Source organism: uncultured Gemella sp. (assembly GCF_963525165.1).
In the GTDB taxonomy this organism is placed as follows: Bacteria; Bacillota; Bacilli; order Staphylococcales; family Gemellaceae; genus Gemella.
Genome location: NZ_CAURJN010000007.1, coordinates 1 through 57,671, shown reverse-complemented (window position 1 = coordinate 57,671; position 57,671 = coordinate 1). Strand labels below are relative to the sequence as shown.

Here is a 57,671-nt window from a genome sequence, read left to right as displayed (position 1 = left end):
AACTCTAGAAAATGACTTTATGACACTTGAAGGTGTTGTATCTCGTAAAAAACAAGTAGTTCCTCAAATTACTGAAGAGTTTTCAAAATAATTATTAAAAAATAAGCTTTTAAAAGGAGACTAATCTTAAAATTCTCAATTTAAAAAGTTTATATGAGAACGCATAGTCGTAGTGGTTTATTATTATCTAAATTCTTATTATAAAAGCTTTTAGAGATATAATAAACTTTGCGGGGGTGACTCGACAAAATCGATTTCTCCGAAATCACGATTTTTGAGTCACTCCCTTTCTACATTATATAAAATAGCAATGGAAAGGAAATATATGGATACATTTAAAGCAATATATTTGCCCTTTTTGAAGAAAATTATTGTAAACACATTAGTTGTAATAGCATTTGCAGGTTTAACACAAGGGAAACTAAAAATTGATCATCCAATATATGGTTTCCTTGGAGCCTTGCTGATTACAATATTATTCACATTAGTTAGACCATTATTGCTAGTTACTGTAATAATAACAATATTTAGTTTAGGATTATTTTCATTATTAGTAAGGACTATATTAGTTTATTCAGTTTCTTATATATTGGCACCACATTTTGAGATAGTATCGTTTTGGACAGCAATAGGTTTAGTTATAGCGATTAAAATTTTCAATTTTATATTTAAAACTGAACCAAGAACGATAATAATAAAAACATTTAAAAAGAAATAAAAAAGGAAAAAAATTATGCCAAAAATTACAACGAGAGAGCTTGCTGAAAAATTGAATTTAGAAGTAATAAGTGGTGAAAAAGGATTAGATAGAGAAATTACAACAGACGAGTTATCTCGTCCAGCATTGCAACTTGCAGGGTATTTTTCTCACTATTCACCAAAAAGAATTCAAATTCTTGGGACAAGCGAATTATCATTCTTTAAATTAATTCCGGATGTTGAGAAAAAATCAAGAATGCGTATGTTATGTACGCGAGTAACTCCATGTATTATCATATCTAGAGAATTAGAAGTTCCAGAGGAACTAATAGAAGCTGCAAATAAGTACGATACACCAGTATTAAGATGTAGACAAGATACTACGAAATTGATGGGGAATATTTCCAATCACCTTCGAAGAGTATTTGCACCTACAACATCAGTTCATGGAGTATTTGTTGAGGTTTATGGTATTGGAGTTTTATTAACAGGAGAGAGTGGAATTGGTAAGAGTGAAATAGCGTTAGAATTAATCAAACGTGGTCACCGTCTAGTAGCTGATGATAGGGTTGATATAAGAGAGATAGAAAAAGGATTCTTAATCGGAAGTTGCGAATCTACTTTAATTAAGCATTTATTAGAAATTCGTGGACTAGGTATTATCAATGTAATGACTTTATTTGGTACTGGGGCAGTACGTAGTGATAAAAGATTACAGCTTAACATTCATCTGGAAACATGGAATGAACAAAAACTATACGATCGAATCGGTTTAGGAGACGAAAGCAGAGAAATTTTAAATTCAAAAATTGAGAAGAAAACAATACCTGTCCGACCAGGACGAAATGTAGCAATCATTATAGAATCTGCGGCTATGAATTACAGATTAAATCAAATGGGAATCAACACAGCTAAAGATTTTACATCACGATTAGCAGAAGAAATAAAAAGAAAAAATATGAATAATGGGGTGGAATAATATGACATTAGGTTACTTAGATCCGATAGCTTTTCACTTATTTACAAAACCAGTTTATTGGTATGGAATTATTATTGCAACGACAGTATTTTTTGCATATTACCTTGCGGATATGGAAGCTACAAAACGTGGTTTAAAAAAAGATACTATGCTTGATTTATTACTAATAGCTTTACCTATAGCATTTATATTTGCGCGTGCATATTACGTAATATTTAGATGGGAATTTTACAAAGGCGACTTTGCTAGTATGATAGCCATTTGGGATGGTGGAATAGCGATATACGGTGGTTTAATTGGTGGATTTGTAGTGTTATACTTCTTTGCAAGAACAAGAGGGATAAAAATTATTAAACTTTTAGATATAATAGCACCAAGTTTATTAGTAGGACAGATGTTAGGACGTTGGGGGAACTTTTTCAACCATGAGGCTTACGGTGAAGCAGTCAGTCAACAATATCTGCAAGATAGATTTATTCCAAACTTTATTATAGAAAATATGTATATTGACGGCGCTTATCGTCAACCAACATTCCTATATGAAAGTTTATGGTGTTTCATCGCACTTGTGATACTTCTATTAATTAGAAATAAACTAGCACAAAGTGAGGTTTTCGCTGCATACTTAATCTTGTATGGAGTAGAGAGATTTATCGTTGAAGGAATGAGAACAGATTCTCTTTATTTAGGAAGTCTTAGAGTTTCTCAAGTCCTTTCACTAGTATTTGTTATAGGAAGTTTGATATACTTAGTAGTGCTTAATACAAAATATAAAGATAAAAAGATTTTGTATAGAGAATCATAAAAAAGAAGGTGGAAAATATGTCAGAAAAAATTTATGACTTAATTATCGTTGGAGCGGGTCCAGCAGGTATGACAGCTTCAATCTATGCATCACGTGCAAATATGTCAGTATTGATGCTAGAAAGAAAATATCCAGGGGGTCAAATGTTATCAACTGAAGAAATTGAAAACTATACTGGATATGAAATGATTACAGGACCTGAACTATCAGAAAAAATGTTCGAACACTCTAAAAAATTCGGTACAGAATTTGGTTTTGGAAACATAACAGAAGTTGGAGTTAGAGACGGACTTAAATATGTAGTTGCTGGTGAAAAAGAATACGTAGCGAAATCAATCATAATTGCAACAGGATCAGAACACAAAAATCTTGATGTTCCTGGCGAAGAACAGTTTTCAGGAAAAGGTGTAAGTTACTGTGCAGTTTGTGATGGTGCATTCTTTAGAAATAAAGAAGTAGTAGTTATTGGTGGAGGAGATTCAGCTGTAGAAGAAGCTTTATACTTATCTAACTTAGCTGCTAAAGTAACTATCGTTCACAGGCGTGATGAACTACGTGCCCAAAAAATTCTACAAGACAGAGCGTTCGCTAAAGAAAATATCGAATTCGTTTGGGATAGTGTTGCTTACGAAATTAAAGGTGAAAGAAAAGTTTCTTCAATCGAAATCAGAAATGTTAAAACTGGCGAAGAAAGTTCAATTAAAGCTGATGGAGTATTCATCTATGTTGGTATGTTACCACAAACTCAAGATTTCAGAGATTTAGGAATTACTAATGAAGCTGGATATATCCCAACTAATGAAAAATTAGAAACTTCAGTATCAGGTATTTTTGCAGCTGGAGATGTACGTGAAAAAGAAATCCGTCAAGTAATCACAGCAGCATCTGATGGAGCTATAGCTGCACAAAGTGCTTATAGCTTTGTAGAAGGTTTAGAATAATAAACACTAAAAAAGAATGATAGATTTAATAAAAAAAGAAAAACCACTGAGTAGAGAAAACTCAGTGGTTTTTGTCTATACTAATAAATTTAATTATTTGTTATATTTTTTAGCTAAGTAAGGCATGATTACTCCTAATGAAAGAAGGATTATAGGTGTTACTATGTTCATAACTGTTTGGAAAGTACTTTCTGGAGTGTACATACCAGAAATACAAGCAAACGCTGTCAAGAAGAAACACCAAGCTCCAAGTCCCATACCTACATATTTGTTTTTAACAAATTTGTATTCAGATTGGAATTTTTCAGCTGATTTTTTCAAGAAGATATATGCTGCGAATACCCATAGATAACGTAATGGCATTGTAACAGCGTTAAGTTTAACTAACCATCTGAATAAATCATTAACTTCTTTAATTCCAAACATTGGGATAATTAGTAAGATAGAAACGATAACTCCAACAAGTTTTAAGCCGTTAACGTATACATCGTTTTCGTTCTTAACTAATAATTTCTTAGGAATGTATCTTTCATCAGCACTACTTAATAACATACGAAGTGGTGCGTCGATAGAAATAATAACAACAGAAACTTGTCCGATTAAATCAACGATTGCATAGATAACTAAGAATAAGTTACCAACACCGTAGTAGTTACCTAAAGTTTGGAAAGCATAGTAAGTTCCGTTTGTAAGTAAGTCTTTAGGAATATTATTTGTATCGAACATTAATGCTAGAGCAAAAGTCCCAAGAATCGCAGTTGTACAAACCATAACTACTAGAGCAATCATTCCACGAGGAAAGTCTTTAGAAGGATTTTTCATCTTATTAACATAAGGCGAAATCTTCTCACAACCTCCAACCGCAAATACTAAAATTGCGATTGATGTAATATACTTAACATCAAATGTCGGCATGAAAGTATCTAATGACCAATCGATGTCGAAAGTTTTAGCACCAGTAATAGATGGTGCAGTAATAGCCATAACTACAAATAATAATGACATAATAAACATTGAAGATCCGGCTAACATCGCCATTTTCTTAATTAAGTTTACTCCACGAGTTGCTAAGAACAAAGCAACTAAGAAGATAATTAAAGAAGCGATTTGTAAGTATGTGATATCCATTTTACTAATACGGTTATCACGAAATACAGTCCAACTAAATGCAGCGATAATACGTGATGGTTTTTGAGAAATATAAGGCATGTGAACTACCCACATTGTCCATCCAGTATAATAAGCAAGTAGTTTTCCGTGTGTAGAACTTATCCAAGAACTAACACCACCACCGGCATCTTTAAAAGTAGATCCTAGCTCACCAACGATTAATGAATACGGAATAAAGTAAATTACGAAAATCAAAATCCAAGAAACTATAGATTTTAATCCACCGAACTCAGAGTATCCATTAACAACATTTCCAAACGCCCAAACCGTAGAAAATGCCATGAAGGCTAGAGTGTACCAAAATATTTTTTTTGCATCCCTCTCCATTGAGAACCTCCTAAATTATAAAATATACTAATAACTGCATAATTGCATTACTAAAATACTAGCATAGTCTAAGTAAATATTCAAGTAAAAATAAAATAAATTAAATTAAAATTTTTTTATTTGATAAAATAATACCTTATTTTTATAAAAATTATAAATTTAACACAGTGCCAATCAAAAAGACTTAGATTTTAAAAAGTTTATACGATAACTTCTAGTTGTAGTAGTTTATAGATATCTAGATTTATTATATAAAAACTTTCAGACAACGTATAAACTATATGATGGAGATTAGAGAAGATCGATTTGTACGAAATTATAATTTTTCGATTGTTGCATAGAAACTTAAATTGCAAATATCACATGTAAATTTACATTATAAAAATATATTTGTATAATACTGATATTTTAAAGTAAATTATTAGTTTACAAAAGTGGACATTACTTGAAATACAAATAGTTTTGCTTTATAATAACAATGTTAAGAGAAAGTTTTTTATTGAGGAGTGATAAAAGATTGAGAAAAAAACAACGAACATTAACTAGGTTGATGTTAATAATGACAAGTCTAGTTGTTATTTCTTTATTAGTTACTTCCTTTTTTGTAAGAGAATATATAAAAAAACGTGAAGACGAAATTATTCGTCAAAAAATATATTCAACTGCTAAGCTTATAGCCAATGACACAAGTGTTAAAGATGATATAAAGAATCATAGGAGAACAAAAGGAATACAAGAATTTGCTAATAGAGTAATGGAAGAATCTGGTACGGACTTTGTTGTTATAGTCGATGATACCTTTACTAGATATACTCATCCAAAAGATGAGTTTATTGGCGAAAAGTTTTCTAATATTGAAGATGTAAGTTCAACATTCACAATTGGAGATCATTATAGTAAGCAAAGTGGTCAATTAGGAGAAGGACTAAGATTTTTTACAGCGATTAAAGATGAAGATGGAGAAAATATAGGAGTCGTATGTGTAGGATATACTAAAGAAACTGTAAAAAAACAATTAGAACATTCGCAAGAAAAAATATTGTTTGCATTATTGATAGCAATGACATTTGCTATCACAATAGCGGTAATGTATAATCGTCGATTAAAGCGTATTTTATTAAACTATGAACCAGAAGAGATTGCATACAATTATATTGAAAAAAACTTAATCTCAGACCATGTCTCTGAGGGTATTGTAGGAATAAATGTAGATAAAAAAATTATTGTAAAAAACAATAGTGCAAATCAAATTTTAGATAAAGCAGGGTACACTAAGATTAAAAAAGGTGAACAAATTTCTGATGAAATGTATGAAATTTTCTTTAAGCGAGTATTAGAAGATAATAAGACGAGTAGAGATGAATCAATTGTATTAAACCATATTGAAGTATTAATCAATAGGAATGCGATATATCAAGATGGTAAATTATATGGAGCTGTAGTCACACTACGTGACCAAAGTGAAATGAAAAAATTAATTACAGAATTAAGTGGTACCGAGAAGTATAATGATAGTCTACGTGAACAAAGTCATCATTTCATGAATAAACTTCATGTTCTACATGGGTTAATAGAAATGAAGTCGTATGATGAAGTTGAGAAATTTATCACATACTTGAAAGATGATTATCATGAAAAAATAGGATATATTTCTGAGAATATTAAGGTGCCGGCAATAGCGGGATTCTTACTTGCTAAAGTCAGAGAAGCTAAACAAAAAAATATATCGTTATTAATCGATCCAGACTCGAAGATTCTGAATAAGGAAGGTTTAGATGAAATCTTCAATGAACTTTTAATTATCCTAGGTGTTCTTATAGATAATTCGATGGAATCTATAGGAAACAAAGAGGATGGAAAAATTGTTGTTTATTTATATCTAAATATAGAAGAAAATATATTACTATGTAAAGTATATGACAATGGATGTGGAATTAATAAGGAAATATTAGAGAGTATATTTGAAAGAGGATATTCAACAAAAGGAGAAAATAGAGGTTATGGACTAAATGCCGTTGATACAATAGTGAAAAAATACAACGGTTTAATAGATGTGGAAAGTGAAGTTGGCAAAACCCAATTTACAATAGAGATACCAATCGAGGAGGAACAATAATTGAGAGTATTAATAATAGAAGACGATCCAATGGTAGCGATGATACATAAAGAATATTTTAAAAGAAAAGAATTAACTGATGACCTTAACCATGTTACATCATTAGAGGCTGCAAAAGATTATCTAAAAAAAAATAAAGTTGATTTAATAGTTTTAGATAATTATCTAACTGACGGTCAAGGTGTTGAATTCTTACCAGAATTAAAGGGGTATCCAATCATTATGATAACAGCAGCAAATGATGTACAAACAGTAGAAGCTGCATTATCTAACGGAGTGGTGGATTATTTAGTAAAACCTTTTACCTATGAAAGATTTTCACAAGCCATTGATAAAGTTCAAGATTATGTTAACCTACTATCAAAAGAAAAAATTAATCAAGATTTAATCGATGATTACTTAAACTCTGGTAGAGTAGACGAAGAGGAAGATAGTTTACCTAAAGGTCTATCAAGAATAACATTGAAAAAGGTTATAGAGGCTATTCAACAACAAAATACAGGATTCACAACACAACAAATAGCTGATATATTAGATATTTCTAGAATTACAATTAGAAAATACTTAAATCACTTAGTCAATATAAATGTCCTAAGTGAAGATGCAGAATACTATACTTCAGGAAGACCTGTATCAGTATTTACAGTTGAATCAGAAAGTAAATTAGAAAAATTATTATAAAAATTTTTATCGTATCATCACTAACATAATACAAAAATTCAAATTCGGGGCATGGAAATAATCCATACCCCGAATTTAGTATATTATATATAGATAAAGTTCTTGATTCTTTATAAAATATTATAGGTAATCAAGAACTTTAAATGTATTATTTAGTTACTACGAATGAATACCATCCGTTATCAGAAGTTTCTTCAACAAGTTTGAAACCACGTTCTAACATTTTTTCAAGAAGCTCGTCTTTCTTCTCTTCGATAATACCAGAAGTAATGTAGTAACCACCATCTTCTAATAAGTTATACGCATCATCAATCATAAGCTCGATGATATGAGCAAGAATGTTCGCTACGATAATGTTGTATTTTTTAGTTTCTTTTGTAAGAAGACTAGCTTGATCAACTTCGATTCTTTTCTCAAGATTATTTAATGCGAAGTTCTCAAAAGAAACATCAACAGCAAGCTTATCTAAGTCAACAGCTTTAATATTACCATCAGTTAAATAACTAGCCGCTATACTTAAAATACCACTACCACAACCAACATCGATAACATTATCAGTTCTTTGAACATATTTCTCAAGGTTTTTAATACATAGAGAAGTAGTCTCGTGACCTCCAGTACCAAAAGCCATACCAGGATCAATGTTTATAATATATTTATCTTCAGTATTTTCATATTCACGCCATGTAGGTACAATAACGAATTTTTCACCGATATTAAGAATATCGAAATAATCTTTCCAAGAATTTTCCCAATCGCTATCTTGAATAATAGTAGTTTCAATCTTGAAGAAATCTCCAATGTTGATATTTTCACCTAAAGCAAGAAGCTCAGCTTCAAAACGCTTGAAAGTTTCTTCATCAAAATTTAGCTCATTAATGTATCCTTTAACGATAACTCCGACTTCAGGATAATCAGCAGGACTAAGCTCAACGATAGTACCGAAATCATCATGTAAGTTCTCCTCAAGAGTAGTAGGATCTTCGATAGCAACCCCAGTTGAACCATAATCAAGAAGAATAGACTCAATTATTTCACTAGCTTCATTAGTAGTATGAATTGTAATTTCAACCCAATTTTCCATTTTATACCTCACAAATATTTTATTTTTACATATTAACTAGAGTATTCTAGTAATCTACATACCTACACATATTATACTATTTTCAATATTTAAGCAACTAAAAAGGTGAGGTAGTCCTTAATATTTCGAGTGTAGAATACACGGGGAAATATTAGCACAGTAAAATTATTCTAAAAATTGTAGAGAAATATAAAATTAGAAAATATGTATGGTAAGGACGTAGTGGCTTATCTCTATGGCTGAGGCTTAAAGTCATTTTTATAAATATTTTTTAAAAAAGAAGTTGACATATTTAAAATTCGATGTTAAACTTATACTTGTATCAGATACGAGAACAAGTTAAAAAGTTGAATAAAGACAGTTAAAGGAGAAAAATATGGATACAAAATTTTCAGTAGCATTACACATACTAATATATATTTCAGAAACAGATAAAGTAGTTTCTTCGGAGCTACTAGCTAAAAGTGTTAACACAAATAGTAGTCACATAAGAAAAATTTTGGCAGTGTTAAAAAAAGGTGGACTAATAGAAAGTCAACAAGGAAAAACTGGAATAACATTGGCAAAAGAGCCTAAAGACATTACATTATCAGAAATTTATCAAATCATTTATCCTGATAAATACTTAGTAAATATCCATGAAGGTGCTAATAAAGAATGCCCAGTTGGTTTAAATATCGAAAACTTATTACAGCCAGTATTTAATGAAGCACAAGAAGCTTTTTATAAAAAACTTGAAAGTAAAACATTAGAAAAATTAATTAAAGAATTATACATAATAGGAGAAAAATAAACAATGAAAGCAGCTGTACACACAAAATATAATAAAAATAATATAGAACTTGAAATTAGAGAAGTAGCAGTACCTACAATAAATGAAAATGAAGTGTTGGTAAAAGTTACAGCAGCTGGAGTAAACCCACTAGATAACATGATTTCACGCGGAGAAGTAAAGATTATCGTACCTTATACACTTCCGCAAGTAGCAGGTAATGAGGTAGTGGGGATTATTGAACAAAAAGGAAGTAATGTAGCTAATTTTGAAATTGGTGATAGAGTATTTTCTAGATTACCATTAGATAAAATTGGAGCTTTTGCTGAATATGTAGCTATTAACCAAGATGCAATCGCTAAAGTACCAGATTATTTAACTGATGAAGAAGCAGCAGCTGTTCCATTAACAGCATTAACAATTATGCAAGCTTTAGAACTTATGGGGGCAGAATCAGAAAAAACAATCTTCATCTCAGGTGGAACAGGTGGAGTAGGAGGCATGGCTATTCCTATCGCTAAAGCAAAAGGTCTGACAGTAATCACTAATGGTAGTGTAGAAAACAAAGAACGTGTTGAAAAATTAGGTGTTGATCAATTCATCGACTATAAAACAACAGATTACACTAAAGTATTAAAAGATGTTGATTATGTGCTAGATACTTTAGGAGGAGCAGAAACAGAAAAACAAATGACTATTATGAAGTCAGGTGGTAAATTAGTGTCGCTAAGAGCTATGCCAAATGGAAGTTTCGCTAAACGTATGAACCTAGCTTGGTGGAAACAATTCATCTTAGGCTTAGCTGGAAGAAAATTCGATAAAATGGCAAATAAATATGGAGTATCATATGACTTCATTTTCGTAGAATCAAATGTCAAACAATTACAAGAAGTAGCTGACATTTTCACAAAATTAGAAATTAAACCATCTGTAGATACTGTATTTGACTTTAAAGATGTAAATAAAGCATTAGATAAAGTAGCAAATGGACGTTCAAGAGGGAAAACAGTTTTAAGTTTTAAATAATATAAAAATATAGAAATAACAAGAGAAGGGAGCGACTAGAAAATTATGGTTTCTTAGTAATCAATTTTTCAAGTCGCTCTTATTATCTCAAAATATCAACAAACACAATAAAGTTAGGAGACAATCATGTCATATATAAATAAAAGAAATGAATACATTAATGTTAATGGATTAAAAATAGCATATAGAGAAATTAATAAAGGTAAATCAGAAAAACCATTAGTGATGTTAGTACACTTAGCGGCAACAATGGATAATTGGGATCCAAGATTTATCGACCTAGTAGCAGAAAAACATCATATTATTTTATTAGACCTACCAGGTGTTGGAGGAAGTGAAGGAAAAGTAGCTACAACAATTCCAGAGATGGCACAACAAACAATAGATATTATTAAGGAATTAGGTTATAACAAAATAAACCTACTTGGATTGTCAATGGGTGGAATGATAGCCCAAGAAGTAACAAGATTAAATAATGACTTAGTAGAAAAATTAATATTAGTAGGAACAGGACCAAGAGATGGCGAAGGAATCGAAACTGTAACTAGTACTACTTTTAAATTCATGCTAAAAGCAGGATTAAATAGGGTAGATCCTAAGAGATTTATCTTCTATAATCACGATGAAAAAGGAAAAATTGAAGCGAATAAAGTACTAGATAGATTAGCTAGTCGTAGTAAAGATAATGCAGATGTTGAAATGAAAGTACCAGGCTTTTTAAGACAATTAAAAGCGATCAAACGTTGGAGTATTGTAGGATATGATGATTTAAAATTTATTACGCAACCTACACTAATCGTAAATGGTGATAAAGACTTAATGGTTCCTACAGTTAACTCATATAATATGCATCAAAAAAATAGAAAATAGCAAATTAATAATTTATCCAAACGCAGCACACGGATCATTATTCCAATACGCAGATGAATTTTCAAAAGAGTTAATAGAATTTTTAGGAGAATAAGAAACCAAACTAATTAAAGTAGCTTGTTAGAAAGTAATTATACTTAAGACACACAGTTTATCAGCCGTAAAACCTAGAAGAACAAAGTAGCATTTTAAAGAAGGGGTGGTTCGAAAGTCGATTTTGTCGAGTTGCTCTAACTAATAAAAATAACAAACACATATTCAGCATAGGTCGATTAGAAAATTCAATTATAAAAATTAATGATTTTTCACTCGTTCTAACATTTTTTACAAAATCCTTGACAATAACGGTCGTTTAGTATAATATAGACTAAGTAAACCGTAATATAAAATATTAGTAGAGAGACTTTTATTTCATGTTTTTTTAGAAGAGAGTTTAATCCAGAGGCTGAAAGATTAAATAATAATGATTGAAATAAGCAACACTCTTTATAAAACCGAATATAAATTGAAAGGTATCAGGAAACTGATATGAATTCGGGTGGCACCACGAAACTAGTAATCGTCCCATGTAGTTAAATGACTATATGGGGCGTTTTTTTATTTCAAATTATAAGAGGTTATAACTAATATTAGTAGTTAAAATAGACAAAAATATGGAGGAACTTATGACAACAATTACAAAAGAACAAGTAGCTCACATCGCTCATCTTTCTAGATTAGAAATCCAAGAAAGTGAAGTAGATGGGTACATCGAAAAATTAGAAAAAGTTGTAGATTTATTCAACACAATCAACAGCGCACCAACAGAAAATGTAAAACCAACTTATCACGTTCTAGACTTAGTTAATGTATTTAGAGAAGACGTAGCTCATGAAGGAATGGATAGAGAAGAAGTTCTTAAAAACTCTAAAGAAACTGAAGCAGGACAATTCAAAGTACCTACTATTATTGAATAAAATAAGGAGATAATTTAATGAGTTTATTACATGAATCAATTGAAAGTTTAGAACTTAAACTTAAAAATAAAGAAATTAAACCAAGTGATTTAGTAAAAGAATCACTAGACAGAATTAAAGCTACTGATGAAAAAGTAGGTTCATTCATTACAGTAACTGAAGAAGTAGCATTAAAACAAGCTGAAGCTTTAGACCGTGCTCAAGAAGAAGGACGTGCTGAAGGTAAATTATTCGGTATTCCAATGGGAATCAAAGATAACATTGTTACAAAAGATATTCAAACAACTTGTGCATCAAAAATCTTAGAAGGATTTAATCCAATTTATGATGCAACAGTAATGAACAAACTTAACAAAGAAAATCCAATCCTTTTAGGAAAATTAAACATGGACGAGTTCGCAATGGGTGGTTCTACAGAAACATCTTACTACAAACTTACTCGTAACCCTCATGATTTAGATGCAGTAGCAGGAGGATCAAGTGGTGGTTCAGCTACAGCAGTAGCAGCAGGACAAGTTAGCTTTACTCTAGGAAGTGACACAGGTGGTTCTGTACGTCAACCAGCTTCTTACTGTGGTGTAGTTGGATTAAAACCAACATACGGTCGTGTATCTCGTTTTGGATTAGTAGCGTTCGCTTCATCATTAGACCAAATCGGACCAATGACTCGTACAGTAAAAGATAACGCTCGTGTATTAGAAATCATCTCAGGATTAGATGCTAACGATATGACTAGTGCACCTGTAGAAGTACCAGAATTCAGCAAAATCATCACTGGAGACATCAAAGGTAAGAAAATCGCTCTTCCTAAAGAATACTTCGGTGCTGGAATTGACGAAGAAGTTAAACAAGCAGTACTCGAAGGTGTTAAATACTTAGAAAGCCAAGGAGCTATTGTAGAAGAAGTAAGTCTTCCAAACACAGACTACGCTATTTCAACTTACTACATCATCGCTTCTGCTGAAGCAAGTTCAAACCTTTCTCGTTTCGATGGTATTCGTTACGGATACAGAAGTCCAAACGCAACAAACCTTGAAGAAATCTACAAAAAAACACGTGGAGAAGGATTTGGAGCTGAGGTTAAACGCCGTATCATGTTAGGAACATACGTACTATCTTCAGGATACTACGATGCATACTACAAAAAAGCACAACAAGTTCGTACATTAATTAAACAAGACTTTGATAGAGTATTCGAAGAATACGATGTAATCATCGGACCAACTGCTCCAACAGTAGCATTCAACATTGGAGAAGAAGTAGGAGATCCAATTAAAATCTACGCTAACGATATCTTAACAATCCCAGTAAATATGGCTGGATTACCAGGTATCAGTATTCCATGTGGATTCAAAGGTAACCGTCCAATCGGTATGCAAATTATTGCAAAACCATTCGCAGAATCTACACTATACGATGTAGCGTACAACTTCGAACAACACTACAACTTACACGATAAAAAAATAGAATTATAATAGGAGAAAAAAGATGCATTTTGAAACAGTAATTGGACTAGAAGTCCATGTAGAATTAAAAACAGATTCAAAAATATTCTCACCATCTCCAGCTCACTTTGGTGCAGAACCAAACACTAACACAAACGTTATCGACTTAGGATACCCAGGGGTACTTCCAGTAGTAAACAAAAGAGCGGTAGAATGGGGAATGAAAGCAGCAATGGCGCTTAACATGACAGTAGCTCGCGAGTCAAAATTCGATAGAAAAAACTACTTCTATCCAGATAACCCGAAAGCATACCAAATCTCACAATTTGACCAACCAATCGGGGAAAACGGATGGATCGATATCGAAGTTAACGGAGAAACTAAACGTATCGGTATTACACGTGCTCACCTTGAAGAAGATGCAGGTAAATTAACTCACAAAAATGGTTATTCACTAGTTGACCTTAACCGTCAAGGTACACCACTTATCGAGATCGTATCTGAGCCAGATATCAGAACTCCAGAAGAAGCATATGCTTACTTAGAAAAATTACGTTCAATCATTCAATACATTGAAGTATCTGACGTTAAGATGGAAGAAGGATCAATGCGTTGTGACGCGAATATCTCTATCCGTCCTTACGGTCAAGATGAATTCGGTACAAAAACAGAGCTTAAAAACTTAAACTCATTCACTTTCGTTAAAAAAGGTTTAGAGTACGAAGAAAAACGTCAAGAACAAGTTATCCTTTCAGGTGGAGTAATCAACCAAGAAACTCGTCGTTTCGATGAAACAACAGGAACAACTAAACTTATGCGTGTTAAAGAAGGTTCAGACGATTACCGTTACTTCCCAGAGCCAGATATCGTACCTATGATTATTTCTGATGAATGGATGGAAGAAGTAAGAAAAACTATTCCAGAACTTCCAGATGCTCGTCAAAGAAGATACCAAGAAGAACTTGGATTACCAGCATACGATGCACACGTACTTACATTAACTAAAGAAATGTCAGACATGTTCGAACAAACTGTAGCTTTAGGAGCAGATCCAAAATTAGCTTCTAACTACTTAATGGTAGATGTGAATGCATACTTAAACAAAGTTCAACAAGAGCTTAAAGACACAGCATTAACTGCAGAAGGTTTAGCAGGAATGATTAAATTAATCACTGATGGAACAATCTCAAGTAAAATCGCTAAAAAAGTATTCGCAGAACTTATCGAACACGGTGGAGATGCTGCACAAATCGTTAAAGAAAAAGGTCTTGTACAAGTATCAGATAGTGGACAATTATTAGCTTGGGTTAACGAAGCATTAGATAACAATCCAAAATCTATCGAAGACTACAAAAACGGTCGTGACCGTGCGATTGGTTTCCTAGTAGGTCAAATCATGAAAGCCTCAAAAGGACAAGCCAACCCACAAATGATCAATAAAATGTTATTAGAAGAAATCGCAAAACGATAATAACGAAAATAAAAAACGAACTCGAAACAAGGAGTAATCTTTGTTTCGAGTTTTTTAGTGTTTAAAACGTAGAAAAGTTTCTTATGTATTGCAAAGAACATAATTGTTATATATAATAAATATTACGGAAATAAAACAAGAAATAAAATTTATTGAGTTAAACAATATACATTTACTATATAATGTTAAAATTAAATCTGTTAACGTGTAATTATTGAAAAATAACTTATGGGAGGAAAATGAAATGACTGAAGATCCGTTTAAAGAATATTTAATACAATCAGAACCTTCTAAAAGAGAAAAAGGTTATGCATGGCAGACAGCAATAGGTTTGCAGGAAGTTGATGGTTTAACTCCATCTCAATATTTAATTAATACAGCAATGCGAAACATAGAAGGTGAAATAACACTAGAAGAAGCCGATATACTGCTTCATTCATATTATGAAGAAAATCCAGAATTAAATAAAGAAAGTCGTGTAGAAGAAGCTGATAAAGTGTCTGTTCGAATAGCTAGAATCTTATCAGAAGAAGCTTTTACCTTTTCCCCAACGGAATATTTAGCTATTCATAGGAAGTTATTTGAAGGAATATATAAACATGCAGGGATAATCAGAACTTATAATATTACAAAAAAAGAATGGGTCTTAGACGGAGAAACAGTAATATACGGAAGTGCAAGTGAATTAGTTAGAACCCTAGAGTATGACCTTGAGCGAGAGAAAAAATTCCAGTATAATGGTTTATCAACGAATGAAATAATAAAACACTTATCAGAATTTATCTCAAGACTATGGCAGATCCATGTTTTTGAAGAAGGGAATACAAGAACAACAGCTGTATTTTTTATCAAATATCTAAGAACATTAGGTTTTGATGTAACAAATGATATATTCGCTGATAACTCTTGGTATTTTAGAAATGCATTAGTTAGAGCGAACTACAGAAATTTAAAGAAAGAAATCTATTCAACATTTGAATTTGTAGAGTTATTTTTAAGAAATTTACTACTAGATGAAAGTACACCATTAAAAAATAGAGAATTACATATCAATTGGATAAAAGAAGATAGAGAGATTTCAACATATAATTATAATGATAAACTAGAAAACTTCTCTGATAAAAATAAGGAATATATTAAGAACCTTTATGATAAATTCAATTTTGATTCTGTATTTGGAAGAAAAGAAGTGATGGAAGTTACAAAACTAAAAACATCAAGAGCATCAGAAATAATAAAAGAGACGCTAGTACACGAACTTATTGAAAAAGTAGAGGGTTATGGAAAAGGAAAATATAAATTTAGAATAGAGCCAAATTTATAGAACTCACAAAATGATAAAAATATACGAACTCGAAATAAGGGGAAATCTTTGTTTTGAGTTTTTATATTAATTTATGAAACTGGACATTCGTAAATAAAAAAGTGGACATTGGGGAATAAAACTGGACATTCGTAGATGAAAAAAAGTGGACATTGGTGAGTAAGACTGGACATTCACAGATGAAAATAGCGGACAATGGAGAGTATAACTGGATTTTCATGGTTAAATGAGGAATAAAAGTGGACTTTGATACGTGCGTAGTAAATTATAATACTAAATAAAGATGTACCCAAAAATAGATTATTTAATCAAATTTTGAGTACATCTTTTTTATATTTAATTTTAATTATTTACTCTTCACAAACTCAACAATTTTAGAAATAGCCTTTGTTGCTTCTGGTATTGGGAAGGCAGGGTATACGTGGTTTAAGTTTTCCCCGACAACAAAAGTGGTTTCTACACTTGCTTCTTTTAGTTTGTTTGCTAGAAGTCCTGCGTCAGGATATAAAAGTTCGCGTGTACCAGAGAATAGAAGTACCTGAGGTAAACCTCTCATATCACCATATAATGGAGAAACTTTCCAATCTGATAAGTCTGCATCACCAGCCCAAGCTTTAGCATCAGCTAGTAAAGTGTCGACATGTAGTAAAGGATCTTTTTTGATATATTTTTGAATATCAGGATTCGACATAGTTAAATCAACCCACGGACTTAGTAGGATAAGACCTTTAGGTAGTTTAATACTATTTCGAATAAAGTCTTGAACTAATCCTAGAGCTAAGCCACCACCAGCACTATCTCCCATAATATAGATATCTTTATCTGGATTTTCAGCAATGTAGTATGTATATAATTTTGTTAGTAGTTCATAGCTATCTTTATAAGTATAGAATGGAGCTAGTCCGTAATCAGGAATAATAACTTCAGCATCAGTTTCTTGAGCAATTTTATCAGCCATCTCCCATTGAATATCTACGAATTCATGAACATAAGAACCACCATGAATATAGAAAATAGTAGAGTTAGAACCATTTACACTATTTAAATGCCAAACCTGTCTATCAGAAACAATCCTAGTATAGAATTTTGACTTAGTATCAAAATCATACACATTTACAGTTTCTTCATTCTTATCTTCTTTTTGTTTTTCTAGTCTTTTAGTTTCATCTATATCTCTTAGTTTCTTATATTTATTACCAAGGTATAACTCGATTAAACCAGCTTTAGCACTACGTTTATAACGTAATTTCTGATACCCTGCATAGCTACCTACTAATGCAGGTAATGTTGCGGCAATTGAAGCTACTGAAACAACTTTTTTATTAAATTTTCCCATTTTAATCTCCTCTTATTTACATAAATGTAAGTGTTTTATTTATTTACAATTATAGTTTATCAGAAAATAAAGTGATTGTAAAAATAAAAATCTGAAGAAAAGAAATAAGGAAAAAAGGAAAGTTGGAAGTGAACTTCCAATTATAGGTGAAAAAGAAAAAAAGTTGGAAGTGAACTTCCAATTAAGGGTAAAAATGGCAAAAGTTGGAAGTGAACTTCCAATTAAGGGTAAAAATGGCAAAAGTTGGAAGTCCACTTCCAATTAATGAAGAAATATGGTATGATAATGGTAATATGATAATCAAGTTAATGAAAGGAGAAAAAAATGTATATAAGAGATAATTATTTAAGTGAATTAATTTCGTTCAAAGATACAGATTTTATAAAAGTTATCACTGGAGTTAGGCGTTCAGGGAAATCGGTCTTATTAAAACAATATAGTAATTATTTATATGAACAAGGAATAAATAAAGAAAATGTAATTTATATAAATCTAGAAGCATTTGAGTATCAACATATAAAAAGTACTGAAGAATTCTCAGAGCTTCTAAAAGAGTTATTACCAAATAATGGAAAAAAAGTATATTTATTAATAGATGAAGTTCAATTTGTTGATGGTTGGCAAAAAGTAATTAATGGTTTAAGAGTTAGTTTTGATATAGATATAGTAATAACTGGATCAAATGCAAAACTGTTATCGGGTGAATTAGCTACCTTACTTAGTGGAAGATATGTAGAAATAGAAATATATCCATTTTCATTTAGAGAGTATTTAGAAATAAATAACATTGACATTAATTCTAGAATTGTAGATTCTGCGTATAAAGATTATGAAAAATATGGAGGATTCCCAGGAGTTGTATTGTCACCTGAAGCCATAAAGACAACTATTTTATCAGGAATTTATGATTCGATATTATTAAACGATATAGCAATAAGAGGATCTGTGAAAGATACGTTAGTTTTAAAGAGAGTGGTTGCATTTTTAGCTGATAATGTAGGTCAATTAATAAATCCTACAAAAATATCAAATATGCTAAAACAAGAAAAATTATCAATATCTAATCATACAGTAAATAGATATCTAGAATTATTACAAGATGCCTATCTATTTTATGAAGCTAAGCAGTATGATATTAGAGGTAAAGGGTATTTAAAACAAAACTCTAAATATTTCATAGCTGATAATGGACTTAGAAACTATGCTGTTAGTCATAAAGATGGTAATTTAGGAAATCGATTAGAAAATATCGTATATTTAGAACTTCTGAGACGAGGATATAAAGTTGATATAGTTAGATTAGATGATAAAGAAATAGACTTTATCGCTAAAAGAGATGGGGTAATTGAATACTATCAAGTAGCATATCAAATTCCAAATAATTCACATGAAACTGATAATCTATTAATGATAAAAGATAATTATAAAAAAATAGTAATTACAGGTCGATATAAAGGAACAGACCATATTGATGGTATAGCAATTAAATATATTGTCGATTGGTTAATTGAGGAAGAATAATATCTAAAATTTTTGAATTAAAGTGTAAATAAAAAATAAAACTCAAAATTCAGTTGTGGAATTTTGAGTTTTATTTTGGATATCCTTTTTAAAAATTTACTAGTCACTTATTACTATCTAATTAAATAGTAATTATTGATAAAAGCATTAACTATGTCACGAAGTTGATCTGATGATAGTCTTTTTATAGATGGAACAGCAGTAATAGCTAATTCAACTAAACTATCGATATGATTTGTTGTAAAATCTTCTTGATTAATATTTTCTGTATTTTTCGAGAATAAAATAAACAGTTTACCAATATCCTCATGTTCTACACCTTTTGTATCACATGCTAAATGAAATGAAGGTTCTTCATTAAATCTATCTTTTAAATATTCATTCACTTCATATAAAGCTGATTTAATAGTGAAGTGACTAGAGATAAAATTGGGACTTTCAACATATTTTGCTTGTTTCACTTCAAAAGGTATTCCACCTTCATTAACAGCTTTTGTAAGGAACATGCTAATGGCAGTTTCTAGATTCAATCCAAGACTAAAGAATAAATCTTCAGAATCATTTTTTAATTTATCATTAATGGTTAAAACAATTTTCGATTCACTCATTTTTTAAACTCTCCTTAGTTAATACATTAATTTTATCGTAGAATAGTTAATTTTTTAAGAGAACTTTATACGAAAAAGTTAATTTCAAGAATATATCTATGAATAAAGAAAAGTTGTAAAGAAATATAAGAATTACTAGTAAATATGTTATAATAGAATGTGAGAAAATTAGGATTGAGAGGATCTTTATGAAATTAGAATTATTACAAAAAGCGATAGAAGAAAACTACACCGCATTATCGGAAGTTAATAACGCAGCATATAGTTTAGAGCCAGTATCAGAAGAAAGATTGGTAGAAATCGCAAAAGATGTAAATGAACAGTTAGGATATGAACTGTATGATAAACTAGATAAAGAAAGTTTAGTAGCAGACTTCTCAACTACATCAAGAGAAATGTTTAAATATACTCTAGATAAATCAAAATTCTTAAATGATAGACTAGAAAAAGCGTTAGTCGAACATTGTGACGATATATTAGTAGATGTAGTAAAAGCACACGAGAACTTCGATTCAATGGAAACATATGAATTATACACACTAGCATTCGAAGTAAATGAAAAACTAGGATATAGATTATTCAGAGATATCTATTCATACAGCTTAAAACGTGACTTCGAGAGAGTAGCAAAAGCAGTAGAAACATATAAAAAAGAAGGAAAAATCACGAAGTTTATTAAGTAGGAAGTTTGATAGGGGTACTAAGTTAATCTTTAAAGTATAAGTCAGTAACTTAATCATTGAATAATAAAGTATAAAATATTAAATATTATTATTTAAAAGAGGATTCCGATTTTATAATGGTAACTCGAAAATATTGATTACAAAAAACATCTTTCTCAGTCAAAGCAAAGATGGTTATTTTTTGTTTTATTAGTATATAAAATTGTACTAGTTAAATTGTAATATTATAATAAATTAATTTAAATATAATAATTATTGATTTGGAGCAATTAATAGTAATATATAAAGAGGAATAAAATGATTTTAAAATTATTATTTTTACACAAAAATAAAAATATAGATATTGAAGAATTAAAGAATGATTTTAGTAGTGTATTTAAAATCAAGAATAATGAATTTTTTTATAGGGATATAAATTATAAGTTCGATATAGTAAAAGCTCAAGAAAGTAATAATATTGTTTTTAGTATATCTACTACTAAAAGTGGAAATAATCTAGAAAATGCAATACTAATTGAAGATATTAAAAATGCTGTAAAAAAAGGAGAACATAGGAAAAATTATCGAATTATAACAATATATGATGATTCATCAAGATATTTTTGTGATAAAGCAACTGTAATTATTTCTAAGTTTGAAAGGGTTCTTCGTCAGTTTATATATTTGACAGTTATTCAAGCGTATGAAGGAAAGTGGGTTGAGAAAACCATAAGTAAAGAAATTGAAAAATCACATAAAGAGAAAGGTATTAATCAAAAACATTATATAGAGAATGCATTAGAAGAATTCTCATTCTTTGATTATATTAATTATTTATTTAATGAAAGTGAAGAATGGAGTAATGAAGAAGTAATAGAAACATGTAAAGTTGAAATAAAAAAACAAAATCCAAATATTAATCGTATAAAAGAAATCTTAGAAAAATCTGTTAAAAGATCTTTGTGGGATAGGCTATTTTATAATTATAATATTAAACTTGAGAAAGAGGATTTAGAAATAATTCGATTAAGTAGAAACAAAGTAATGCATAATAAAGATTTTTCGAGTAGTGAGTTTAACTCAATCAAAATACTATTAAAAAAACTGACTAAGGCATTAGAGAAAGAAATTATAAATATAAACGAAGAGAAATATAAAGAAAATACAAATGTAACAGCTGTTTATACTTCATTCAGAGATGCACTATTAAATGCCATAGAAACAAGTGATATATTTAATAGATTATCTGAGAACATAAATAATATTAATTTAGGATTAAGAGAAGTAGTATTATCAGAGAATCAAAAAGAATTAATAAGTCTTCGTAAATATCAAGAAGAAATAATTAAACAACACAATCAAATTATAAAAAATATAATAAATAATTATACAAGTAATTATAATTTTAGTAGTAATATTAGCAAAATTATTGCCAACTTAGGAGATATATCTGAGATTTTGAAAAATGCCAAACCTAAATTAAATATTCCAACTAATCATATTAATGAATTAATTAAAAATTTAGGAAATAGTTCAGAAATATATAGTAAAGAAATTTTAAAAAATAAAGGAAATAATGAATAAGTATTTTATTTATATTAAGTAAATTATTAGTTATATCCTATTAAAAAGTTATTTTGTAAGTATCAGTTCAACTTTTATATAATGGTTAATAAAAATTAAATTGTACCTCATTTGTATTGCTAATAGAGATACATAAGTGTATAATAAAAAGAGACGCACGGAGGTGTTGATTATGACGAGTATAAAGACAGCAACTGTAAATGTAAGGATACAAGAAAATGTTAAAGTAGAAGCGGAAGCAATACTAAAAAAAATTAGGTTTAACGAGGGCAACAGCGATAGATTTATTTTATAGACAAATTATAATGCATAATGGCATTCCATTCCCACTTGAAATAAAAAAAGACGCTCCTATAGATAAAAAAATGATATCTAAGAAATAAAGAAAAATTATATGGAAAAAAATTTATTGATATTATTGGGAATGAGTAGTGTAATTATTAAATATAATAATAAAATCTATAATTACTGTAAATGAACATAGAGATATATTGTTTGTATGAGTTTAGAGAAACTATAGCAATAAAAACTAAAATTTTTAGATGAATCTATTTTAAATTGATTTGTTTTCTAGTTATAAAGTAAAGGGGTGAAGAGATGTTAGGATTACCAAAAAGTACTGAGTTTAATAGGTTTATACCTAAACAGAAGTTTTATAAAGATCTTTATACACATACATCTATTCCGAGTAAAACTAAAAATTATTTTGTAAAGTAAATAAAGTCAATAACATGGGAAAATAAAATAGATCATACGACTATGAATATAGCAAAAGGTAGTTTAGTAGAGGAAATAGAAGTATTTAGAGTAGAACTTCATGATTATGAAATTGATGATTCGGTTTTATATATTATTGATGAAAATATACTATATCATATTTTATTTGTATTTGAATATAATAACAAGAAAAAATATTCAATAAGTTATAAAGAAATTAATAGAGAAGCTAGAACGATTAATATACACAAAATATTTCATTCAGATTGGGTAAGTGAAGATGAAGATTTGTTAAATTTATCTGGTATTAACTTAGACAATATGTATGAAAATCTGTTAAATAGTATTTCTAATAATGAATTAGATAAATTCTTAGGTGATACATTAAAAGAGAAAGTATTAAGTAGTATAGAATATGAAAAAATACAAAAACAAGTTAATAATCTATCTAAAAAAGTAAAAAATGAAAAACAATTTAATAGACAAGTCGAATTAAATGCTGAACTAAAAAAATTAAAGAATAAAGTAAGTAAAATATTAAAATAAAAATTTTTAAGAGGTAAAATGATGGAAAAAATGAGAATGGAGTCGTTAAATTTAACTTCTCAAAATATAGAAAAAATAGAAGCTTTATTTCCTAACTGTATAACGGAATCAAGAGATGAGAATGGACAATTAAAAAAATCAGTAAATTTTAAAATGTTAAAACAAATGCTATCAGAAGATATAGTCGACGGTGAAGAAGCGTATGAATTCACATGGGTAGGGAAAAAAGAGTCGATAGTTGAAGCTAACAAACCTATAAGAAAAACTCTTCGTCCAGCCCCAGAAGAAAGTGTAGATTGGGATAATACGGAGAATTTATATATTGAGGGAGATAATCTTGAAGTATTAAAACTTCTTCAAGAAAGTTACTTGGGAAAAGTAAAAATGATATACATAGATCCGCCTTACAATACTGGTAACGATTTCATATACAACGATGATTTCAAAGTAAGTAATGAAGAATATGCTGAAGAGAGTGGAGAATATGACGAAGAAGGAAATCGTATGTTTAAAAATACAGATTCAAATGGTCGTTTTCACTCAGATTGGTGTTCGATGATGTATTCGCGACTTTTAGTAGCAAAAAATCTACTAAAAGAAGATGGTGTTATATTTATTAGTATAGATGATAATGAAGTGGAAAATCTAAAAAGAATCTGTGATGAAATCTTTGGTAATGGTAATTTTATTGGAAATATTATACCTATAATGAATCCTAGAGGCTCACAGTCTAGTGCTAATATAGCCGTTAATCATGAATATATTTTGGTATTATCAAAAAATATAAAGAATGTGAAACTAAAAGGTTTAGAACTAACAGAAAGTCAAAAGAAAGAATATAATAAAAGTGATGAATTTGGAGTATATAGAGAATTAGGATTGAGAAAAAGAGGTGCTGATTCAAGAAGAGAAGACTCACCAACTATGTTTTATTCGATTTATTTTGATGAAGAAACAGGTAATATATCAACAAAAAATAAATATGATATAGAAATAATACCTCGACTTAGTGATGGTAGTGAGGGAAGGTGGAGATGGAGTTCAAAAACTGTTGAAAATGAAAAAAATAAATTAGTTGTTAGAAAAGTGAATAGAAAAAGTGGATTAGAATATGATGTATTTACTAAAGATTACTTAAATCCTGATACTACACGTAAGGTTACAAGTATATGGGATGAAAAAGAGATAAATAATGAATTTGGTACTGAATTATTAAAAGAATTGTTTGGAAATGTAAAAATATTTAATTATTCTAAACCGCTAGCTTTATTGAAAAAAATAATCTCAATATCTAGTACTAAAGATGATTTAATTCTAGATTTCTTCTCGGGTTCAGCCTCCACAGCTCATGCAGTGATGGACTTAAATTTTGAAGATAAATTGCAGAGAAAATTTATTATGGTACAACTACCGGAGGATTTAGAAAAAGCACAAAAAAATATGGATAAAAGCTCAAGAAAAATACATCAAGATGCTATAGAATTTCTAAAGAAAATCAATAAGCCATACTATCTTTCTGAAATAGGAAAAGAAAGAATTCGTCGTGCAGGGAATAAAATTAAAAGTGAAAATCCATTATTAACTTCAGATTTAGATACAGGATTTAGAGTATTGAAAGTTGACAGTTCGAATATGAAAGATGTATATTACTCTCCTAATGAAATAAGTCAAGATTTCCTTAGTTCTCTAGAGTCAAATATTAAAGAAGATAGAACAGATTTAGATTTATTATTTGGATGTTTATTAGAATGGGGATTACCTTTATCTTTACCATATAATGCTATTGAGATAGATGGTTGTATGGTACATAATTATAATGATGGTGATCTAATCGCGTGTTTTGAAGAGAATATCTCAGAGAATGTAATGAAAGAGATTGCTAAATTAACTCCACTTCGTGCGGTATTTAGAGATAGTAGTTTTGAAAATAGTGCAGAGAAAATAAATACTAGAGAAATATTTAAACTGTTGTCACCTAATACAAAAATAAAAGTTATTTAGGAAGGAGAAAAAATGAAATTACAATTTAAACATCAGAAATTTCAAAAAGATGCTGCGCGTGCAGTTGTAGATGTTTTTAGTGATCAACCTCTTTTAACTTCTACCTATATGATTGATAGTGGAGATGGTAGAGAAACTTTATTAGATGATTTTACTGGTTGGAGAAATGAACCGATAATTCCAGGGTTAACTGATTCTAAAATTCTAGAGAATATTAATACGATACAGAAGGAAAATAATATAAAAGTATCTGAAAAGTTAGAGGGACGTTATAACCTAACTATTGAAATGGAAACAGGTGTAGGTAAGACATATACTTATATAAAAACTATGTATGAATTAAATAAAAAATATGGTTGGAGTAAGTTTATTGTTGTAGTACCATCAGTTGCTATTCGTGAAGGGGTTCATAAGAGTTTTGAAATAACACAAGATCATTTTGCAGAAGAATATGGTAAGAAAATAAGATATTTTGTATATAATTCTAGTAGGTTAAATCAAATAGAACAGTTTGCCTCAGATAATTCAATCAATGTTATGATTATTAATTCTCAAGCCTTTAATGCTACTGGTAAAAATGCAAGACGTATTTATATGAAATTGGATGAATTTCGTTCGAGAAGACCTATTGATGTCATAGCTAAAACTAATCCAATAGTAATAATAGATGAACCTCAATCAGTTGAAGGTAAGAAGACAAAGGAAAATTTAGAGCAGTTTAATGCTTTAATGACTTTACGATATTCTGCAACACATAAAAAAGATAGTATTTATAATATGGTATATAGGTTAGATGCACTAGAAGCATATAACAAAAAACTTGTTAAAAGAATATCAGTTAAAGGGATAACTGAAACTGGTAGTAGTTCAACAGAGGGATATGTATATTTAGAAGGAATTAACCTTTCAAAAGCTGCACCTACAGCGACTATTCAATTTGATTATAAAACATCAAAAGGGATTAAAAAAATCACAAGAATAGTAAATGAAGGATTTAATTTATATGATAATTCAGGTGAATTAGAAGAATACAAAAATGGATTTACTATTACTAAAATAGATGGAAGAGACAATTCAATTGAATTTATAAATGGTAAAAAAATCTATGCTGGTGATGTTATAGGTAATGTAAATGAAGATGTTCTTCGTAGAATTCAAATAAGAGAAACTATTCTATCACATATTGAAAGAGAAAGAGAGTTATTCAATAAGGGTATAAAAGTACTATCATTGTTCTTTATTGATGAAGTTGCAAAATATAAATGTTATGATGAAGCTGGAAGTGAATATAATGGTATCTATGCACAAATGTTTGAAGAAGAGTATAACGATATAGTGTCAAACTTGAAAATAAAATTTGGTGAAACAGAGTATCAAAACTATCTAAATGAGATTGATAAAAGTTTAACGCACGCTGGTTATTTCTCAATAGACAAAAAAGGTAAGTTAGTAGATTCTGAGTTGAAAAGAAATGAGATGAGTGCAAGTGGTGAAAATGATATAGATACATATGATTTAATAATGAAAAATAAAGAATTATTATTAAATCGCGACCCTAAAAAATCACCAGTTCGGTTTATATTCTCGCACTCCGCACTTAGAGAAGGATGGGATAATCCTAACGTGTTCCAAATTTGTACATTAAAACAAAGTACGAGTGATGTAAGAAAACGACAAGAAGTTGGACGTGGTTTAAGATTATGTGTAAATGATCGTGGTGACAGAATGGATGCTAATGCGTTAGGGAACGAAGTACATAATGTTAATGTGCTAACTATAATTGCTAGTGAAAGTTATGATAGTTTTGCTAAAGGATTGCAAAGTGAATTTGCAGAAGCAGTATCAGATCGTCCTGTTAAAATCACAGAGGATTTATTTATTGGACGTGTGTTAAAAGGTATTAATGGAGAAGAGATTCAAATAGATAGTGAATTAGCTTATGCTATTCAGTTTGAATTAATTTCTAATAAATATATTGATAAGAAACATACATTAACGGACAAATACTACGAAGATAAGAAAAATGGTACAATTGAATTTGATGATGAGTTAATGCCGTATGTGAATGAAATTGTTTCTATTCTAGATTCAGTTTATGATAACAAATTATATACAATTGAAGATGCTAGACAAAATAATGTTGAACTTAAATTGGATGAGAATAAGTTAGCTATGAAAGAATTTAAAGAATTGTGGAAGAAAATTAATTCTAAATCTATTTATGTAGTTGACTTCGATACAGAAGAACTTATAGAAAAAGCTATTAATGCTTTAGACCAAAATTTAGCAGTTACTAAACTACAATTTAAAGTTGAAAGTGGAGTGATGAATAAAATTAAATCTAAAGAAGAATTATTAGCTGGAAAATCATTTGTTAAAGAAGAAGCAAATAATTACACAGATCGTTCAATCGTAGGCTCTAATGTAAAATATGATTTAATAGGAAAAATTGTAGAGGGTACGGATTTAACTAGGAAAGCAGTTGTTCGTATACTACAAGGTATAAAACCGTATGTATTTGAACAATTCAAGTTTAATCCAGAAGAATTCATACTTAAAACTATTTCGATTATTAACTCAGAGAAGGCAACTGCTGTTATTGAGCATATTACATACAATGTTATGGAAGAAAAATATGATGTGAATATTTTTACAGATGCTACAATCAAAGGTAAACTAGATGTGAATGCAATGAAGGCAAAAAAACATTTATATGACCATATTGTTTATGATTCAACAAATGAAAAAAGGTTTGCTAGTGATTTAGATATAAATAATAGTGTTGCTGTTTATGTTAAGTTACCAAATAGCTTTTATATTTCAACACCAGTTGGGAAATATAATCCAGACTGGGCTATAGCTTTCCATGAAGGTTCTGTTAAACATGTTTACTTTATAGCTGAAACAAAAGGAAGCATGGATTCACTAGAATTACGTACTATTGAACAATCAAAAATACATTGTGCAAAAAAACACTTTAAAGCAATAAGTAATAATGAAGTAGTATATGATGTAGTAGATAACTACGAATCACTACTTAATTTGATAACAAGGTAGATTTTAGGATTAAAAGGTTAATGTTGAGTTGTACGATGTAGAATATAAAAAGTTAAAAGCCAGAATTATTAAAAAAAAGGAGTATAAATGACCCAAAGAATAATTAATAAAATTATATATTTTGATAAAGAAACTATACAGAATATACTTCAACAAGAAAATAGTGGAAGTAAGACTTATATAACAGATAAGAAAACTTCATTAAATAAAGAGGGGGAACTTGAACTAGGTACTAAAGTCGATTTAAGTGTCCCATTCTTCGATAGAATTCGTTTCCTTTTTAGCGGGAAGTTGAAAGCTAGTTATATTGCTAAACTGGATAAAAAGATTACTATAACATCAACAGAAATTTCTGAATTTGAAAATCTGAAATCAAGATTAAAAAAATATGATAAGAAAATATTAGCTGATATTGAAAATTCTTCAACATTTTTTAGAGTTGCAGGTGGATATCTTAGAATGTTTAAAGGTGAAATAGATGGAGTTGATATTAAAGAATTTAAATCCGTAATGGATGAATATGAGGGGTATGATACATATAAAATTTCAGAAACAGAGTATGTAAGGTTTAATAATACAGCTTTTGTGAGTAATTATAAAAGATATGATATTTTGAGGTCTGAGATGACAATGTATTGTATTTTTGTAGGTGAATTTTCTAAAGAACATTTTAATTTCTTTGGAGAAATTAATAAAATGGAAACACTCATATCAACTACTTCACAACCTAAAAAACTAGGAGAAGTATATCCTTCAACTTATGATAAAAGAAAAGATAATAATAATAATTTTAAAAATGAAAAAGATTATCCGGAAGATATGATAAAATTATATGATGTAGTATATGCTGGTATTAAGGTGAAAGATGGTGAGTAAATAGATGAATGAAAATCATAAGAGAAAATATTTTATATTTATTGGCTCTAAATCATATTTTGATAAGAAATTAGATGACTTGTCTGTAGAAAACAGTGGTTATTCTTTTAGACAACTTATTATGTATCAAGATGTAGCCCAAAAAAATGAATTAGAATTTGACCGTAAAGAAGAAGTTTTAATTTTGAGTAACGATAACTATCAATCGTTGGTAGGAGCAGCTATTGAGCGATTGGGGACAATTATTGAAGAATTCACTTATGAAAACTCAGAAATTTATATTCATAATCCACCAAGATATCTATATGAATATTTAAAAAAATTACATAAAAGAGATTTAATAGAACTTATCGTCAAAAATGAAGTATATTCAATAGTAAAAGATGAAAATAATTTTAATGTGAAAATAGATTCTATTTTACAAAGAATAATTGGGCAAAATAAGGCAGTTAATGAAATTAGTAAAAGTTTATGGTACCTTACAAAAATAAATACAAAAAAGCCTTATGTAGTTATGTTCTACGGGAAAAGTAGCATAGGAAAGACAGAATTAGTAAGAGAAATTGCTAAGGAATTTTTTGATAATACATTTTTTGAAAAACACTTATCAATGTTTAAGAATATTCAAAGTTTTGATTATTTGTTCGGGGCAGAATTGAATCGAAGAAGTCTAGGTTATGATTTATTGGAAAGAGAATCTAATCTAATTTTTCTAGATGAATTTGATAAATGTGAATCTAGTTTTTATTCAGCTTTTTATACTTTATTTGATAATGAAATATTTAAAGATGCAAACTATGATGTTAACATGTCAGGAACACTTATTATATTAACAGCAAACTATAATTCATTAGAAGATATGAAAAAACATTTAGGGCTTCCAATTTTTTACAGAATAGATAAGTTTATAAAATTTGAAGATTTTGAAAGTAGCACTATTTATGCTATTGTGAAAAAAGAAATTTCATCTCGTAAAAAAGAATTAGGAAGTTTATTAGATGAAGAATTGATTTATTCGAAGGTAAGTATGCTTGTTAATACACAAGGTGAAAATGCACGTACGATTAAGTCTAAAGTACAAGGGGTTATTGAGGAGTTATTGTTTGAAAATTACATGAATTCTGAGGATGTAGACCATTAAAATTAATTTATTTATTAAACGAGTGTTTAACTCAAATAATATTGATTTCTAAAAATTTTAATTATAACAATATTATAAACGAAAGGAATGAAATTATGAGTAGATTAATTATATTAGGTAATGGTTTTGATTTATATCATGGATTACCTACGAGTTATAAAGATAATTTGGTGCCAATATTGAGAAAGAATAATGAAGAGCTTTTTGAAAAAATTAGTAAACTCTATTTTAAAGATGATATAGAACTTTGGAGTGATTTTGAAAGTAGGATAGGAAGAACAGAAGATATCGATTGTTTAAATAATCCAATAAGAGAAAAGTTGGAGTACCTATTTAGTATAAATGTGGAGTGTTATCCTATAGAAAGTCCACATTATGGGAATTCTTGGTTCGAATATGAGAATGCCAGATACGCTGCAGAATGTAATAGAGTTAATTTAGAATCAGTATTTTCTGAGTTACATTATGATTTGGATGATTTGAAAGAGTATTTTCATGATGGGCTTTATAAAATGTGTAAATATGCTAATGAGTTAAATAATAATAAAAATAATTTTCAAAAAGATTTTGATTTTAGGGAAAAAGACTATTTTTTAACTTTTAACTATACTAATACTTTAGAAAAAATATATACAGATATACCTAATGCTAATATATGTCATATTCATGGATTACTTAATGACGAAGCTGAGTTAGTTTTTGGGAATAATAAGAAAAATATTTTAAATAGTTATTCAGATTTATATGAAGAAAACCCAAATGTTTCCAGAGGTAAAGAAGGTGACTATGAGAGTTATACTCATCAAGAATATGTTGAAGCAGTAACATATAAACCTTGTGAATTTGAAAAGTATAATAACGATGTAGATAAATATATGAATCAATTGAATGAAAGCATGATAAAGGAAATTCAGTTAGAGAAGTTAGAAAATTTTCTATCAAAATTGAAAATTAAGGAAATATTTGTTTTTGGTTTATCAATGGGAGAAGTAGATCACCCATATTTTGAATTAATTAATCAAAAATTTTTAGAAGCTGAATGGTTTATTTCTTATTATAAATCAAGTGATATCATTGAAGAAAATTCACAAAAATTAAAATTTAATGATAAAATTGTACTATTAGAAATGCAAAAATTTATTAAATCATTATAGGGTGATTAATGTTTTAGCAATATTATTTAATAATAATTTTCGATAGAAATAATATATTTAAATTACTTGGAAAATCCTATTTTAAATTAAAGTTAATTGAAAGAATCAGCTAGAAGCATATATAATGTTTCAGAAATATAAATGTTAAATATTTATCTAGAGATTAATTATTGACTACATATAATTTATTGACAAATCTTTTATCTGAGTTAGAAGCTATCAACACAAATTAATAATTAATAAAATTATGGAGGTAACATATGAATGAAGTAATTAAAACGATGTTAAATCATTGTACGACTCGTAGTTTTGTAAAAGGAAAAGAACTACCTAAGGAACATCTTGAACAAATCATCGCTAGTTCTAAACAAGGATCTAGCTGGATGAATGGTCAACACTATAGTATTATTGTAACTACAGGTGAAACTAAACAACAAATCGCTGATTTAATTCGTGATAAGGCACCTGGTAATGCTGCTCATATTGAAAATTCTGCTGCGTTCTTACTATATTGTTTAGATTATACTAATATCAAATTAGCATTTGATATTGAAGGTGGAGAGTTTGATATTTCTAATCAATATGAACCATTAATTATCGGTACTTTAGATGTAGGTATTGCGATGCAAAATGCTGCTTTAGCTGCTGAGTCTTTAGGATACGGAATTGTTTATTGTGGTGGAGTAAGAGGTTTTGGAGATAAGATTTCTGAATTACTAAATATTCCAGAAAATGCATTGTTCCTATGTGGACTAAGTATCGGTGTTAAAGATGAAGAGTTATCTACGGAAAAAGTTAAACCTAGATTACCAGACGCGGCTAATGTAGGATACAATGAATTCCCTAAATCAAACGTAGAAGTATTAAAAGAATACCGTCAAACTATGGTAGGCTTCGCTGAAGCACGTGAGACAAAAACATGGACTAAGAAATTCGCTGATTTCTATGCGCAACCTTCAGGAATAGAAAAAGTAACTAAAGAACTATTAGAGAAAAATGGTTTTGTGAGTGAGAAGGAAAAATAAATTTAAGTGAAATAATTGACATTACTTGAAAAAATAGATATACTAAAAGTGTAGAAGAGTTAATTTAATTCTTTGAAAATAGTGCCGCTTGCTGATGGAGCGGGGTAGAAGTAATTCAGTTCGCAAATAGTGCCGCTTGCTGATGGAGCGGGGTAGAAGTAATTCAGTTCGTAAATCCTCGTCAATTTATTGACGAGGTTTTTTTAGGAGAAATTATGGAAATTAAACTAGGTTATAGTTACCATTTGAAAGATGAATTTTTTTTACTAGTAATTGATAGATATTTAATGAAAAATAAAGAAAATGGAGCTTACAGACCACATTATTATGCTGTTAGAGATTTATCAAATGAAAATATACACTGGATGATTCCAATAAGTTCACGTTTTGAGAAATATGAAAAAATAGTGGATAGAAAAATTCAAAAAGTTGGACGTTGCGATACTATAGTATTAGGAAAATTTTCAGGAAGAAAGTGTGCTTTTCTTATTCAAAATGCATTTCCAGTGCATACTAAATTTATTTCTCATATTCATACAGTGGGAAATAGTCCAGTTAAAGTTCATGATAAGTTGAGTAAAAAAATTGATAAAAAAATGAAAGCTTGTATAGCGTTAAATAAAAAGGGAAATAAAGTATTTTTTAGTGATGTTGAAAAGATATTAGAAATTATCATTAATTTATAGCAATTATAAATTTTTTGAGCACTACAATATATGTGGTGTTTTTTTACAGTAAAAAAAGGGTTAACCCAAAAGTTCTAAAATTTAACAAAGTTCATATGAGAACTCATAGACGCAGTGGTTTATTGACATCTAAATTCGCTTTATAAAAGCTTTTTAGATATCTAATAAAATTTGCGGGGGTGACTCGGCAAAATCGATTTCTACGAAATCACGATTTTTGAGTCGCTCCCGTCCTACAGAGCAGAAATTAATCTCTCTGAGAAAGTTACCAGTAGAGCATATATTTTTATATCTCTAAGATAATATTAAGTATAATATATAGTTTAAAGCTTGTCAACATAAGGGTTTGTGAGCTTTTTTTCTTTTTTAAAATTTTTTCAAAAAAACTATTGTCAAAAAAGGTCAAACATGCTATAATTTATTTAAGGTCAAAAAAGGTCAAAAGGATAAAACTTAAATATATTCTATAAACCCTTTTAGTTTATTGAGTGTTTAGGTGTATCTTATGAGCTCAGTATCTTTATTATAATAGTGATACTGGTTAACAAATAAAAGTACCTTTTGATCTAATAATTTAATCAAAGGAGATTTACAATGGATATTAATAGTTTTACTAATAGTGTGAAAGAAATCTTAGCGAAATCTTCCGAATTTGCAACTGAGAAAAAAAGTCAAAGTATTACGAGTGAGATGTTTTTAAAAGCGGCTCTTACTGGTAGTAATTTATATAGTGATATATTAGGAAGAGTAAATGTTGATAAGGTGAATTTAACTCATGAGTTAGATAACGAAATTGCGAAGGTAAATAGTGTAGAAGGAGATAATATCAACTACGCTAGTTATTTAAGCAATGATTTGAATGCTTTATTAATAGAAGCTAATAAGTATAAAGATAAATATGAAGATAAATTTATTTCGTGTGAACATATTGTTCTTGCGAGTTATTTGAAAAATAGTATAGTAAAAAAATATATTGATAAGGTGACTACGTTAAAAGATTTAGTAGCTGTTATCGATAATATCAGAGGAGGTAAAAAAGTTATGAACGAAAACCCAGAAAACAACTACGAAGTTCTAGAGAAATATGGTCGTGATCTTGTAGAAGCTGCACGTAGTGGTAAAATTGATCCTGTGATAGGACGTGATGAAGAAATAAGAAATGTAATTAGAATTTTATCAAGAAAAACAAAAAATAATCCAGTGTTGATAGGGGAACCTGGGGTAGGTAAAACTGCGATTGTTGAGGCACTGGCTCAACGTATTGTACGTGGTGATGTACCTGAAAGTCTTAAAGACAAAACTGTATTCGAACTTGACCTTACTAGTTTAGTCGCAGGAGCTAAATATCGTGGTGAGTTCGAAGAACGACTAAAAGCTGTATTAAAAGAAGTTAAAGAAAAAGATGGAAAAATAATTCTATTCATCGATGAAATTCACATGCTTGTTGGTGCTGGTAAAACTGATGGAGCAATGGATGCTGGTAATATCTTAAAACCAATGCTTGCTCGTGGGGAACTACACTGTATCGGTGCTACAACTCTTAATGAATATCGTCAATATATCGAAAAAGATTCTGCATTAGAACGTCGTTTCCAAAAAGTTCTTGTTAATGAGCCTACTGTAGAAGATACAATCTCAATTTTACGTGGTCTTAAAGAAAGATTCGAAGTTTACCACGGTGTGAAAATCTCTGACCGTGCGATTGTAGAAGCTGCAGAATTATCTAATAGATATATTACTGATAGATTCTTACCGGACAAAGCTATCGATTTAATCGACCAAGCTTGTGCTACTATTAAAACTGAGAACTCTTCTAATCCAGCTGAATTAGATACAATCAATCGTAAAGTTATGCAACTTGAAATAGAAGAAAAAGCTTTAAGTGGTGAAAATGATGATGTATCTAAAAAACGTTTAGAAAACTTAAAAGAAGAGTTGGCTAATCTAAAAGAAGAACAAAATAAACTTCAATTACAAGTTGATAGTGAAAAAGAAAAATTATCAGCTGTTAAAAATCTTCGTGAAAAAATTGACAGAGTTAAAGTCGAATTAGAACAAGCTCAAAATAGCTACGATTTAGAAAAAGCATCTGAGTTACAATATTCTACTTTACCAAAATTAACTCAAGAGTTAGAAGAATTAGAAGAAAAATCTAAACACGAAGAGTACAAACTTCTAAAACAAGAAGTTACTGAAGATGAGATTGGATTTATCGTAAGTCAAATGACTGGTATTCCTGTAACTCGTCTAGTAGAAACTGAAAAAGAAAAATTATTACATCTAGCTGATACTATTCATGAAAAAGTAATAGGTCAAGACGAAGCTGTAGAGAGTGTAACAAATGCGATCTTACGTTCTCGTGCTGGTATCGCAGATCCTAACAGACCAATCGGTAGCTTCCTATTCTTAGGTCCTACTGGGGTAGGTAAAACTGAGCTTGCTAAAGCATTAGCTCTTAACTTATTCGATGATGAACGTAATATCGTACGTATCGACATGAGTGAATACATGGAAAAACACTCAGTTAGCCGTTTAATCGGAGCCCCTCCAGGATACATCGGATATGAAGAAGGTGGTCAACTTACTGAAAGTGTAAGACGTAATCCTTACAGCATTATCTTAATGGACGAAATCGAAAAAGCTCACCCAGATGTGTTCAATATCTTACTTCAACTTCTTGATGAAGGTACACTTACTGACTCTAAAGGTGTAGTAGTAGATTTCAAAAATACAATAATTATTATGACTTCTAACATCGGTTCATTAGAACTATTAGAAGAAGTTAAAGACGGTGTGATTTCTGAAGAAACTCGTAAAAATGTTACTAACCAACTTTACGGATACTTCAAACCAGAAATTCTTAACCGTATGGATGATATAATTATCTTCAAACCATTAACACAAGATAATATTAAAGGAATCGCTAATAAACTTCTTAACGAACTTGTTGCGCGTATCGCTAATAGAAATATTACTTTAACATATACTGATAATATTTCTAGCTGGGTTGCGACTGCTGGATTCGATATAAAATTCGGTGCTCGTCCACTTAAAAGATTCATCCAAAGTCAAATCGAAAACAAACTTTCAGTTGAATTAATCCGTCATGGTATCGAAGATGGAATGGAAATTCACCTAGACTATGTAGATGATCAATTGAAAATAGATATAAAATAATATATTGATTTAGCCCCATAAAGAAGGTGACTCAATAAATTTGATTTATCTGAAATCGGGATTTTTGAGTCATTCCTTTTTTCTAAATTAAAGGCTCTTCAAAAAATCGAATTGATCTTTTGAAGAGCCTTTAATTTTGTTATACACCTAATTCGTTTTTTAACGCTTGTTGTAATACTTGCGAAAAGTTAATTTTTTTCTCTTTTCCTAAATCCACTAACCATTTTGGTAAAGTAACCATTTTATTTACTGCTTTATTTTCTTCTCTACGTCTAATAAAATCAGTATCAACAATAATCAATTGTAATTGTTGATTATTGTTTAGTTTCGATTGTAACTCTTGGTATGTACTTGGTTTTGGAATACTCATTTTTTCATCTTCTAGTGTTAATAAATATCCTTCTAGAGCGTCTTTACTCATGTATAACGCTTCTTCTAAATTGTCACCAAAAGAAATACAACCTCCTAAATCTGGAAATGTTATATCAATATAATCTTTTTCTTGTGTAAATATTGCATAGTACATATATTTCATACGGTTAACCTCCTAAAATCAAGGGGCTTTATTTCAAGCCCGCTTGTTTTAATATCTTTTGTGCTGTTCCTTTTGGTAAATCTCTTTTTGGATGCGGAACAGTTATAAGATAATCTTTGTTAGGGTGCTTAAATTGGTGGTGACTTCCTTTTATTCGGACTTCTTGCCAACCTAATTTATTAAGCTGCTTTATTAATTCCTTCGAACTCATGAGTTTACCTCCTAACAACCTCTATTTTAACATATGTTTTAACATATGTAAATAAAAAGAGATTAATTACTTTAATTTTGTAATCTTAGAATAGTCTTATTTGGATTTAAGGTTTGAGGTACTGTATCTATAAAATTGGACAAAGCTTGAAGTCTTTTTGTATTAAGTTATAAGTGATTATTGTTGATTACTGTAACTTTTAGGTGTATAATTGTAGTACAAAAGTAACACATTAAGAGGGTGAGAAGAATGACTACTTTAACATTAAGATTGAATAAAGAGGAAGAACAGATTTTTAATTCTATTTCTGGCTTATACGGTGGCAAATTATCTACTACTATTAAGCAACTTGCACTTGAGAAGATTGAGGATGAGTATGATCTTCAACTTATAAAAGATTTCGAAAGTTGCGAGGAGAAAGGTGAAGTAACTCTAATAGAGTTTGATGATTTAAAGAAAGAGTTTGATTTATAATGTACAAAATTGTTTTTGATGAAGCGATAAAAAAAGATTTAAAGAAATTAGACAAACAAACTTTAAAGATTTTATTTAATTGGATTGAAAAAAATTTGAGTAATACGGATGATCTACGCGGTAAGGGAAAAGCTCTAGTAGGCAATAAAAAAGGTTATTGGAGATATAGAATAGGGGACTATCGGTTAATAACAAGAATAGAAGATGATAGACTTATTATAATCGCTATTAATTTTAAACATCGAAGAGAAGTTTATAATTAAGTGTGATTTTGTAAAAAAAAATGGATAAATTGTAGGAGGAATTTTAATGAAAATAGCGGTTATGGCTGGAACACCAATTGATTCGAAATTAGGTGTGGAGCTATTAAATTCATATGGCTATGATGATGTAGTTTTAGTGCCAATTTCTAATAATCCAGTAGAGCAAACTACGTTCCAAGCTCTAGAAGATGAAGAACGTGAAAATATTATTGTAAAAATTATTGATGAACTAAAAGAGAAAGATTGTGATACGATTTTTGTATATTGTAACTCACTTAGTTCGGTTGTCGATTTCGACAGATTGGCAGAAAAAATGAATATTTCTATTATTACTCCTATGCAAATGTATAGAAATCTAGGACTTGAGTATAAGTATTTAGCTGTAATGGCGGCGAACTCTCATGGTCTTACGGGTGTTGAGAGCAATCTTTATGTATCGAATCCGCGTCTACGTGTATTAGGATTATCGATGTTGGAGCTTGTTAAGGCGATTGAAGAGGGCAATAAACCTGAACAGATAGTGGAAGATTTCAACTTCAAGACATTGTTTAATTATTTTGAATTAACGAATGTAGAAGCTGTTGTTCTTGGATGTACTCATTTTCCTTATATAAAAAAAGAACTTGAGAAAATAACTAACCTTCATATTATAGATGTCGGTGTCTTTATGATAGAGAGTTTAAAAAATAAGGATAAATTTATTTAAATTAAGGAATAGTAAAAAGTGGAATACCTCCAACATAATTTATAAAAATTATGCTGTGAGTATATTCCACTTTTTTATTTTATTTTCCTTCTAAGTAACTTTCGTTTCTTTCTTTTGCTTGTTCGAAGATTTCGTTGTATTCTTCTACCATTGCTTCTGTGTATTCTCCTTTTTCTAGGTCACAGTCTAAACCATAAAGTACTTTTTCCACTCTTTCAAAAACATCTTCAAGTGTGAATTTTTTATTTAGTAGATTTTCTAGTGTTTCCATACATTCTGGATCAACTTTTGGATACTTGTATCTTACTTCTTGATCATCAATTCCAATTTCATAGAAATCTTTCATGATGTTTGCACGCTTTTGTTGATCACCAAAAATACTTATGTAGATTGAAACTACTACCGCTTCTTTAATTTTTCTTTGAGCAATCCCTGCAAATTTCTTTCCATCTATGCTTAGGTCGTAATCCCCTGGACAGTACGAATTTGCAATTTCTACCGCTTCAATTTTGTCAGCACCTTCTGGGAAGATTGCCTTAATAAAAGATGTCATAAGCTCATAACCTTCATTAATAGAAAAGTTTTCTTTAGGTTTATTCATAACGATTGATAAGTTTAGAATTCCTTTGTCTGAAATTATCCCAAGACCACCGATATTTCTAACGGCTGGAATTATATTATTTCTATAAAATGCAAATAATGCCTGTTCAAAGTATGGTACGCGTGTATCTGGTGCACCGATTATTGCAGAGTTTGGTAATGTATATAAATGTAATATACAATCATCACTATTAGATACTGTGCGTAAGAACATTTCATCAGTAGCAATAGGGATTAAGGGATTCACAATATTTAAAGTCTTATAAACATTGAATTTTCTATTTCGAATAAGATCTAGCATAGCTACTCCTTTAACATGTCGATAATATTTTATATCTTAAAATTAATACTTTATAATTATAAGATATGCGACTAATTTATGCAAGGTTTTAATGAATTACATATTATAAAAAAAAGTGACTCGAACATCGTGATTTTAGAAAAAAAATTTTGTCGAGTCACATCTGTGTATATTATATTATAAGTTAAGTTTGTAATCCTCTGGTTTAATAATCGGTAAAATTTTTGTGAATAATTTTACGAAGAAGAAACCAGAAACTACTGGAATTACTACGAAGACTATAGCTGCTTTTAATATTTCTAAAGCACTTCCGTTAGTAGTCGCAAGGTGAGCTAATGGTCCTACTAATCCACTGAATCCAAATCCGGCACTCATAGGTGTTCCTTGAATATTTAGTATCGCTGCAAACACTCCTGAGACAGCTGCGCTACAAAGAACTGGTAGCATGATTTTTGGTTTGGCGAAAATATTTGCCATAGAAATCTTTGGTGAACCGATAAAGTGAGCAAAACAAACTCCTTTAGAGTTTACAACCCAACCCGCGATTGCAAGAGTAAATCCACATGCACAAATTCCTAGGTTTGCAGCACCTGAGGCAATACCTTCTATATTAATCGCTAGAGCAACTCCAACTGATGTAATTGGAGAAACTACAAGACAGGCGAAAATCATAGCGATTAGAATAGTAAGGATAATCGGTTGTAAAGTAAGTAAATGTTTAATTCCATCGCCAAGTAATTTTGTTGCACCTGAGAAGAAAGGAAGTGTGAATCTACCAATACCTCCGATAATTACCAATGTAAGTGGTGGTAGTATAATTACCGCATAGTTTTTAGCTTTATCTCCGATTAGCAGTATGAAAGCTGTAGCCAGTGCAGCTGTGAAAATCATCGTTACGATATCTCCAGAACCTTTTAGCATTAAGCCAGTTTTATCTGGTGTTGGTATTATTGATCCACCAGCAAATAATGTAGCTAATCCGATTGAAACACTCTGTACAGGTGTAAATTTAAAGAATAATCCAATTATTATTCCTGAAGCTAATCCTATCATGGCATTGGAAATAGTTATTGATAATGATAAAAACGCAAGTGATGGATATAGCTTTCCTATATATTTAAGTAGTTCACCAAGTAAGGCACCTGGTACTAAACAAAGCACAGTTCCTAAGGCGATACCATTAAGGATGTTCATGGTGAACTTTTTTATTGTAATTTTTTCTGACATAAACAATATCTCCTTTTTTATATTCATACCCTAAAAAGGTTACTAATTATTATAACGTAAAATATATTGTTTGTATATGAAAAAATACAGAGTTTAAGAGTAATTCATTATAGGAGGTTTAACTTTGTTTTAACTTTAGGTAGTATAGTGTATAATAATATAAGAGAAACTATAAAAATAGGAGGTCTAAAATGAGAATACTAAGAAGTTTACTATCGTTATTAATAGTATTAGCACTTTTTGGTGGTGGGTTAACTTATGCATTAACACCTAGTGAGAGTATAAAAACTTCAGAAAAACTAGCAAATGTTCAAGCAGCTACAACAGTACAGGATTTAAATAGTGATTTGATTTCTAATGTAGGTTTTGCAAATTCAAAGTTGTCAACATCTTTAAAATTAGATAATAAAACATTTCTTTCAATCTTTAAAAATGCAGTTGAAAAAGATTCAGAATTATTAAACGGAAGTTATAAATTAGTTGGAAATCATATTGAAGCGAAATTGCCTGTGAAACTAGGACTGTGGGATACTATTATTACCACAAATATAAGAGTCGTCGGCGCGAATAATGGTGTAGAGTTAATTTTAGAAGATGCAAAAATTGGTAAAGTACCTATTCCTGATTTTGCTTTGGAAAAATATTTGAAAGAAGCACTGACAGGGACTGGAGTTGGAGTGAATGGAAATTTGGTTTCAATAAAGGCTTTAGGTCTACCGGTTAATGTTGATAGCGTGGAACTATCAGGTGGTAATATTAACGTGACTGCTTCATTAACTCAACAACAAGTACTTCAATATACTGCTGATGCATTAAAAAATTTAAGAAGAGGATAAAAAATAATTTAAGACTTTAGAAAAAATTATATAAAAGAATGAGAAAATTATTCATATCTCATTTATATAAGGTTTTACTGAAGTCTTTTTATAAATTTCAAAATGTTTTCAGAAAATTTTAAATTAAATTCACATAAAATACTTGAAAGTTTATGATTTATGTAATATAATAAATCTATCGTAAATAAAGACAAGACATCTATGTGGAGTTTTTAGAGAGAAACTGGTTGGTGGAAAGTTTTATAGAAGCATGGAAGTTATCACTTTATTGTGTAATTATTTTAATAGAACAAACAAGTGCTCTTGGTAGGAGTTAAAAGAGGTGGTACCGTGGATACATTTCGCCCTCTGTAACTTTTACTAAGAGTTTTTTATTTTGAAAGGAGAAAAAATGGTAGAATTAAAAGATACATTATTAATGCCAAATACGAAGTTTCCAATGCGTGGAAATCTTCCAAATAAAGAACCTGAATTCCTAAAACGTTGGGAAGAAATGGATTTATATAACAAAATTTTAGAAAAAAATGCTGGGAAGCCATCATACGTACTTCACGATGGACCTCCATATGCGAATGGAAATATCCACATTGGACACGCGTTAAACAAAATTTTAAAAGACTTTATCGTTAAATATAAAAACATGAACGGTTTCGTTTCACCATACGTTCCTGGTTGGGATACGCACGGTCTTCCAATCGAGCAAGTATTAGTAAATAATGGTGTTGATAGAAAATCTATGCCAGCTAATAAATTCAGAAATAAATGTAAAGACTATGCATTAAAACAAGTTGATAAACAACGCGCTGACTTCAAAAAACTTGGGGTTCTTGGTGACTGGGAAAACCCATATGTTACACTTGATCCAAAATTTGAAGCTGAACAAATCCGCGTATTTGGTAAAATGGTAGATAAAGGATATATCTATAAAGGATTAAAACCTATCTACTGGTCACCATCTTCAGAATCTGCATTAGCTGAAGCTGAAATCGAGTACCATGACCACACTTCACCATCTATCTATGTTGCATTTGACCTAGTTAGTGAGAATGGTGCAGTTGAAAAAGGAACTAAGTTTGTTATCTGGACAACTACTCCTTGGACATTACCTGCGAACTTAGGTATTGCTGTTCACCCAGATTTCGAATACCAAGTTGTTAAATATAATGGAGAAAGCTACTTAGTTGCTAAAGAAAGAGTAGCATTCTTAGCTGAAAAATTCGGTTGGGAAAACTATGAAACTGGTGAAGTATTAGTAGGTAAAGATTTAGAGTATTTACTATGTCAACACCCATTCTTAGATAGAACATCTACATTAATCTTAGCAGATTATGTTACTCTTGATTCAGGGACTGGGCTAGTTCATACAGCACCTGGACACGGGGTTGATGACTATCTTGTTGGTCAATTACAATATAAACTTGGAGTATTATCACCAGTTGATAACCAAGGTGTTCTTACAGAAGAAGCTGGACAATTCGCTGGTAAATTCGTATTTGATGCGAACAAAGACATTATCGCTCATTTAGCTGAAACTGGAGCATTATTAAAACAAGAAGATATTACTCACTCGTATCCACATGACTGGAGAAGTAAAAAACCAATTATCTTCAGAGCTACACCACAATGGTTCTGTTCTGTAGATGCATTCCGTTCTGAATTATTAGAAGCTGTAGATAACACTAAATTCTACAGTGAGTGGGGTAAACCAAGATTATATAACATGATTCGTGACCGTGGTGACTGGGTAATCAGTCGTCAACGTGTTTGGGGTGTGCCAATTCCTGTATTCTATGCTGAAAATGGCGAAGCTATCCTTGATATCGACTTAATCGAGCACGTAGCGAAAATCTTCGAAGAAGAAGGATCAACAGTTTGGTTCTACAAAGAAGCTAAAGAATTATTACCAGAAGGATACACTCACCCAGGAAGTCCAAATGGTGAATTCACTAAAGAAATGGACATCATGGACGTATGGTTTGATTCTGGAACATCTCACCAAGGATGTTGTGCAATTCGTAAAGAGTTAACATATCCTGCTGACTTATACCTAGAAGGAAGTGACCAATACCGTGGATGGTTCAACTCTTCATTAATCACTTCTGTAGCGGTATCTGGAGTAGCTCCATATAAAGAGTTAGTATCTGCTGGATTCGTTATGGACGGAAATGGTAACAAGATGAGTAAATCATTAGGTAACGTTATCTCTCCAAATGATGTAGGTAAAGAATTAGGTGCTGAGATTATTCGTTTATGGTCTGCAAGTGTAGACTATACTCAAGACGTACGTATCTCTAAAGATATCTTAAAACAAGTTTCTGAAACATACAGAAAAATTAGAAATACTTTCCGTTTCTTACTAGGAAACTTATACAATGGAAGCTTCAACAACAAAACAGATCTTCTTGCATATGAAGACCTTGAAGAATTAGACAAATACATGGTTCTTAAATTCGAAAAAGTTGTAGCAAAAGTATTAGACTACTACGAAAACTACCAATTCAACAGTATTACTACTGAACTAATTAACTTCTTTAACGTTGAATTATCTTCATTCTACCTAGACTACGGTAAAGATATCCTTTACATCGAAGGTGAAGATTCTCACAAACGTCAAAGTATGTTAACAGTTCTTTACACAGTATTAAGTAAATCTGTTAGATTACTTGCTCCAATTCTTTCATTCACAGCTGAAGAAGTATATGACAATATGCCATACGAAGATGCTGAATCAGTTCACTTAACTGATTTCCCAGTTAAGAACTTAATCGATGATGCAGCATTAGAAGCCAAATGGGATAAACTTTTAGAAGTTCGTGATGATGTTAATAAAGCATTAGAAGAAAGCCGTAACGAAAAAGTTATTGGTAAATCTCTAGAAGCAGCTGTTGAAGTATATAGCAATGATGCAGAAGTAGTTGAGTTATTAAACTCTGTTGCTAACTTAAACCAATTCTTCATCGTAAGTAAAGTAGAAGTTAAAGAAAATGATGGTGTAGCTTATGATCTTGCTACTGTTAAAGTAACTAAAGCTGAAGGACACCGTTGTGAACGTTGTTGGAATATCGTTGATGAAGTAAACGAAGAAGGTTTATGCCCACGTTGTGCTAGCATCTTAAATAAATAATTTTTAAAAACTCAAATTAACTCAGATTAATTTGAGTTTTTCTTTATGATACCAAAGATAAAACTTTTAAGAAATATAATTGTCAGTTAATGTTTAGACTAAGAAATAGTTTTCTTTTTTTATAGGTAAGTTGTAAAATGAAAATAAAAAGATAGGTGGGATTATTTATGCGTTATGGTTATATACGAGTATCGACAAAAGAACAAAATATAGATAGACAACTGACTGCATTATCATTAGAAAATATTTCAAAAGAACAAATTTTTATAGACAGAGCTTCAGGGAAAAATTTTAATCGAATTGAATATCAACGTTTATTAACAATTTTGCAAGAAGATGATGACTTGGTAATTAAATCTATTGATAGATTAGGTCGAAATTACGATGATATTTTAGAACAGTGGAAATTACTTACAAAAGTTAAGAAGGTTCATCTTGTTGTTTTAGATTTCCCTTTGTTAAATACTAGAAATAATATTGATACTATAACAGGAAAACTTATTTCGGATTTAGTTTTACAAGTTCTTTCATACGTATCGCAGATGGAACGAGAACAAATCAAACAACGACAGATGGAAGGGATACATGAGGCTAAAAAGCGAGGAAAAAGATTCGGGCGTCCTCAAATAAAAATACCAGATGAATTTTTGGTTGCTGTAGAATGTTATAAACGTAACATGTTAACTATAAGAGAGGGAGCAAAGTTATTCGGAGTTTCAAAAAGTACATTTCATAATTGGTTAAAAAGAGTGGAAAAATCGTAAATAAATGTAGACTTTTTTAGACAGACATTGGATATATAATTTGTTACATTCAATGTCTGTCTAAACGTATATTACTTCATTGAATATTTCTTAGTTGTTATTTTATCAAATTTGTCCAAAAAAGTCTGCTTTTTTGGACAAAAACACTATTTCAAAAATACTAGGAGGAAATTTCAAATGAAATCAAAAAAAACTAAATCAATTAAACTTTTAGCACTCTCTACTGCGGTATGTACAGCTATTGGAGCTACTTCAGTTCTAACTTCAGTTGATGCTTTTGCATCTTCAATAACTCAGGAATCAGGTAATGATACTAGAGGGGAATTAGAAATTGTTACAAATCCATTTAAAACTTTTGAAGATGCTAAGGACTTCGTAGATAATACGTTGGAATCACTTTTAAATAATAGCTCTTATCGAACTTCAATTGTTCCATTAGATTTTCCAAATATTGAAAAGGGGTATGTTCTTATAACGAATTTATCGTATAATTCTGAAACATTTTCAAAATCGGAAGCGGAAGCATTAGCTAATAAACTAATTGCTGTAGCTGATGTTACAATTACTGGAAATAATCTATCAGGAACAATAAAGCCAAAAGAAGAAAGTAACGTACCATCAGGAACAATAAAGCCAAAAGAAGAAGGTAATACACCATCAGGAACAATAAAGCCAAAAGAAGAAGGTAACGTACCATCAGAAACAATAAAGCCAAAAGAAGAGGGTAACGCACCATCAGGAACAATAAAGCCAAAAGAAGAAGGTAACGCACCATCAGGAACAATAAAGCCAAAAGAAGAAAGTAACGTACCATCAGGAACAATAAAGCCAAAAGAAGAAGGTAATACACCATCAGGAACAATAAAGCCAACGGAAGAAGGTAACGCACCATCAGGAACAATAAAACCAATAGAAGAAGGTAACAAACCAAGTAAATCATTAGAAGATAAAAATAAGCTTGATACAAAATTAAAAGAAGATAAAATTAACAAATCAATAAATAAATCAGAAGGTGATTTAGGGAAGAAAGAAACAAAGAGTGTTCTACCAAGAACTGGAGAAACAACATCTTCATTATTATTGATAGGTGTAATTATGGCGGGTCTAGGAATTAGTTTTGCTGTGAAACGTAAACAAGGATAAATAATATATATCATTATGTTTTATTTATTAGTAATTTTTAGGAGATATTGTTAAGTTTAAAATATAAATTTAATATAAATTTATAAAAACTATGAGATTTATATTTGAGTGACTCTGCTAAATAAAAAAATAAGAGCTATATAAAAATAAAGTTTTTAAGAAAAAATATTTTTAGGCTCTTATTTTTATGTTTTTTATAAAAAATATTATAAGTCCAAAAAAATGGACAGATGTCTTGTTATAATTAAATCACAAAACGAAGAGGTGATTAAAAATGGAAAAAGATTATATTACAATTACAGGAATGCAACATTATTTTGGAACAACAGTTTTTAGAGTAGGAGATGTTATAAGCTGTGAAAAAGAGTTTGATAACGATTATGATGAAGAAGCGATAAAAGTTATGATGAAAACTTTTGGTAAGGTTGGATACGTAGCTAATTCAAGTCGTACTGTGGCAAAAGGTACAAAAAGTGCAGGAAGAATCTATGATAAAGTAGGAGATAAGTTCTTTGTTAGGGTATGTTTTGTTACTGGTGGTTCTGTAATCGCAGAAGTTGTTAACAAAGATGTAAAAATACATAAAAGTAATAGAAAAATTCGTAAATAGTTGTTATTATATACATAAGTGTATATAAGGAGAAAAATTTATGGAAAAAGGAAGATATCAAAAATTAAAGCTATTGTACTTATTAGAAATATTAAGAGACTATAGCGATGAAAATACTTATTTAAGTGTAAAAGAGTTAACAAACTTACTTTTAAAAAATGAAATAGTTGTAGAGAGAAAAACTTTATACAAAGATATAGAATTATTACAAGATTATGGATTTAATATCGTGGTGGAAAAAAATGGTCGTGAAAATACTTATGCTTTAGTAGAAAGAGAATTTGAGCTTGCAGAGGTTAAGATGCTGATTGATGTTATTCAGGCAAGTAAATTCCTAACCGCGAAAAAATCTCGCGATTTAATACTAAAACTTAAGAAATTAGCGAGTAAACAACAGGCACAAAAAATTCAAAGGCAGGTATATTCTTTCGAGGAGAATAAATATATAAATGAAAATATTTATTATAATGTCGATGCTATTCATAATGCAATTGCAGAAAATAAGCAAATTAATTTTAATTATTGGCAATGGAATTATAAGAAACAGATGATTGATAGAAAAAATGGTGAAGTTTATAATGTAAGTCCATTCGCTCTAGTTTGGAATGATGAGAATTATTATATGGTTGCCTATGATGCTAAGACAGATTTAATAAAAAATTATCGTGTTGATAAGATGAGAAACGTTGTTATTGCTGAGAATGATAGATTAGGTCATGATAAGTTCCAAAAAGAAGATATATCGAGTTATTCGAAGAAAATCTTCGGTATGTATGGTGGAACTTTAGAAAGGGTGACTTTGGAGTTTAAAGAATCGTTAATTGGAGCAATTGTCGATAGATTCGGTAAAGATATTATTATTCACAAAAAAGATGATTCTTATCAAACTTCTGTAGAAGTCATGTGTAGTAGTCATTTCTTAGGTTGGATTTTCTCTTTAGGTAGTGATATTGAAATATTAGCGCCTCAAAATGTTCAAGACTTATATGTGAGGGAAGTAGAGAGTTTACTAAAAAAATATAAATAAAAAATATTCTAGTAGGATTTTAAGAGGGAGTTCTACTAGAATTTTTGCTTATTTAAAATCAAAAAATATATAAATTCATTTAGCTTTCTTAGTCAGATATGATGCCTACTTAATATCAACTTAAAATCGTTGTAATGTGGTTGCTTTAATAGAAAATGAATGTTATAATTAAATGATGAATTATAAGATGATTATAAAATCATTTAATAGAAAAATATGTCGGAAGGAAAATGTTAATGGCTATTTTAGGAAAAATATTTGATGCTAATAAAAGAGAAGTAAAAAGTTTATCAAAATTAGCTGACAAAGTATTAGCTAAAGATGAAGAATATTCAAATCTTAGCGATGAAGAATTAGTAAATAAAACAGAAGAATTTAAAGCTTATATTCAAGAACAAAAAGAAAAAGGTAAAGATACACCGGATATATTAGATAAAATTTTAGTAGATGCGTTCGCTGCAGCTCGTGAAGGGGCATTACGTTCTCTAGGAATGAAACCATATAAAGTTCAAATCATGGGTGGTATCGCACTTCACCGTGGTGATATCGCGGAGATGAGAACAGGGGAAGGTAAAACTCTTACTGCGACAATGCCAGTATACCTAAACGCATTAGCAGGTGAAGGTGTACACGTTGTTACAGTTAATGAATACTTATCACAACGTGATGCTCAAGAGATGGGAGTTTTCTATAACTACATGGGACTTTCTGTAGGTCTTAACTTAAACTCTCTAAACTCTGAAGAAAAAAGAGCTGCATATAATGCTGATATCACATACTCAACAAACAATGAGTTAGGATTTGACTATTTAAGAGATAACATGGTTAAAACAGTTGAAGCACGTGTTCAACGCCCATTAAACTATGCTGTAATCGATGAGGTTGACTCAGTACTTATCGATGAAGCACGTACACCACTTATTATCTCTGGTGAAGGTCAAGAATCAACTTCATTATATCAAGTTGCAAATGCCTTCGTTAAAACTCTGAAAAAAGCAGAGGAAGAAGATGGAAGTGATGGAGACTATACTTTAGATATTAAAACTAAATCTATTCAACTTTCTGAAAATGGTATTGATAAAGCAGAAAGTTATTTTGGACTAAACAATCTTTATGAGTTAAAAAATGTTGATTTAACGCACCATATTAACCAGGCGTTAAAAGCTAACTATACAATGTCGCTAGATGTTGACTACGTGGTTGCTGAAGACGGGGAGATTTTAATTGTTGACCAATTTACTGGTCGTACAATGCCTGGACGTCGTTTCTCTGAAGGATTACACCAAGCTATCGAAGCTAAAGAAGGTGTGCCAATCCAGAAAGAAAGTAAAACAATGGCGACTATTACATTCCAAAACTTCTTCAGAATGTATAAAAAACTTAGTGGTATGACAGGTACTGGTAAAACAGAGGAAGAGGAATTTAGAAACATTTATAATATGTTTGTTACAACAATTCCTACGAACAGACCAATCCAAAGGATTGATGCGCCAGACTATATTTACTCAAATATGGAAGCTAAGTTTAATGCGGTAGCACAAGAGGTAAAAGAACGTTATGACAACGGACAACCAGTTCTTTTAGGTACAGTTTCAATTGAAACGAGTGAATTAGTATCTAAATTATTATATAAATACGGTGTTCCTCATAAAGTACTTAACGCTAAACAAAATGAAAGTGAAGCTGAAATTATTAAACAAGCCGGACAACGTGGTTCGGTAACTATCGCGACGAACATGGCAGGTCGTGGTACGGATATTAAACTTGGAGAAGGTGTTCGTGAGTTAGGTGGTCTTGCCGTTATTGGTACAGAGCGTCATGAATCACGTCGTATCGATAATCAGCTACGTGGTCGTTCAGGACGTCAAGGGGACCCAGGTTACAGTAGATTCTATCTATCGCTAGAAGATGAGCTTATGGTTCGTTTCGGAGCTGACAGATTACAAAAAATCATGGGGAAAGATGATGATACGCCACTTGAAAGTAGAATGGTAAGTAGATCTGTTGAAAGTGCACAAAAACGTGTTGAAGGTAATAACTATGATTCACGTAAACAAGTACTTCAATATGATGATGTATTACGTAAACAACGTGAAATCATGTATGCTGAAAGAAATGAAGTATTAGAGAACGAAGTTGTTACTGATATTATTCAAGACATGATTGGGGATGCAGTAGATAAAACTATGGCTTATATTGTAGAAAATATGGAAGCTCATAGTGAAAAAGAAGAAACAGAAGAAATTATCAAATCACTAAATGAGAAATTCTTAGGTCTAAAACCTATTACTGATAGTGAGTATTCTGATGTAATGAGCGATGATGAAATTCGAGAGCTTGTTTTACACAGAATTAACCTAGAGTTAGCTGAAAAACGTCAGTTACTTGGTGATGAAACTATGAATTCATTCGAGAGATACATTCTTCTTAACGCTATTGATGATAGATGGACTGATCACATTGACCAAATGGATCAACTTAGAAAAGGGATTTTCCTTCGTTCTTATGGACAAATTGATCCACTTCGTGAGTATAAAACAGAAGGTTACCAAATGTTCGAGGACATGATTGATGATATTCAAGTAGAAGTTGTTACTAACTTAATGCGTATTAGAGTAGAACGTCATGAAGAAATCGAAATGAAACAAGAACCAACTAACCTTGTAACTAACGATAGTAAAGAACATATCGCTCGCGGTCCAATTAAGAGTGCATCTCGTGAAGAGAAAAAAGCTCGTATTGAAGAACGTAAACAACGTATTAAAGAGTTAAAAGCTCAAAAAGAAAGAGAAACTAACTAATAGTTAATATTAAAGAAGGAGACTTGAAAATAGGTTTCCTTCTTTTCATAGCTTTATAATATTTTATAAGGAGGCAAGTACTATGAATAATATAGATAAACTAAAAGAAATAATAGAATTAAATGATAATATTGTCTTTTTTGGTGGAGCCGGTGTTTCTACAGAATCTGATATTCCAGATTTTAGAAGTGCAAATGGTGTATTTAGTGTGGAACTTAATCGTCATTTTACTCCAGAACAGCTCGTTTCTAGAACTATGTTTGTGAAGTATCCTGTAGATTTCTTTGATTTTTATAAGAAGCATTTAGTTTATCCTGATGCTAAACCAAATAGAGCTCATTTTTATTTAGCTGATTTGGAAAAGCAAGGGAAAATTAAAGCGATAATTACACAAAATATTGACACTTTACATGAACAAGCGGGTAGTAAAAATGTTCTTAAACTTCATGGAAGTGTAGATGCAAATTATTGTACTAAGTGTAAAAGTTTTTACAATTTAGAAGATTTTTTAGCTAAAACAGAAGAAATACCGAATTGTGATAAATGTGGTGGAGTAATAAAACCGTATGTTACTTTATATGAAGAAGAATTAGATATGACGGTATTTAACGCTGCGATTGACTTTATTGAAAAAGCTGATGTACTGATTATCGGTGGTACTTCATTAAGTGTTTATCCAGCAGCAAATCTACTACATTATTTTAGAGGGAAGTATTTAGTTGTTATTAATAAGACGTCTACACCTCAGGATAATATGGCTGATCTAGTAATTAATGGTAAAATCGGAGAAGTATTTTCAATATTAGGAGAAAGGGTAGGTGATGTGTAGATGTATTTATTTAGAAAATTAGCTTGGTTTATGAAGTTAGAAAAAAGACGTTATCTTATTGGAATAATTGCCCTTATATTAGTAAGTATTTTTAACTTAATTCCACCGAAAGTTATTGGGACTGTTATTGATAAAATTGAGGCTGGAAATTTAACTAATGGAGAGTTATTCTTAAATATTGGTTATCTTGTGTTAGCTGCCCTTGCGATGTACGCACTACGTTATGTTTGGCGTGTTTATATTTTTGGAGCAGCATATAACTTAGGAAGAATCTTAAGGTCAAGATTATTCGAACACTTTACTAAGATGTCTCCGTCATTTTTCCAAAAATACCGTACGGGTGACTTAATGGCGCATGCAACGAATGATATAAACTCAGTAGTAATGGTTGCTGATTTAGGAGTAATGTCAGCCGTTGATGCGAGTATTACAGCGTTAGTGACATTATTTACGATGATATTTTTAATTAATTTCAAGTTAACTCTTATAGCTATTATACCTTTACCATTTTTAGCATATGCTACTAATTATATTGGGGATAAAAACTATGAGAGTTTTGAAGCAGCTCAAGAATCTTTTTCAGATTTAAATAACAAGGTTCAAGAAAGTGCCTCTGGGATAAAGGTTACAAAATCATTTGGTTATGGTAATGATGAAATTAAGAGTTTTAGAGAAGTTAATAACAAAGTATTTGGTAAGAATGTTATCGCTGCTAAGTATAACTCATTATTTAATCCAATGGTATTAATCTTCGTTGGTTTATCTTACACACTTACTCTTGTCTTCGGTGGAATTTTTATCTCAAATGGTGATTTATCTGTTGGGGAGTTAGTTACTTTTGTGACGTATCTTGATATGTTAGTATGGCCGCTTCAAGCAATTGGTTGGTTATACAATATATCACAACGTGGTGAAGTATCTTATAAACGTATTGAGAGTTTATTAGCTGAAGTTAATGAGGTAAATACTAACTTAGATAGTAAAGTTAAGGCTGAAAATGGTAGACTTGAATATAATATCAACAACTTTGAATTTGAAGAAGGTAAGAGCGTCTTAAGAGATATTAAGTTTGCTATTGAAAAAGGTCAAACACTAGGTATCGTAGGGGTTACTGGAGCAGGTAAAACTACATTATTAAGGCTATTATTAAGAGAGTTTAATATTAAATCTGGTAATATCATGCTTAACAATAGGGGCATTGCTGAATATAGTATTAACGACCTTAGAAAACTTATTGGATATGTACCGCAAGATCAAGTACTATTTGCTATGTCGATTAAAGAGAATATCCGTTTTGCGAATCCTTTAATTGATGATAAACAAGTAGAAGAGATTACAAAAATTTGTGGTCTGTATGATGATATTATGGCGATGCCTGAGAAGTTTGATACGATTGTTGGTGAGAAAGGTGTTAGTCTTTCAGGTGGTCAAAAACAACGTTTAGCGATGAGCCGTGCTTTGATTATTAATCCTGAAATTTTAATCCTTGATGATTCATTATCTGCGGTTGATGCTAAGACTGAACATGTTATTTTAGAGAACTTAAAAGAACAACGTAGTGGTCAAACTAATATCATTACTGCACATAGACTTTCTGCAGTAGTAGAAGCTGATTTAATAATTGTTTTAGGTGATAACACGATTATTGAAAAAGGAACTCATGACGAACTAATCGCCAATAATGGTTGGTATAAAGAGACATATGAAAGTCAACAAATGAAAGAAAGCTTGAAAGGAGGAAGTGAAGATGTCGAAAAGTAAGACGTTTTTTAGATTAATGCGTTATATGTTGCGCTATAAAGGATTGTCGATATTGGCACTATTATTTATATTAATGACTTCGATAGTCGCAACAGCAATTCCTCTTTTAGCTCAATATTATATTGATCATTATATTACAAAAAATATTGCTAAAGCTGGATTATATATACTAATAATTTATTTTGGATTGTTTATCCTAAGAGTTGTGTTTACATTTTTAGGAGAGTATTACTTCGCAAAGGTGGCTCACAGTATAGTTAGAGATCTACGTAATGATAGTTTTGCTAACTTGCAAAAATTAGGGATGTCTTACTTTGATAAGACTCCTGTAGGTTCTGTAGTATCTAGATTAACTAATGATACACAGGCTGTTGCGGATATGTTTGGGACAATTTTCTCAAGTTTCTTAAATACGTTACTTATGTTTGTAGTAACACTTTCTGCGATGCTTGCTTTAAGTTGGCAATTAACAATCTACATGATACTATTTATCCCTGTAATGGTTGGTTCGGTATACTTCTACCAGAAGCTTTCTAGTAGATTAGTAGAAATTTCTCGTGCGAAAATTAGTGAAATGAATACTAAATTATCTGAATCAATTGAAGGTATGAAGATTATTCAAGCGTTTAATCAGGAAAAACGCCTAATTGATGAATTTGGAGAGGTTAATAATGAACACCTTCGTTATTACACTAAATCATTAAAGGTTGATAGTTTATTATTAAGACCAGCTATGGCTTTATTTAAAGTACTAGCATATGGTGTTATCGTAATGTATTTTGGGCTAAGTTTTGAAAGTGCTGGTTTTACTGCTGGGATAATCTATGCGTTTATTCAATATACGAATCAGCTGTTCAATCCATTAATTAAACTTATGCAAAACTTCTCAATTCTTCAAACTTCTATAATTTCTGCAGGACGTGTTTTCACACTAATAGACAATGAAGAATATGAGCCAGAGCAAAAAGATAGTGATTATAAAATTTCACGTGGTGATATCGAGTTCAAAAATGTTAGCTTCTCTTACGATGGTAAACGTGATGTTCTTAAAAATATATCGTTTAGTGTTAAAAATGGAGAGAGTATAGCGTTTGTAGGAGCTACCGGTTCTGGTAAATCTTCTATTATGAACCTATTCTTAAGATTTTATGATTATGATAGAGGAGAAATCTTAATTGATGGAGTTAATATTAAAGACTACAGTTCTAAGGAATTAAGAAACAGTGTTGGACTAGTACTTCAAGATCCATTCTTATATCATGGGACAGTAGAGTCTAATATTAAGATGTATAATGAAAGTTTAACAAGAGAAGATGTTATTGAAGCGGCGAAATTTGTTGATGCACATAACTTTATCGATAAATTAGAAGATAAGTATGATAGTGTAGTTACAGAAAGAGGTTCAACATTTTCATCTGGAGAAAGACAACTGTTAACATTTGCTAGAACTATAGCAAGTAAGCCGAAGATACTTATTCTTGATGAAGCTACTGCAAATATCGACTCTGAAACAGAAGAGTTAATTCAACATTCTCTTGAAAAAATGAGAAAAGGTAGAACGACAATAGCAATTGCTCATAGATTATCTACGATTCAAGATTCTAACTGTATTTACGTGTTAGATAAAGGTGAAATTATTGAATCTGGAACACATGATGAGTTGATAGCGTTAAAAGGTAATTATTACAAAATGTACCAACTTCAAGCAGGTATGTTAAATAAATAGATTTTAAACTAGAAGTGAATAAAGTAGCTTCTAGTTTTTTTTCTAGAGAATATTAGTTGACATAAATTTAAAGTGTTAATTATATTGTGTGATTTTTTATATTAAAAATAAATACTAATAAATCAAAGTATAAAACTTATACCAGTTTTCTTGCATTTAGAATAGAAAAAGCTTACAATTAATGTATTGAGTGAAAAAAAACGGAAAATTTATCGAAGAAATATTTATAAGAAAGAAGGAATTAGAGTTGAGAAAATTTCTAGGGGAAAAATATAATAAGTTCTCACTAAGAAAATTAACTGTTGGTGTTTGTTCGATGACGATAGGGTCATTTTTCTTGGTGTCTACTGTGAATGGAGACGGTAATATAATAAAGGCTGCAGATAATGCAATTGTTCACTATAAGTATGTAGGTGAAAATAATTTAACAGATAAAGAAAAAGAATTAATAAAAAAAGAAGTACCTAATGTGGTGAGTAGTACAGAAGAGACTTATTACTTAGTATTTAAACCGACTAAAACAACACAACTAAACAAACTTCCTAATACTGGCTTAAATTATGGGGTAGGAAGTATACTCCTAGGAGGTATGTTAGGTTTACTAGTTGTTGTGGTGGTGAAAGGTAAAAATAAATCACGTAAAATATTATCAATATTATTGGTTACGAGTATGGGAGCAACTGCTCTAGAGTTACCTGTAAGAGCCATGGAAGACTTACAGTTGTCAGTCTACAACATGGATTATAATTTAAAAGTTGGGGATAAATTGCCTGAGATTTCTGCAATTCCAGGATATAGTTTTGTTGGATTTATTAAAAATGAAACTAAAAAATTAAAAGAAGAAGCGAGGGAAAATGTTAATTCCCAACAAAATAATAAAAAACAACCACAATTAAAAGAAATTACAGATGTAAATGTAACTGGTAAAAAACAGGAAAATAAAGCAAGCTTAGATAATACAGATAAAAAAGTAATAGAAAATACTAATAAAAAAGAAGAGAAAGTAGTACACGGTGTGAATACTGTGAATCCCCAAGATGAGGTGTTAGCTGGAACACTGACTAGACCTGAATTACTATATTCAGATAAAACAATAGAGAACGCAATACAGTATAATCAAATTATAGAAAACAATAATCAGTTGCTCGAGGGAACAACAAGAATCAAACAACACGGTAAGCTAGGGAAAAAGATAGATGTTGTTAGAATATTTACTGTAGAAGGGAAAGAAATATCAAGAGAGTTAGTTTCAACGAATACTATCTCTCCAGTTTCTGAAATAATCGAAAAAGGAACTAAAAAAGTAGAAAGTACCGCTGTTGCTAAAGGAGAAAAATTAGTAAAACCTGCAGTAGAAGTTAAACCAGAATACACAGGAGTACAAGCTGGAGCAATAGTAGAACCTGAGAAGGTAGATTCCCCGAAAGAATATACAGGGGTACAAGCCGGAGCAATAGTCGAACCCGAGAAGGTAGAACCACCGAAAGAATATACGGGAGTACAAGCTGGAGCGATAGTTGAACCAGAGAAGGTAGATTCACCGAAACAATACACAGGGGTACAAGCTGGGGCAATAGTAGAACCCGAGAAGGTAGAACCACCGAAAGAATATACGGGAGTACAAGCTGGAGCGATAGTTGAACCAGAGAAGGTAGATTCACCGAAACAATACACAGGGGTACAAGCTGGGGCAATAGTAGAACCCGAGAAGGTAGAACCACCGAAAGAATATACGGGAGTACAAGCTGGAGCAATAGTCGAGCCAGAGAAGGTAGAACCGCCGAAAGAATACACAGGAGTACAAGCTGGAGCAATAGTAGAACCTGAGAAAGCCGAAGCACCGAAAGAGTACACAGGGGTACAAGCTGGAGCATTGGTTGAGCCGGAAAAAGTAGAACCACCGAAAGAGTATACAGGGGTACAAGCTGGAGCAATAGTCGAGCCAGAGAAGGTAGAACCGCCGAAAGAGTACACAG

At 30.5% G+C, this 57,671-nt stretch carries 50 protein-coding genes (1 of these 50 running past the window's edge); 42 read left to right on the top strand and 8 right to left on the bottom strand.

All coding sequences use genetic code 11. The features are described 5' to 3' along the window. The 5 genes from RWQ74_RS02460 to trxB form a co-directional block, all read left to right on the top strand. Nucleotides 1–91, top strand: partial view of a manganese-dependent inorganic pyrophosphatase gene (locus tag RWQ74_RS02460; protein WP_314396481.1) — the 3' end only. Its footprint begins 836 nt before the window's first position; 91 of the gene's 927 nt are visible here — the last part of the coding sequence; its start codon lies beyond the left edge, outside the window; it ends in the stop codon at nucleotides 89–91. Between the two features lie 267 nt (nucleotides 92–358). Further along, on the top strand, nucleotides 359–718 hold the full coding sequence (locus tag RWQ74_RS02455) for a phage holin family protein (protein ID WP_314396479.1): 360 nt from the start codon (nucleotides 359–361) through the stop codon (nucleotides 716–718). A 15-nt stretch (nucleotides 719–733) separates the two neighbouring features. Next, nucleotides 734–1,678 carry an HPr(Ser) kinase/phosphatase gene (hprK, locus tag RWQ74_RS02450; protein ID WP_314396477.1) on the top strand — a complete coding sequence of 315 codons (945 nt, stop codon included), beginning with the start codon at nucleotides 734–736 and terminating at the stop codon, nucleotides 1,676–1,678. 1 nt (nucleotide 1,679) lies between these two features. After that, complete coding sequence (gene lgt / locus RWQ74_RS02445) at nucleotides 1,680–2,483, top strand: prolipoprotein diacylglyceryl transferase (protein WP_314396474.1); 804 nt, start codon at nucleotides 1,680–1,682, stop codon at nucleotides 2,481–2,483. Nucleotides 2,484–2,500: 17 nt separating this feature from the next. Beyond that, the gene (trxB, locus tag RWQ74_RS02440; protein WP_314396473.1) at nucleotides 2,501–3,424 is read left to right on the top strand and encodes a thioredoxin-disulfide reductase; all 924 of its coding nucleotides are present in this window, start codon (nucleotides 2,501–2,503) and stop codon (nucleotides 3,422–3,424) included. A 93-nt stretch (nucleotides 3,425–3,517) separates the two neighbouring features. Here the strand turns inward: trxB and RWQ74_RS02435 are convergent, their stop codons facing one another. Beyond that, on the bottom strand, nucleotides 3,518–4,921 hold the full coding sequence (locus tag RWQ74_RS02435) for an amino acid permease (protein ID WP_314396472.1): 1,404 nt from the start codon (nucleotides 4,919–4,921) through the stop codon (nucleotides 3,518–3,520). A 517-nt stretch (nucleotides 4,922–5,438) separates the two neighbouring features. Between RWQ74_RS02435 and RWQ74_RS02430 the strand changes: the two genes are divergently transcribed. Together RWQ74_RS02430 and RWQ74_RS02425 are read left to right on the top strand one after the other, a co-directional pair. Beyond that, complete coding sequence (locus RWQ74_RS02430; RefSeq protein WP_314396470.1) at nucleotides 5,439–7,037, top strand: sensor histidine kinase; 1,599 nt, start codon at nucleotides 5,439–5,441, stop codon at nucleotides 7,035–7,037. Further along, complete coding sequence (locus RWQ74_RS02425; protein ID WP_314396468.1) at nucleotides 7,038–7,718, top strand: response regulator; 681 nt, start codon at nucleotides 7,038–7,040, stop codon at nucleotides 7,716–7,718. 148 nt (nucleotides 7,719–7,866) lie between these two features. Here RWQ74_RS02425 and prmA read toward each other — a convergent pair whose 3' ends face one another. Next, on the bottom strand, nucleotides 7,867–8,802 hold the full coding sequence (prmA, locus tag RWQ74_RS02420; protein WP_314396465.1) for a 50S ribosomal protein L11 methyltransferase: 936 nt from the start codon (nucleotides 8,800–8,802) through the stop codon (nucleotides 7,867–7,869). A 376-nt stretch (nucleotides 8,803–9,178) separates the two neighbouring features. Here prmA and RWQ74_RS02415 point away from each other — a divergent pair, with 376 nt between their 5' ends. The 7 genes from RWQ74_RS02415 to RWQ74_RS02385 all read left to right on the top strand — a co-directional run bounded on the left by RWQ74_RS02415 (nucleotide 9,179) and on the right by RWQ74_RS02385 (nucleotide 16,666). Continuing rightward, nucleotides 9,179–9,595 carry an Rrf2 family transcriptional regulator gene (locus RWQ74_RS02415; protein ID WP_048802964.1) on the top strand — a complete coding sequence of 139 codons (417 nt, stop codon included), beginning with the start codon at nucleotides 9,179–9,181 and terminating at the stop codon, nucleotides 9,593–9,595. A 3-nt stretch (nucleotides 9,596–9,598) separates the two neighbouring features. Next, nucleotides 9,599–10,600, top strand: a complete 1,002-nt coding sequence (locus RWQ74_RS02410; protein ID WP_314396462.1) for an NADP-dependent oxidoreductase — start codon at nucleotides 9,599–9,601, stop codon at nucleotides 10,598–10,600. Nucleotides 10,601–10,726: 126 nt separating this feature from the next. Continuing rightward, complete coding sequence (locus RWQ74_RS02405) at nucleotides 10,727–11,470, top strand: alpha/beta hydrolase (protein WP_314396461.1); 744 nt, start codon at nucleotides 10,727–10,729, stop codon at nucleotides 11,468–11,470. A gap of 665 nt (nucleotides 11,471–12,135) precedes the next feature. Further along, entirely contained in the window at nucleotides 12,136–12,426 is a 291-nt protein-coding gene (gene gatC / locus RWQ74_RS02400; RefSeq protein WP_314396459.1) for an Asp-tRNA(Asn)/Glu-tRNA(Gln) amidotransferase subunit GatC, read from the top strand. Between the two features lie 17 nt (nucleotides 12,427–12,443). Continuing rightward, entirely contained in the window at nucleotides 12,444–13,901 is a 1,458-nt protein-coding gene (gatA, locus tag RWQ74_RS02395; RefSeq protein WP_314396457.1) for an Asp-tRNA(Asn)/Glu-tRNA(Gln) amidotransferase subunit GatA, read from the top strand. 13 nt (nucleotides 13,902–13,914) lie between these two features. After that, nucleotides 13,915–15,342 carry an Asp-tRNA(Asn)/Glu-tRNA(Gln) amidotransferase subunit GatB gene (gene gatB / locus RWQ74_RS02390; protein ID WP_274459084.1) on the top strand — a complete coding sequence of 476 codons (1,428 nt, stop codon included), beginning with the start codon at nucleotides 13,915–13,917 and terminating at the stop codon, nucleotides 15,340–15,342. 244 nt (nucleotides 15,343–15,586) lie between these two features. Next, on the top strand, nucleotides 15,587–16,666 hold the full coding sequence (locus tag RWQ74_RS02385; protein WP_314396454.1) for a Fic family protein: 1,080 nt from the start codon (nucleotides 15,587–15,589) through the stop codon (nucleotides 16,664–16,666). A gap of 346 nt (nucleotides 16,667–17,012) precedes the next feature. Here the strand turns inward: RWQ74_RS02385 and RWQ74_RS02380 are convergent, their stop codons facing one another. Then, nucleotides 17,013–18,002 (bottom strand): alpha/beta hydrolase, encoded by a 990-nt coding sequence (locus RWQ74_RS02380; RefSeq protein ID WP_314396452.1) that lies wholly within the window; start codon nucleotides 18,000–18,002, stop codon nucleotides 17,013–17,015. A 324-nt stretch (nucleotides 18,003–18,326) separates the two neighbouring features. Here RWQ74_RS02380 and RWQ74_RS02375 point away from each other — a divergent pair, with 324 nt between their 5' ends. Further along, entirely contained in the window at nucleotides 18,327–19,523 is a 1,197-nt protein-coding gene (locus RWQ74_RS02375) for an ATP-binding protein (protein WP_314396449.1), read from the top strand. A 113-nt stretch (nucleotides 19,524–19,636) separates the two neighbouring features. Here the strand turns inward: RWQ74_RS02375 and RWQ74_RS02370 are convergent, their stop codons facing one another. Next, on the bottom strand, nucleotides 19,637–20,131 hold the full coding sequence (locus RWQ74_RS02370) for a type II toxin-antitoxin system RelB/DinJ family antitoxin (RefSeq protein WP_314396447.1): 495 nt from the start codon (nucleotides 20,129–20,131) through the stop codon (nucleotides 19,637–19,639). Between the two features lie 188 nt (nucleotides 20,132–20,319). On the opposite strand from RWQ74_RS02370, the gene RWQ74_RS02365 reads away from it, so the two are divergent. From RWQ74_RS02365 to clpB, 13 genes are all read left to right on the top strand, one after another. Next, nucleotides 20,320–20,814, top strand: a complete 495-nt coding sequence (locus RWQ74_RS02365) for a hypothetical protein (RefSeq protein WP_314396445.1) — start codon at nucleotides 20,320–20,322, stop codon at nucleotides 20,812–20,814. 297 nt (nucleotides 20,815–21,111) lie between these two features. After that, entirely contained in the window at nucleotides 21,112–22,377 is a 1,266-nt protein-coding gene (locus tag RWQ74_RS02360) for a hypothetical protein (protein WP_314396443.1), read from the top strand. A gap of 172 nt (nucleotides 22,378–22,549) precedes the next feature. Beyond that, nucleotides 22,550–22,672 (top strand): hypothetical protein, encoded by a 123-nt coding sequence (locus tag RWQ74_RS02355; RefSeq protein ID WP_314396441.1) that lies wholly within the window; start codon nucleotides 22,550–22,552, stop codon nucleotides 22,670–22,672. Further along, the gene (locus RWQ74_RS08695) at nucleotides 22,656–22,760 is read left to right on the top strand and encodes a hypothetical protein (RefSeq protein WP_399540725.1); all 105 of its coding nucleotides are present in this window, start codon (nucleotides 22,656–22,658) and stop codon (nucleotides 22,758–22,760) included. The genes RWQ74_RS02355 and RWQ74_RS08695 overlap by 17 nt, the downstream gene beginning before the upstream one ends. A 334-nt stretch (nucleotides 22,761–23,094) precedes the next feature. Then, entirely contained in the window at nucleotides 23,095–23,640 is a 546-nt protein-coding gene (locus RWQ74_RS02350; protein WP_314396498.1) for a DUF4391 domain-containing protein, read from the top strand. Between the two features lie 21 nt (nucleotides 23,641–23,661). Beyond that, nucleotides 23,662–25,641, top strand: a complete 1,980-nt coding sequence (locus RWQ74_RS02345; protein WP_314396439.1) for a site-specific DNA-methyltransferase — start codon at nucleotides 23,662–23,664, stop codon at nucleotides 25,639–25,641. Between the two features lie 12 nt (nucleotides 25,642–25,653). Beyond that, the gene (locus tag RWQ74_RS02340; protein WP_314396437.1) at nucleotides 25,654–28,698 is read left to right on the top strand and encodes a DEAD/DEAH box helicase family protein; all 3,045 of its coding nucleotides are present in this window, start codon (nucleotides 25,654–25,656) and stop codon (nucleotides 28,696–28,698) included. Between the two features lie 87 nt (nucleotides 28,699–28,785). Beyond that, nucleotides 28,786–29,574 (top strand): DUF6414 family protein, encoded by a 789-nt coding sequence (locus RWQ74_RS02335; RefSeq protein WP_314396435.1) that lies wholly within the window; start codon nucleotides 28,786–28,788, stop codon nucleotides 29,572–29,574. Nucleotides 29,575–29,578: 4 nt separating this feature from the next. Continuing rightward, nucleotides 29,579–30,715: an AAA family ATPase gene (locus RWQ74_RS02330; protein WP_314396433.1), complete on the top strand. Its 1,137-nt coding sequence runs from the start codon at nucleotides 29,579–29,581 to the stop codon at nucleotides 30,713–30,715. A 95-nt stretch (nucleotides 30,716–30,810) separates the two neighbouring features. Beyond that, nucleotides 30,811–31,869, top strand: a complete 1,059-nt coding sequence (locus RWQ74_RS02325; protein WP_314396431.1) for an AbiH family protein — start codon at nucleotides 30,811–30,813, stop codon at nucleotides 31,867–31,869. 260 nt (nucleotides 31,870–32,129) lie between these two features. Further along, nucleotides 32,130–32,894 carry a nitroreductase family protein gene (locus RWQ74_RS02320; protein WP_314396429.1) on the top strand — a complete coding sequence of 255 codons (765 nt, stop codon included), beginning with the start codon at nucleotides 32,130–32,132 and terminating at the stop codon, nucleotides 32,892–32,894. Nucleotides 32,895–33,109: 215 nt separating this feature from the next. Continuing rightward, nucleotides 33,110–33,580, top strand: a complete 471-nt coding sequence (gene cptIN, locus RWQ74_RS02315) for a type III toxin-antitoxin system CptIN family toxin (RefSeq protein ID WP_314396427.1) — start codon at nucleotides 33,110–33,112, stop codon at nucleotides 33,578–33,580. A 594-nt stretch (nucleotides 33,581–34,174) separates the two neighbouring features. Then, complete coding sequence (gene clpB / locus RWQ74_RS02310; protein WP_314396425.1) at nucleotides 34,175–36,757, top strand: ATP-dependent chaperone ClpB; 2,583 nt, start codon at nucleotides 34,175–34,177, stop codon at nucleotides 36,755–36,757. Between the two features lie 139 nt (nucleotides 36,758–36,896). Here clpB and RWQ74_RS02305 read toward each other — a convergent pair whose 3' ends face one another. After that, nucleotides 36,897–37,292 (bottom strand): type II toxin-antitoxin system HicB family antitoxin, encoded by a 396-nt coding sequence (locus tag RWQ74_RS02305; protein WP_314396423.1) that lies wholly within the window; start codon nucleotides 37,290–37,292, stop codon nucleotides 36,897–36,899. 28 nt (nucleotides 37,293–37,320) lie between these two features. Continuing rightward, nucleotides 37,321–37,503 (bottom strand): type II toxin-antitoxin system HicA family toxin, encoded by a 183-nt coding sequence (locus RWQ74_RS02300; RefSeq protein WP_271965256.1) that lies wholly within the window; start codon nucleotides 37,501–37,503, stop codon nucleotides 37,321–37,323. A 249-nt stretch (nucleotides 37,504–37,752) separates the two neighbouring features. On the opposite strand from RWQ74_RS02300, the gene relB reads away from it, so the two are divergent. The 3 genes from relB to RWQ74_RS02285 are packed head-to-tail and all read left to right on the top strand — an operon-like array spanning nucleotide 37,753 to nucleotide 38,946. Beyond that, a complete protein-coding gene (relB, locus tag RWQ74_RS02295) occupies nucleotides 37,753–37,977 on the top strand; it encodes a type II toxin-antitoxin system RelB family antitoxin (RefSeq protein ID WP_314396421.1) in 225 nt (74 codons plus the stop codon). Further along, on the top strand, nucleotides 37,977–38,240 hold the full coding sequence (locus RWQ74_RS02290) for a type II toxin-antitoxin system RelE/ParE family toxin (protein ID WP_314396419.1): 264 nt from the start codon (nucleotides 37,977–37,979) through the stop codon (nucleotides 38,238–38,240). Before relB ends, RWQ74_RS02290 begins: the two co-directional genes overlap by 1 nt. 46 nt (nucleotides 38,241–38,286) lie before the next feature. Then, the gene (locus RWQ74_RS02285; RefSeq protein WP_314396417.1) at nucleotides 38,287–38,946 is read left to right on the top strand and encodes a glutamate racemase; all 660 of its coding nucleotides are present in this window, start codon (nucleotides 38,287–38,289) and stop codon (nucleotides 38,944–38,946) included. Nucleotides 38,947–39,025: 79 nt separating this feature from the next. Here RWQ74_RS02285 and RWQ74_RS02280 read toward each other — a convergent pair whose 3' ends face one another. Together RWQ74_RS02280 and RWQ74_RS02275 are read right to left on the bottom strand one after the other, a co-directional pair. Continuing rightward, the gene (locus RWQ74_RS02280; RefSeq protein WP_314396415.1) at nucleotides 39,026–39,847 is read right to left on the bottom strand and encodes a lipoate--protein ligase family protein; all 822 of its coding nucleotides are present in this window, start codon (nucleotides 39,845–39,847) and stop codon (nucleotides 39,026–39,028) included. Between the two features lie 177 nt (nucleotides 39,848–40,024). Beyond that, nucleotides 40,025–41,074 carry a PTS sugar transporter subunit IIC gene (locus RWQ74_RS02275; protein WP_314396413.1) on the bottom strand — a complete coding sequence of 350 codons (1,050 nt, stop codon included), beginning with the start codon at nucleotides 41,072–41,074 and terminating at the stop codon, nucleotides 40,025–40,027. A gap of 191 nt (nucleotides 41,075–41,265) precedes the next feature. Here RWQ74_RS02275 and RWQ74_RS02270 point away from each other — a divergent pair, with 191 nt between their 5' ends. From RWQ74_RS02270 to RWQ74_RS02220, 11 genes are all read left to right on the top strand, one after another. Next, a complete protein-coding gene (locus RWQ74_RS02270) occupies nucleotides 41,266–41,910 on the top strand; it encodes a hypothetical protein (RefSeq protein ID WP_314396411.1) in 645 nt (214 codons plus the stop codon). A gap of 391 nt (nucleotides 41,911–42,301) precedes the next feature. After that, nucleotides 42,302–45,034, top strand: coding sequence for an isoleucine--tRNA ligase (ileS, locus tag RWQ74_RS02265; protein ID WP_314396409.1), 2,733 nt, complete (start codon nucleotides 42,302–42,304; stop codon nucleotides 45,032–45,034). A 167-nt stretch (nucleotides 45,035–45,201) separates the two neighbouring features. After that, nucleotides 45,202–45,798: a recombinase family protein gene (locus RWQ74_RS02260; RefSeq protein WP_314396407.1), complete on the top strand. Its 597-nt coding sequence runs from the start codon at nucleotides 45,202–45,204 to the stop codon at nucleotides 45,796–45,798. A 177-nt stretch (nucleotides 45,799–45,975) separates the two neighbouring features. Continuing rightward, nucleotides 45,976–46,941: an LPXTG cell wall anchor domain-containing protein gene (locus RWQ74_RS02255; protein ID WP_314396405.1), complete on the top strand. Its 966-nt coding sequence runs from the start codon at nucleotides 45,976–45,978 to the stop codon at nucleotides 46,939–46,941. Between the two features lie 274 nt (nucleotides 46,942–47,215). Beyond that, nucleotides 47,216–47,551: an HIRAN domain-containing protein gene (locus RWQ74_RS02250; protein ID WP_314396403.1), complete on the top strand. Its 336-nt coding sequence runs from the start codon at nucleotides 47,216–47,218 to the stop codon at nucleotides 47,549–47,551. A gap of 40 nt (nucleotides 47,552–47,591) precedes the next feature. After that, a complete protein-coding gene (locus tag RWQ74_RS02245) occupies nucleotides 47,592–48,578 on the top strand; it encodes a WYL domain-containing protein (RefSeq protein WP_314396401.1) in 987 nt (328 codons plus the stop codon). A 236-nt stretch (nucleotides 48,579–48,814) separates the two neighbouring features. After that, nucleotides 48,815–51,379 carry a preprotein translocase subunit SecA gene (gene secA, locus RWQ74_RS02240; RefSeq protein WP_314396399.1) on the top strand — a complete coding sequence of 855 codons (2,565 nt, stop codon included), beginning with the start codon at nucleotides 48,815–48,817 and terminating at the stop codon, nucleotides 51,377–51,379. Nucleotides 51,380–51,461: 82 nt separating this feature from the next. Further along, complete coding sequence (locus RWQ74_RS02235) at nucleotides 51,462–52,208, top strand: NAD-dependent protein deacylase (protein WP_314396396.1); 747 nt, start codon at nucleotides 51,462–51,464, stop codon at nucleotides 52,206–52,208. Continuing rightward, nucleotides 52,209–53,969: an ABC transporter transmembrane domain-containing protein gene (locus RWQ74_RS02230; protein WP_314396393.1), complete on the top strand. Its 1,761-nt coding sequence runs from the start codon at nucleotides 52,209–52,211 to the stop codon at nucleotides 53,967–53,969. Further along, the gene (locus RWQ74_RS02225; RefSeq protein WP_314396391.1) at nucleotides 53,956–55,695 is read left to right on the top strand and encodes an ABC transporter ATP-binding protein; all 1,740 of its coding nucleotides are present in this window, start codon (nucleotides 53,956–53,958) and stop codon (nucleotides 55,693–55,695) included. Before RWQ74_RS02230 ends, RWQ74_RS02225 begins: the two co-directional genes overlap by 14 nt. A gap of 190 nt (nucleotides 55,696–55,885) precedes the next feature. Next, on the top strand, nucleotides 55,886–57,671 hold a 1,786-nt coding region (locus RWQ74_RS02220), incomplete at its 3' end, for a G5 domain-containing protein (protein ID WP_314396389.1).

Bases quoted from the DNA above. Each gene is read 5' to 3' on its own strand.
- RWQ74_RS02365 (WP_314396445.1), top strand. From the start codon at position 20,320: ATGAAATTAGAATTATTACAAAAAGCGATAGAAGAAAACTACACCGCA.
- RWQ74_RS02290 (WP_314396419.1), top strand. From the start codon at position 37,977: ATGTACAAAATTGTTTTTGATGAAGCGATAAAAAAAGATTTAAAGAAA.
- RWQ74_RS02235 (WP_314396396.1), top strand. From the start codon at position 51,462: ATGAATAATATAGATAAACTAAAAGAAATAATAGAATTAAATGATAAT.
- RWQ74_RS02255 (WP_314396405.1), top strand. From the start codon at position 45,976: ATGAAATCAAAAAAAACTAAATCAATTAAACTTTTAGCACTCTCTACT.
- RWQ74_RS02405 (WP_314396461.1), top strand. From the start codon at position 10,727: ATGTCATATATAAATAAAAGAAATGAATACATTAATGTTAATGGATTA.
- RWQ74_RS02435 (WP_314396472.1), bottom strand. From the start codon at position 4,921: ATGGAGAGGGATGCAAAAAAAATATTTTGGTACACTCTAGCCTTCATG.
- RWQ74_RS02370 (WP_314396447.1), bottom strand. From the start codon at position 20,131: ATGAGTGAATCGAAAATTGTTTTAACCATTAATGATAAATTAAAAAAT.
- RWQ74_RS02285 (WP_314396417.1), top strand. From the start codon at position 38,287: ATGAAAATAGCGGTTATGGCTGGAACACCAATTGATTCGAAATTAGGT.
- RWQ74_RS02280 (WP_314396415.1), bottom strand. From the start codon at position 39,847: ATGCTAGATCTTATTCGAAATAGAAAATTCAATGTTTATAAGACTTTA.
- RWQ74_RS02260 (WP_314396407.1), top strand. From the start codon at position 45,202: ATGCGTTATGGTTATATACGAGTATCGACAAAAGAACAAAATATAGAT.
- lgt (WP_314396474.1), top strand. From the start codon at position 1,680: ATGACATTAGGTTACTTAGATCCGATAGCTTTTCACTTATTTACAAAA.
- RWQ74_RS02375 (WP_314396449.1), top strand. From the start codon at position 18,327: ATGTATATAAGAGATAATTATTTAAGTGAATTAATTTCGTTCAAAGAT.
- gatB (WP_274459084.1), top strand. From the start codon at position 13,915: ATGCATTTTGAAACAGTAATTGGACTAGAAGTCCATGTAGAATTAAAA.
- cptIN (WP_314396427.1), top strand. From the start codon at position 33,110: ATGGAAATTAAACTAGGTTATAGTTACCATTTGAAAGATGAATTTTTT.
- prmA (WP_314396465.1), bottom strand. From the start codon at position 8,802: ATGGAAAATTGGGTTGAAATTACAATTCATACTACTAATGAAGCTAGT.
- RWQ74_RS02345 (WP_314396439.1), top strand. From the start codon at position 23,662: ATGGAAAAAATGAGAATGGAGTCGTTAAATTTAACTTCTCAAAATATA.
- RWQ74_RS02380 (WP_314396452.1), bottom strand. From the start codon at position 18,002: ATGGGAAAATTTAATAAAAAAGTTGTTTCAGTAGCTTCAATTGCCGCA.
- RWQ74_RS02275 (WP_314396413.1), bottom strand. From the start codon at position 41,074: ATGTCAGAAAAAATTACAATAAAAAAGTTCACCATGAACATCCTTAAT.
- gatA (WP_314396457.1), top strand. From the start codon at position 12,444: ATGAGTTTATTACATGAATCAATTGAAAGTTTAGAACTTAAACTTAAA.
- relB (WP_314396421.1), top strand. From the start codon at position 37,753: ATGACTACTTTAACATTAAGATTGAATAAAGAGGAAGAACAGATTTTT.
- RWQ74_RS02250 (WP_314396403.1), top strand. From the start codon at position 47,216: ATGGAAAAAGATTATATTACAATTACAGGAATGCAACATTATTTTGGA.
- RWQ74_RS02385 (WP_314396454.1), top strand. From the start codon at position 15,587: ATGACTGAAGATCCGTTTAAAGAATATTTAATACAATCAGAACCTTCT.
- RWQ74_RS02355 (WP_314396441.1), top strand. From the start codon at position 22,550: ATGACGAGTATAAAGACAGCAACTGTAAATGTAAGGATACAAGAAAAT.
- RWQ74_RS02325 (WP_314396431.1), top strand. From the start codon at position 30,811: ATGAGTAGATTAATTATATTAGGTAATGGTTTTGATTTATATCATGGA.
- gatC (WP_314396459.1), top strand. From the start codon at position 12,136: ATGACAACAATTACAAAAGAACAAGTAGCTCACATCGCTCATCTTTCT.
- RWQ74_RS02340 (WP_314396437.1), top strand. From the start codon at position 25,654: ATGAAATTACAATTTAAACATCAGAAATTTCAAAAAGATGCTGCGCGT.
- ileS (WP_314396409.1), top strand. From the start codon at position 42,302: ATGGTAGAATTAAAAGATACATTATTAATGCCAAATACGAAGTTTCCA.
- trxB (WP_314396473.1), top strand. From the start codon at position 2,501: ATGTCAGAAAAAATTTATGACTTAATTATCGTTGGAGCGGGTCCAGCA.
- hprK (WP_314396477.1), top strand. From the start codon at position 734: ATGCCAAAAATTACAACGAGAGAGCTTGCTGAAAAATTGAATTTAGAA.
- RWQ74_RS02415 (WP_048802964.1), top strand. From the start codon at position 9,179: ATGGATACAAAATTTTCAGTAGCATTACACATACTAATATATATTTCA.
- secA (WP_314396399.1), top strand. From the start codon at position 48,815: ATGGCTATTTTAGGAAAAATATTTGATGCTAATAAAAGAGAAGTAAAA.
- RWQ74_RS02410 (WP_314396462.1), top strand. From the start codon at position 9,599: ATGAAAGCAGCTGTACACACAAAATATAATAAAAATAATATAGAACTT.
- RWQ74_RS02360 (WP_314396443.1), top strand. From the start codon at position 21,112: ATGATTTTAAAATTATTATTTTTACACAAAAATAAAAATATAGATATT.
- clpB (WP_314396425.1), top strand. From the start codon at position 34,175: ATGGATATTAATAGTTTTACTAATAGTGTGAAAGAAATCTTAGCGAAA.
- RWQ74_RS02320 (WP_314396429.1), top strand. From the start codon at position 32,130: ATGAATGAAGTAATTAAAACGATGTTAAATCATTGTACGACTCGTAGT.
- RWQ74_RS02225 (WP_314396391.1), top strand. From the start codon at position 53,956: ATGTCGAAAAGTAAGACGTTTTTTAGATTAATGCGTTATATGTTGCGC.
- RWQ74_RS02305 (WP_314396423.1), bottom strand. From the start codon at position 37,292: ATGAAATATATGTACTATGCAATATTTACACAAGAAAAAGATTATATT.
- RWQ74_RS02335 (WP_314396435.1), top strand. From the start codon at position 28,786: ATGACCCAAAGAATAATTAATAAAATTATATATTTTGATAAAGAAACT.
- RWQ74_RS02300 (WP_271965256.1), bottom strand. From the start codon at position 37,503: ATGAGTTCGAAGGAATTAATAAAGCAGCTTAATAAATTAGGTTGGCAA.
- RWQ74_RS02245 (WP_314396401.1), top strand. From the start codon at position 47,592: ATGGAAAAAGGAAGATATCAAAAATTAAAGCTATTGTACTTATTAGAA.
- RWQ74_RS02270 (WP_314396411.1), top strand. From the start codon at position 41,266: ATGAGAATACTAAGAAGTTTACTATCGTTATTAATAGTATTAGCACTT.
- RWQ74_RS02330 (WP_314396433.1), top strand. From the start codon at position 29,579: ATGAATGAAAATCATAAGAGAAAATATTTTATATTTATTGGCTCTAAA.
- RWQ74_RS02230 (WP_314396393.1), top strand. From the start codon at position 52,209: ATGTATTTATTTAGAAAATTAGCTTGGTTTATGAAGTTAGAAAAAAGA.